The following is a 57671-nucleotide window of genomic DNA, read 5'->3' on the forward strand; positions in this document are numbered from 1 at the left end:
CAACTGAAGCGGGACTTTGGGGTAGTGAAACATTCTATATGCAAGATGAGAGTGCTGGTATGTATGTCTATAACAGCCCTCAACATGTGAAATCTGGTGATAAAGTAAAAATTACTGGTGAATTATTATTATATAACGGTGAATTAGAAATCAAACCAACGAATCTTGTAATCGTTTCCAGTGGAAACCAACTTCCTACACCACAGTCTGTAAAAGTTGTGGATGATACGACGCAAGGTGAATTACTCAAGCTTGAAAAAGTAACAATCGATTCAATGACAGAAGATAGCTATGGGACTGCTACTTTCCTTGCTAAGTTTGAAGATGGCGAATCCGTTCGAGTAATTCATGATAACCGTACAGGTTCGACACATGATGATTTAATTAAGGAGTACAAAGAAGGCGATTTAGTCCATATTATTGGACTAGGTTCTATTGATGATAAAGGATATAATCTTAAAACAACTGGTCTTGACAGCTATGATTTAGTAAACAAGCCAGCTGTATATTCAACAACTGGAGAAGGTGTTGTATCTACAGGAAAGAAGATTGAACTAAAATCGGGTACTGAAGGTGCTGAAATCCATTACACAACTAATGGTTCAACTCCAACCATTGAAAGTGCGAAATATAATGAACCTATTGCGCTTGAAATGGGAGAAACAACCATTAAAGCTATAGCTGTGAAAGATGATCAAAAAAGCGAAGTGTTTAGCTTCACTTATAAGATCCTAGATACAGCGGGTGTTGCAATTCATGATATTCAAGGTAAAACACATGTTTCAGATTATAACGGCGCTTCTGTTCAAGGAGTTACAGGTGTTGTAACTCATAAATTTAGTGCTAGTAGGTTTGTTATGCAAGATGTTATAACTGCTGACGATGACAAAGCAACATCAGAAGCAATTGAAGTATCAAAATCGTCTCACGGTGTTGATGTTGGTGATATAGTAACTGTTGACGGAAAAGTTGATGAAGTTGGTAGTGGAGTTAACCTATCTAAAACAACGATTGCTGCAACTGCAGTAACGAAAACAGGAACTGATGAACTGCCTGCACCACTTGAGGTAGGTAAGGATATTATTCCTCCAAACAAGATTATTGATAATGACAGTATGACATCTTTTGATCCTGAAGAAGATGGTATTGATTTCTGGGAATCTGTGGAATTTATGAGAGTTGTATTACCAAGTCCAGTTGTTGTTGGACCTCCATATTCAAGTGATATTCCAGTTGTTGTTGAAAGTACTACTAACAACAACTTTAACGTTGCTGGTGGTTTGAATATCGCAGCAGACGATTATAACCCTGAAAAAATCATGTTGAATAACGTTGGATCCGATTTCCGTTCGGGTGATAAGTTTAACGGGAATGTTGAAGGTATCATCACTTATGCAAGTGCAGGTTATCAAGTTGAAACTGATAAGACAAAATTACCTACAATTATACAATCAGATTTTAAAGCAGAAGTAACAAATATTAATCCAACAGAAGAGAAGTTAACAATTGCATCTTACAACATTGAAAACTTCTCAACTAATACAGCTAATACACCAGATGAAAAAGTTGAAAGAATTGCTAATTCATTTGTGGATAATATGAAATCACCAGATATCATTACGCTTGTTGAGGTTCAAGATAATGATGGTCAGGTTGACTCTGGGAATGAAGATGCATCGAAAAGCTATCAACGACTAATAGAAGCAATTAAGGTTGCAGGTGGTCCAACTTATAAGTGGACTGATGTTGCCCCTGTAAACAACACAAATGGTGGTGCTCCTGGAGGAAATATCCGTGTTGGTTATATCTATAATCCAGAACGTGTAACATTGGTTGAAGGCACTCAAGGTGAAGCTACCCAGGCAAACGCATGGACTGACAAAGGCAACTTAGTACTAAATCCTGGTGTTATTAACCCAAATGAATTTTCTGGCACACGTAAACCAATTGCAGCAGAATTCGAATTTCAAGGTGAACGTGTAGTAGTTATTGGAACGCACTTAAATTCTAAAGGTGGAGATCAATCTCTTTGGGGTTCAAACCAACCACCTCAATTAGGATCTGAAGAAGAACGCAAAGAATTAGCTAAAGAAATCAATGCATTTATTAAAGCTGGACTTACAAAGAACCCTGACTTAAACGTTCTTGTTGCAGGGGATATGAATGATTTTGAATTTACACCAGTATTAGATGTAATTAAAGGCGACGAGTTAACAAACATGGTTGACCTTGTACCTGAAGAAGATCGCTTCTCTTACTTCTATGCAGGTAACAACCAAGTGTTAGACCACGTATTAGTTACGAATAAATTAGTGGATAATACGGTTGTAGATATGGTTCATATCAATGCGAACTTCACAGAAGATCAAGGACAAGCATCTGACCATGATCCGTTAATAGTTCAACTAGACTTAGTTAAGAAAGATAATGACTTAACAATTATGCATACAAACGATACACACTCAGCAGTAGAAAACATTCCAAACACTTTAACTGCTGTGAAAAATATTAGAGAAGAACAACCTAATGCATTACTTCTTCATGCAGGGGATGCATTAACAGGGACATTATACTTTAATGAATTCCAAGGTGAAGCGGACCTAGCGATGCTAAACCTATTAGGGTTTGATGCAATGACATTTGGTAACCATGAATTTGACTTAGGTTCTTCAGAAGAAGGTCATCAAGCATTGGTTAATTTTATTAAAGGCGCTAACTTTCCATTTGTAAGTGCGAACGTTGATTTCTCAAATGATACTAAATTTGATGGAATTACTAACGAAACTATTACTTCTGAAGCTACGAGTGGTGAAATTTACAACGGAATCATTAAAGAGGTAAATGGTGAGAAAGTTGGTATCTTCGGTTTAACAACTGAGGAAACAGCTAATATTTCAAGCCCAGGTTCTGTTGAGTTTGAAAACTATCTAGAAGAAGCTAGAAAAACTATAGAATTACTTGAAGAAGAGGGTGTAAATCGTATTGTTGCACTGACACATATTGGTTATGACGACAATGCTGCAATTGACAACGATTTAACTCTAGCTAAAAAGGTTGAGGGTATTGATATTATTGTAGGTGGTCACAGCCATACAGAACTTAAAGAACCAGTAGTTGTTAATGATGATGCAACACCTACTGTTATCGTTCAAACCGGTAATTCAAACAGCAATCTAGGTGTATTAAATGTTGAGTTTGACGATCAAGGTGTTGTAAAATCCCAAAATGGGGAACTCATTAAAATTGACACTAAAGTTATTAATGCTGATCCTGAAGCAGTAAAAGTATTAGAGCCTTTTAAAACAGAGATAAAATCTGTTTCTGAACAGGAATTTGGGGTAACTACTCCAATTAAATTAGAATCACCTCGTTCAAACAATGATCCTGAAATGCCAAGTGTCCGCAAGAATGAAACCATTTTAGGTAACTTGATTACAGATGGAATGCTTGCAAAAGCAAGAACGTTTACAGGTAAGAATGTTATCATGGCTTTACAGAACGGTGGTGGTATCCGTGCATCCATCGAAGAAGGACCAATCACTGTTGGTGAAGTAATGACGGTTCTTCCATTTGGTAACACTCTTGCAACGATGGAAGTGACAGGTGCAGAATTAAAAACAGCATTTGAAATTTCTTTAAGTCAATATCCATCAGAAAATGGCGGATTCTTACATGTCGCTGGTGGTAAGGTAGTCTATGATGCTACTAAACCGGCTAATGAACGCATTGTTTCCGTATCATATTTAAATGAAAATGGAGAGTATGAAGAGGTACAAAATGATGAAATGTACACAATTACAACAAATGCCTTTACTGCAAAAGGTGGGGATGGTTATACTGTCTTTGAAAAAGCTTATGCAGAAGGACGTGTAACTGACTTAGGTCTTTCAGATTGGGAAAACTTCCGTGAGCATTTAGTGAACATTGGATCTGAAGGAATTCCAATTGAAACTGAAGGGCGAATTATTGATGTAACTCAACAACCAGGAGAAACGCCAGGTGAAACACCGGGAGAAACGCCAGGTGAAACACCAGAAGAAACACCGGGTGAAACACCAGAAGAAACACCAGGTCAAGAACCAGGTGAATCAGATGGAGCAAAAGAAGTTAAGCCAACTGTTATTAAAAAAGGTAATAAGTATGTACTTGCTGAAGATAATTTTAAAAATCTTGCTGAAAATGCAGTTGTTGAATTTGAAATGGATAATAAAATAAATGCAACATTATCACTAACTAAAGCACAAATTCAGGCTTTAAAGGATGCAAATGCAACTATTCTTCTAAGCAATGGAAAGGTAGATTTACACATTCCTTCTTCTATCCTACCATTAGCAAAAAATGTAGATATTCAAATGAAGAAGATGCAGGCAAATGGTTCACTTGCTGCTTATGACTTTACAATTAAAGGTGACGGTAAAGTATATCATGAGTTCAGTGATAAAGTTAAAATTACATTCAAGGTCGATCCAAAACAAATTGAAAATCCTGAGAATGTAAAAGTTTATTATTGGAATGAAAAGGAAGAAAAGTGGGAGCTTATTGGCGGAGAGTATCAGAATGGTGTAATCTCAGCTTATACTGATCACTTCAGTACGTTTGGTGTATTCGAGATTAAACCAGATTCTAATAATACTCCAACTCAAGTTGAACTTCCCAACACAGCAACAAATAGCTTTAACATGTTGCTCGTTGGATTAATACTAGTATTAGCTGGTGGTCTTTTATTCTTTGTGAGAAGAAGATCTACTAGAACAAACTAATAGTTAGTAGTATTCATTGAGAGTAATCTTATTAATATATTACTTGGTTATCAGTTGAATGACTGCGGATTTATAGGGGTATCACTTAAACGTTATAAGTTTGAAAGAAAAAAGGCGTGTCCACAAATTAGGACGCGTCTTTTTTCTTGTATTGATAGATTTATAGCTTCACAAGGTATCAAGAATCTAGACAACGGAAGGTAAGAAATTAGAAAATTTAACATTATTGTTTTCAGCAAAAAGATGAGGAAAACAATTCAAGCAAAAGTACTAAAGAAATAATAGATAGACAATAGTTCAAGTTTACAGGGAGTGTAAGATAAACTGTGTAAGTAAGAGAGCGTACGGCTCTTACTTCGCAGTTTATTTTTTATTTGGTAAAATAAAAATATATAAATTGGGAGGTTTTTCTATTGGCTAATTCAAACCGAGATTCGAAGTCAGTTGAACTAGCGAATCAGATATTAGAAAACTACCAACCAGAGTCTGTGGAAGACATGCAGAAGCACTGAAGGATCTATTTGGGCCCATGTTTGAGACTATGTTAAAGGGTGAGATGAATAATCATAGGGGCTATCAAACAAATAATAAAAATGAAAAGGAAACAGAAAATAGGCGAAATGGTTATGGGGAGAAAACCATAAAACGAGTACAGGTGAATTAGAGATTAAGGTCCCGTGCGACCGCGACGGCTCTTACAATCCTCAAGAAACGTAAAAAGGACGTTTTTCCGGGTGAGGATAAAGTGATTTCTATGTATGCCCGGAGTAAGTCCCAACGAGATATCTCTTCAACTATTGAGGACATCTATGGCTTTTCTGTATCGCATGAGATGGTGTCAGATATTACTGACAAGGTGTTACTAGAACGAGAGGAATGGCAAACTCGTCCGTTGAGTAGCTGTTACTCGTTTGTCTTTGTAGACTGCATGTACACAACTATTCGTAACCAATATGAAACGAAGAAATATGCTGTCTATACGATATTAGGTTACATAATGGAAGGAAAAAAAGAAATTCTTGGGTTATGGTTAAATGAAACAGAAAGTAAGCATAAATGGATGCAGATCTTTGATGAAATAAAAGTAAGAGGCGTAGAAGATATTTTCTTTATCTCCATGGATGGTGTAAGTCGTCTGGAGGAAGGAGCTCGTGCTATTTTTAGATGTCATTGTCCAACGATGTATAGTTCATTTGACTTGAAATTCTATCAAATATGTTTCAAGCAAGGATTATAAAGCTTTCACACAGGCGTTAAAGAAAGTGTATGGTGCTCCCGAGCCGGAAGACTTGCCTAAGTGCCTTTGAATCCTTCAAACAACAGTGGGCTGCCTATCCTGGAGCGGTTGATGTTTGGACGAGGAACTTCCACATGTCGATCAACTGTATGATTACGGAAGTGCAATTCGTAAAATCATGTACACCACCAATGCAGTAAAAAGTATCCATTCCAGCTTCAGAAAGGTAACAAAAAAAGGAGCATTCCCTAACGAGAACGCTCTGTTAAAAGTGCTATATTCACGTGTGAGAGAACTCGAAGTAAAATGGGATGGTGGTCATATTCGCGATTGGGCGATGGTTATGAACCAGTTATTACTCAACGATCAAATTAAGGAAAGGGTTCTAAAATATTTTGAATAAGAACTTACACATTTTATTTGACAAACCTTTATCCGCTTTTTGCATAGCTGCAGCTTTTTTATATTCAAAAAACATCTGCACTTTTTAATTACTAATTACAATAATGACTCCCAGTTTATGATGGGAGTCATTGTATCTTCTAATTAGAACGTTTTATTCATCTTCAAGGTCTTCTATCAAATTCTTCATTTCATCAATTTCCTTACGTTGAGCCTTTATAATTTCATCCGCAAGTTCCCGTACTCTCGGGTCTGTTATTTCAGCACGTTCACTGGTTAATAGTGCAATGGAGTGATGGGGAATCATTGCTTCCATATAATCAGTATCATCCACAATAGTTTGACTGCGTAATAGGAACAGTGAAAGGAAAAACACAACTAAACTTCCTGCAACAATACCGATATTAATCTTGCGGTTTTTTAACATATGGCGCATAAAAATCAACATAATTATAGCCATTGTGGCACCCATCAAAATTGCCATATATGCTCTAGTTTCACTAAAAAATACATGATTAAACTGAAATGTACTTAAATATTTGAAAATAAACATTACTATCGTAGATGTTAAAACCATTCCTGCAAATTTAAGATATGGCTTCATGATACACACTCCTTTATTAGACTACTTAAGAGTATTTAATACCCGATTTTTTTAAAAAATAATCTTTTTATATATATTTTTAAATAAAAAAAGTCGATTATTGCCCTGACGAAGCAAATGAATTTAAGAAGTAAAAACTATACATTGTATATATGTATCAAGAGACAGTAGGTAGGAGACAATAACCATGACTAAATCAAATGGAGGTTTTAATATGGGTATATTATCATCGTCACCAACAAACATGGATTTTTGTATCGATGCTTGTGTAAAATGTGCAAGAGCTTGTGAGGAGTGTACAACAGCCTGTTTACAAGAACCAGACGTACAAGCAAGAGCGCATTGCATTCAAACTCTAAATGATTGTGCTGAAATTTGTTTGCAAGCAGTAGCATATATGTCAAGTAATAGTTCATTTGCACAACAGCATTGTCAACTTTGTGCGACAATTTGCGAAGCTTGCGCAACTGAGTGTGAACAGTTTCAAGATGCACATTGCCAAGAATGTGCTAAAATCTGTCGTGAATGTGCAGACGCTTGTAGAAAAATGGCTTCATAATCATCAATTTAAAAAACTAATACATTTTGGAGACACTGAAAAGTCCCTTAAAGATTCGTGAAGAAAACCATTTATAGTTGGCTTTAAACATGGCAACAGCCTCACACAGTGCGCCCCACATTTTGTTGTAGATTTTTTGCACAGGTCATAAGTGTACAAGTAAATTCTTTGTGAAAGATTGTATTTAAAATAACGGAGCGTTTGTGGAGGATTATGAATTTAATTCCTCGGTGAAAATAAAGAGGATTAGGCTTTTTCACTTCAAAATCCCTTCAGTTGATGGGGTCAGTAAGCGTATAAACGTACGCCTGTCAAGTAGTCACATGCGGTTCGGGGTCAAGCTTTTTTATTTATATTGAATAGGTGCTATCGATCCTAAACCTTTTTGTCTTCTTCTATTATTATAGGAATCCATATGCCAGTCTATCGTTTGATAATGCCTATGTATATTGTTTTCTATTGGATGTGTGCTTGTCTAATAATAAAAAGTCTGCTAGCAACATAACTATGAAACAGGCACCACATGTGGACATTTGTACATATGTGGTGCCTGACCTATTCATTAGGATGGTCACCACCTTTTTTTAAAAAACTATTAAGCAGGATCTTCATAAGTATATCCATGGGGCTTGAAAGACAATTGTTACTTAATCTCCGAGAACCAGCTTCGCAATACGGTACATCAAGTTTTATTTAGTAAATCCTTCAATCAATGAAGTCAATTTAAATACCTATTTACCTATTTGCTATTGGTAATACCTTTTTATCCTTTACAGTTAGGTCTGGCAGGCCCTTGGTCAGTTTATCCAAAGATATATTTATTTAAAAATTCATTGCGAAATTTCCCTTCAGGGTCATATTTCTGCACTAAATTCTGAAATTCAGGCAATTTCTCATAAAATGATTGCACCCTCTTTGGGTCCATTGTAAATAATTTTCCCCAGTGTGGCCTGGCATGGAAGGCTTCAAGCGCTGTTTCTATTTTTGGCAACACCTGCTTTACTCCTTCCCAATCATCCTTCCAAGTAAAGTGTATTCCTATCGATTCCTGTTTATAGTTCATACTCATCCATAGATCATCAGCGGCGATACTGCGAATCTCAGATACTAGTAACAATGGTGCGATGTCCTTACCTAATGGACTAAGTGCCTTAACTGCATCACCGACATATTTCCGTGGGATAATATATTCGCTCTGTAACTCTTGCCCGCTGCTCGGTGTTAAGTTTATGCGGAAATGTGCTAATCGATCATGCCAAGGTCCAGGAATACCTAATTGATCCGTACAGGGATCCGTCTCGAGACCAGGTAGAGGGTGTAATTTTTCTGTTGCCAATTGGGCACCGTAAAATTGGGATGTTAAGTTAATCGTGTCCTTGTCCGTAATAGAACGCTTCAGCCAAACTTGTCTAAAACACTCACTCTTCCAATCGGTAAATAAACTGACACTATAACCGCTTGAGAATATCGCTTCATCATTTTCATGAAAATTCTTGAAGGATAAGTTTTCATAAACGTCTTGTCTTACCTGAAAGTATGGTATTAAATCAAGGGTAAGCTTTGTGATAATTCCGGCTGCACCAAGACTAACGGCTAACGCTTTTATTTCTTCTTCATTTTCTTCATGTGAGATGGAAACGATCTCACCATGCCCATTAACGAATTCTATTGCACTTACAATGGTAGCCAGGTTTCCATTTTTATTCCCTGATCCGTGTGTTGCCGTTGCACAAGCTCCCGCAACAGAAATGTGCGGAAGTGATGCAAGGTTATGGAGTGCCAGATCAGTTCCATCAAGATATTGACAAACCTCACTGTACTTCATCCCCGCTTCAATTGTAATTTTGCGTTGCTTGCTGTCAAAAGACACCACTTTATTCAGTTTCTCAAGGGAGACGATATTTTCTGTTGAGTCAGCAATATCGTTAAATGAGTGACGAGAGCCGACTACCTTTAATCGGTTACATTTTTTCACCAGCTGCTGCACTTCGGCAACCGTTTCAGGTGTATGCCAATTCGTTGCACTGTATATATAGTTGCCTGCCCAATTTCGTTGTTTTGTCATCTTACATTCTCCTCTACTAAGCCATTATAGAACTCTTCATACTTGACCGTATCAGTTCATTTTAACAGAGATTGAAAATTTTTACTTTTCGGAAGTGATGGGGTCTGACCTTTCTCATGGACAAGTGTCCACAAAGATGATAAGCCCCCATAGCCTTGTGCTCCAGTAAATTCTTATCACCAAGTGTCAAAAGTTAAACGTTTTTCAAAGCTTTGGGAGATGACCGGAAGAAAAGCTAATCAATAGTAAGAAAAAGATAATTGGGAAAAATGATGACATGATGACTTAATTGGAGGTGATAAAATGAGTCTAACTCCTGAACAACGAAACAATGTGGGGAAAGAATTAAGAGACAATTTCAAGCTTTCTGGATTAACACCAGAAGTTATTCAAGCTGACCTAGCTTTCAGTCACGAGCAGTTTGACGAAACGATAAAACTTGGTCCTACCTCTGATGAAGCGGCAGTATCGACTTTGCGTAATTATTTGGAGGAGAAGCTTAAAGAACAGGGAAAGGAACCTTCTTCTTATTCTGAGTAAAATCTACATTGTTAGACATACTAAGTGATGTAGGAAGGAAAAAAGAAATAGATGAGGTGTCAGTGAAAAACAACTTGGATGAACTTTAACCATAACAGTTAAGGTAGGAATCACAATCTTCATGCAAATGAGGTGTTGGTGATCGACAAACAAGTGAATGTAGATAACCATTAGCAAATACTTTTAAATGAGGTGTTAGCGATGGATAATGCTACAGAATGTTTTTAAGTAACTCACCAAAAGTATTTCATCCTTCCTTCACTGGACAGGGGCCAACACGCGCCCTTGTCCTTTTATTATGCAGTAGGAAATTATAAATTAGTTTATTGATACTTGGATTTCTACTATGTTACAAACAGCAAATAAAAACACTTGAGTTTTACAATGTTTAATGAGTATCCATATATCAAAGGGTTCAATGAAAGAAATATCGAAAAAGGACTTCCAATCAGTAGAAATACAGTTAGAAAATATATTTATAAGAGTCTTTTTCTGAGTAAAGGGGATATAATTCAATAACATCATGTTTTTGTTTTAAATCAATCACCCCATATTTTCCCCTAATAAACAATCTTGTCAGTTTCATTTTCTACTAGAGTGGTTCATTTTTCAATTGTCATTGTGGTTCAAGTTATCATATACAGCGCTTTAGTTGAAGAAAAGAGGACTCATAAAGTAGTGTCCTTTTTTCTATGGGGATTTTTAAAAATTAGGTCTTGTTAAAAAAAGATATAAATAGTAGGTTTCCCTAATTCTTTGAAATCCTATTTTGCCAATTAAATATATAACTTGTACATTTCTAGAGGAATAAACTCGAAGTTTTTTGAGTAAGATGATAATAATTAACTTGCAGTTACTTGCAGTTTGATTGTAGTTTGGTGTATTATAGGAGGTAAGAGGTGATGATTATGCTTACTACGTTCGAGAAAAGAGAATTCGTAAGACGTAGAGGTGACTTGACCCAACGTATTTTTCAAGATGAAAGTGAAAGCTTACTTTTATTCAAAGTTCTTGTGAATTTTTTGGACAAGACTAACGTAAATAAGTTAAATTTTAGTGAGTTACAAGAATCTATCTTGGAAAACAATGAACAAGTACAATCTTATTTGAATGACATCTTAGAATACATGGCAAATATCGCATCCGAGGAAAGCGATTTTGCGCCGACCTACACGACTGGCCAACTAGCTAAATATTTTGGAGTATCTATTACTACCATAAATAACTGGATTAATGAGGGTCGTTTCATTGGGGTTAACCGTGATGAAACAAACAAACAAGTCCGTATTTCTGCCAATACACTATATAAATCAAGGAATGGGAAACAATACCCTGTCTCTAGATATGTTCAGACCTATGAAAATGAGCAAGCTGAACCTGAAGGAAATTTATATGATACCAACGAATCTCTCTTCATTATCAACCAACTCGCATTATACGAAGAAAAGTACCATGGCGAATTCACGAAGACATTAGGAGAAAAGTCGTTAGATGAAATGACTCCTGAAGAACGAACAGATATGTCTACGTGGAAATATTTCTTACGGAGACAAGAGAGTCTAAATGTCTACGGGAATTCCCAAAACTAGTTTTTTCTTTATTGAAGAAGAGTTTGAAGAGATTGCAGAGATAAGAAATGGTTGTGTTGGATTAAAGAATGCCCCACCAGGGGCCATCAGAAAGACGATTCTTTTCAATGATATGTCGAAGCTCACATGTCAGGAGTTTATTAAAGAGGATTTTATAGAGTTTTACCATTACGATTATTACGATGGCGAAGGTAACATAATCATGAAGTTCCATTCCGAACCACATGAAGAGAAAAAGGATCAGACTGACACTGAACCTTTCCATATGCATGTTGCAACTGATATACATGACTTAAAAGCCAGTAAACGTATAAAAAATAAACATCTTCAAGAGCTATTTAAGATTATGGTCTTTATAGTCAATGGTGAGAATTTACAGCATACATACGTCAGACAACATACCAATACTGTAATTAAAAAGAAATAGATCAAATAAAAAGAGTCTGTGGAATTTCCTTGCCTGCAGATTTTTTTATCTTTTTATCTGAAGAAAACAAATTGTGTTTCTAATTAAATATTTGAGTTAGGTTACTTACTTGGTGTGATTGTGATTGCATAGGTGTTAGAAAACTTAACTCACTTAGATACTAAAGATTACCTTCGGATACTTAATACAAAACCGGCTAATAGTTTGTCAATATTGCTGCACAGTACAACGATACTATGCAATAAAAGATAATAGTCCACAATCTGGCGAGATTGTGGAAAACCAAAAGCCTAATTCCTCGGTCAAAATAAGAGGATTAGGCTTTATTATTTAATATCTCTAAAGTTTCTTCTGCTAAATACTTTGACAGCAATCGGTGGCAACTAGTAGTACAAACATGGCAAAGGTGGTACATTCTTGTGGCTGTAATCACCCGTGGTTCACTTTTGCTAAGTTATAGAAAAATTGTTATTTCACATATATACTTATAGCAGGAGATAGTTATGAATACCGAATAATTACAAGATTTTGGGAGGCTGTTATGCTTACTATCGGTTATATTGGAAATGGGAAAAGCACGAACAGGTATCATCTGCCGTTCGTATTGCAAAGAGAGAATATAAAGGTACAAACCATTTATCGAAGAAATCCTGACCATGATAGTTGGGATCCTATTCCTGGAGTAAAGTATACTTCTGATTTAGATGAATTGTTACATGACAAAGACATTCAACTGATTGTTATTTGCACTCAACATGACAGTCATTATGAATACGCAAAATTGGTATTAGAACATAATAAAAACTGTTTGGTTGAAAAGCCGTTTATGGAAACCTCCGAAAAGGCAAAAGAAATATTTGCATTGGCCAGTGAGAAAGGATTAATCGTTCAGGCATATCAAAACAGACGTTTTGATAGTGATTTTTTAACCGTACAAAAGGTCGTTGAAGAAGGGAAAATGGGGGACTTGCTGGAAGTGGAAATGCATTTTGACTATTATCGTCCCGAAGCATCTGAGTCTGTTCATTCTTTTGATCCTGCTTCGTCATTTTTATATGGACATGGCTGCCATACACTAGATCAGGCTATCAGCTATTTTGGCAAGCCAGACCATATCCATTATGATGTAAGGCAGTTATTGGGACAGGGAAGAAAGAACGATTATTTTGATATAGATTTATATTATGGAGAGTTAAAGGTATCTATAAAATCAAGTTATTTTAGATTAAAAGAAAGACCTAGCTTCGTCGTTTATGGCAAAAAGGGATGCTTTGTGAAAGAAACCAAAGATCGTCAGGAAGAGCATTTAAAGTTATTTTACATGCCTGATAACAAAGATTTTGGTCTAGATACCATCAAACATTATGGTGTACTGACATATATCGATGAAGAAGGAACAGTCCACGAAGAAAAACCGAAATCCGTAAATGGCGATTATGGAAGAGTATATGATGATTTATATGAAGCCATCATCCATGGCAAAGATAAAACCATAACAGACGAACAGACACTACTTCAAATGGAAATATTAGAAACTGGAGTGAAAGATTTGAAGTAGAGTGGTCGTAGCGGTGCCTGAGTTGATGGGGTCAGACCCATCTCATGGACAAGTGTCCACAAGGAGGGTCTGGCGCCTTTTTTTAATGGGTTTATTAACATTATCAAAGCGGTAGATGTATTTCACTTGTTGGGTTATAAACTTTAAGCCAATTTTCTGTTTCAGCCTTTATCCAACTTCCAAAGTGATTCAAGAATTTCAATATTTCTTCTGAACTTGATAATGGGTTGATTGCGTACCAAAGCGCTGTTCTCATCTCTTGATCTTTTTCAGGATAATGCTTCGAAAATAGTTTATAGGCTGGGAATAGATCCCTTGTGTACGACTGTTCTTGAACAATGACAAGCGCACCACCAGCCCTCACAATAATTCTCATGATCCATGAACAGCAATCCTTAATGTCCTCAATGTCGTCATTTCCTGTTAAATCATGCTTGGCTTTATCAATCAGAGATGTTAAGTGAATGAGGTGTTCATTTGCCAAGGAGCTGTCGGGTTTATAATCAGGGAGCTTACTTATTAGGTTTTCGCCATAAACACAAATACCATAGGTTTTTAGAATAAATGGGATCATGGAACAATATTTTGACTCCTCAATCTCACTTAAAGGGTAGAATCCTAATTCTACACCGTTTATAAAACGGAATTTTTGATCAATAAATTGTTCAGTTTCCTCCACCCAATCAAGATCAATATCTTGAGGATTAGAATAGGTTACTATTATTACGTCAATATCAGATACACCTACAATGTCTAACCCTCTTGGCACAGATCCTCTTATATAAATGCTGTGAATTTCCTTTGGTAAAACAAAAAGGCAGCTTTCATTTATTAGTCGGATTACTTCTTGAAATTTATTATTGATTTTTTTGGGATCAGACTGGCTTATTATATAGCCTTCGTCGTCTACAGAACATAAAGATCCTATTTCTTTAATTTCAGTCATATTTAAAAGTCCCCATTTCTTTAAGACTCAGTTTCGATATATACTCATTGGTTGAACAAGATTCAATGTTTAAGTCGTGAAAGTAGGTATCCTAAGGGTATCATAGGTTTCAATGCTTGGAAATAAAATCCCTTTCATCATTATATCGTTCATTGTAACTTTGTTTCGCTGATGATGAATTCCTTCTAATGTAAGATAATTGTTTAGATACTTAGTCGTGTGTAATTCAATTAATCTAGTTCTATTTCAATATTTAAAATTGCCATAATCATTTTAAGTAACTTTTTACTTGGTTTTCTTCGTTTCCAGGATAAGTGAAATATAAGTAACTAATAGAAAAATATCAAAAATAAAATTAGCGAACGAGTGTTTGCGTGGTATAATATAATTAATTGTAAATACTTGTAGAAAATATGTTACGATATTAATTCAGCAGAAGGAGACGTATTAATATGGGTAGACATGCAAAAGTTTTAGAAAAGGATAACATCGATAGACGTGAATTAGGTTATTATTATACTCCGAACTTTGTTTCAAAATACATTAGTAGTAGATTACTAATGTTAAATCCAAATGGGCAAACAGTACTTGACCCATGTGTTGGAAAAGAAGAGTTGCTAGAAGAATTCTTTCAAAATAATAAACTTGTTGATGGTATAGACGTGTACAAATATAAAGAGGATTACAGAAGTAATTTTATTCAAAAAGACTTTATCGAATTTTATTCGGAAATTAAGAGAAGTCAAAACGGGTCACAAATGACTATGGATAATTATAGCGATGTGGCGTATGAAAGTAAGCAATCAACTGACCTAGGTTATGATTATATAATAGCTAATCCACCTTATAATTGCCATGAGGTTGATTATATTAAGAGCAATAAATCGAATTTAAAAGAACTGTTTCCTGAGGTTGGAGTGCACAATATGTATAGCATGTTCATTTCAGCCATAATTGATATAGCAAAAGAAGGTTCGTTAATTGGTCTTATTACTTATGATTCATTTTTCACCGCAAAGGCTCATTCAGGATTAAGAAATAAGATTTTAAGCGAGTGTACAATTCATGAAATAACTATGTGTCCTAATGACCTTTTTCATGAGCAAGATGCTGATGTACGAACAAGTATAGTTATTTTACAAAAAGGAAAGTCGTCTCAAAGTGATGTTTTTGTTAGTAATCGACCCTTATCAAAAGGAGATTTTGAAATTCAATTAGAAAAACAACTTACCAATTTTAGAGCCAGCAATCAAAAAGTTTATAAGTTGTCAGATATTATATTGAATAATCCTAAAGACGGTTATGAATTTATAATTGAATGTCCAGATGATATTAAAAGTCTATTCTTAAATGATCGACTTGGAGAAAAGTTTAAATGTATAACAGGTATTTCAACGGGTAATGATCAATTGTATCTCTCTAAAGTAAAGGAAGATCCATTTATAATACCATTTTACAAAAATCCAGGTAAAAATAGATTTTTCACTAAAAATAATTTATATTTGCATAAGGACTTTTTGAAATTTGATTCTGAGATTAAGAACTTTATGGTCAGAAATAAAAAGCTCTTATATGAACCTGGAATTACCTGTTCTTCAATGGGAGTTGAATTTACAGCTGCTAAGCTTCCTAAAGACTCTACGTATGGAGTCAATGCAAACATAATTTGCGATGATCATGAGGCTTGGTGGCTGTTAGCTTATTTGAATTCAGAATTAGTAAGTTACTTAGTTAGAGGGATATTAATAAGATCTAATATGATTACTTCTGGTTATGTTTCTCGTATTCCTTTAATTAATATAAATGAAAATGATAAAACTAATTTAGGTCATTTAGCTAAAGAGGCACACGATAAGGCAAATGACGGAGAATCCTATCAAAAATTATTAAATGAAATTAATCATATAGTAAATAGATGTGCATTATTAAGTGATAACACCATTAAAAAAATTAAAAAATTTAACTTAGACCTAATAAAAAACACTTAAGAGCTTGGAAACTTCCAAGCTCTTTTTTTAATTTGAGATTGTTTGTATTTGTTCTATGCTTAGTTTTAAAGCGTTTGAAATTTCTACAATGGTTTCATCATTATCCATTCTTTTTCTTATACTTTTCTTTAATTTTGTTTTCCCGCCAAGTTTTGCAATTTTATTTTCTTCTATTAACTCCGCCAAGAATTCTTCATTTGTGCGTGGAACCATTTCGTTTAAATTTTTATACTGACTTGATTGTAGATTACCGTTGTTACTAGGGTTTACATAGACATCTGGAATCCATGTTGTAGGGCATATTATACACTTTACCAGTTCTATTTCCATTTCACTTGTAAAGTTTATTAGAAATGTTGCAACGTATAAGTTACTAGTAGGGTTTTGTGTTAAAAAGTCAATTAGTCCAATAGCTTTAGAAATATCATCTTTGTTTACTCTTCCATTAATAACAGCAGACTTTATATTAACATAGGACTTTACGCCATTTTCCAACTCAAATTCAAAGTCATAGACGCCAATTTCGGAACTAGCTGGTACAACTGATTTAAAACCATAATCATGATAATATTTTTCTAAATTTTGACTGATAACTTCTTCAACGATTCTCCATACTGTTCTTCCTTTTGCAGATTTTCTCCAGCCAAAGGGCATTAGCTCGTTATTAGCAATGGGAATATATTTAATGCGGTCTTGAATTAATTGATTAATATTTTTTTCAAGAAAATCCCTTTCTTGTTCAAGGTTATGTATTATCATGTCTCTATTCAATTAGAATCCCCCTCGTAAAAAGTGTATATTTGTCTATTATAACATGTGGTAATTCTTAAATTTCTAATAATTATTGACTTCGATGTAAAATGTATGGTTCTCTGTCAAATGTGGTGGAGTGAAAAACACACCACCACATTTGACAGAGAACCACTTTTTTCTGTAATGAATGTTTATCCTCTCAGGTATGTGTTTCAATTTTCCTGATAAGTTAAAAATATTAATAGATGGAGGGAGTATTATGAAACTACCTATCAGACCTTTTGTAGAATTTACAAAGAAACATTGGAAAGAAATAGGTCCAATATAAAAAAAGAAAAGAGCTAATGCAATACAAATTGGAAGTGGAACAATATATCAGACAAATAGAGGATGAGGAAAAATCTGAAGTGAAAGCAAAAAAGCCTATCCATTCGAAAAGAATAAAAAACTGGCAATCTGTATTAATACAAATTGAAGACAAAATTGCTACAAAAGACTATCATGAATATTTTATGATTTATAACGATAGTGATTACAATAGTCAATATTTCGAAGGGTACCTTACACTAGTTAATAAATTTAGGAATCTAATTAATAATGAAGATAATGGTCCCTTGTGTGAATTTTTATCTAAAACTATTAAGAAAAGTCAGACAGAATTAGAAAAGGATCTTGGTATTTAATGAATGTTAGTTTTCTGAGAGTTGATAGGGTCTGACCCTCTCATGAACAAGTGTCCACAAGGAGGTCCAGAACATTTCCACCATTCTTGTGGCTGTAAGCATACTATGCTTCACTTTTGCTAAGTTATAGAAAAATTTCCATTTCCCATCTATACTTATAGCAGGAGATAGTTATGAATACCGAATAATTACAAGATTTTAGGAGGCTGTTATGCTTACTATCGGTTATATTGGAAATGGGAAAAGCACGAACAGATATCATCTGCCGTTCGTGTTGCAAAGAGAGAATATAAAGGTACAAACCATTTATCGGAGAAATCCTGACCATGATAGTTGGGATCGTATTCCAGGAGTGAAGTATACTTCTGATTTAGATGAATTGTTACATGACAAAGACATTCAACTGATTGTTATTTGCACCCAACATGACAGTCATTATGAATACGCAAAATTGGTATTAGAACATAATAAAAACTGTTTGGTTGAAAAGCCGTTTATGGAAACCTCTGAACAGGCAAAAGAAATATTTGCATTGGCCAGTGAGAAAGGATTAATCGTTCAGGCATATCAAAACAGACGTTTTGATAGTGATTTTTTAACCGTACAAAAGGTCGTTGAAGAAAGGAAAATAGGGGACTTGCTGGAAGTGGAAATGCATTTTGACTATTATCGTCCCGAAGCATCTGAGTCTGTTCATTCTTTTGATCCTGCTTCGTCATTTTTATATGGACATGGCTGCCATACACTAGATCAGGCTATCAGCTATTTTGGCAAGCCAGATCATATCCATTATGATGTAAGGCAGTTATTGGGACAAGGAAGAAAGAACGATTATTTTGATATAGATTTATATTATGGAGAGTTGAAGGTATCTATAAAATCCAGTTATTTTAGACTGAAAGAAAGACCTAGCTTCGTCGTTTATGGCAAAAAGGGATGCTTTGTAAAAGAAACCAAAGATCGTCAGGAAGAGCATTTAAAGTTATTTTACATGCCTGATAACAAAGATTTTGGTCTAGATACCATCAAACATTATGGTGTACTGACATATATTGATGAAGAAGGAACAGTCCACGAAGAAAAACCGAAATCCGTAAATGGCGATTATGGAAGAGTATATGATGATTTATATGAAGCCATCATCCATGGCAAAGATAAAACCATAACAGACGAACAGACACTACTTCAAATGGAAATATTAGAAACTGGAGTGAAAGGTTTGGAGTAGAGTGGTCGCAGCGGCGCCTGAGTTGATGGGGTCAGACCCATCTCATGGACAAGTGTCCACAAGGAGGGTCTGGCACCTTTTTTCGGAAAATTGCTTATTAAAGTGACTGTGACTGACCTTTATTATATAATTTAATAAAATACTATTTCTTTGGAGGTGTTACGATGGCTATTCAAGATATTCGAAAACTAGCGCATGAATTGTTGGATGAACTTGAAGATGAGCAAGTTTCTGAAGTTGTTGGAAAAATGCGTTATATGAAAATCAAACGCGATAAAATGAACTATAAAGATGATTTTCCTTTGGTAGAGCTAACTAAAGAGGAAGTTAAGGCAATAAATAAAGCTAAAAGCGAATTTCAAAATGGCGAATATTATACTCATGAAGATGTATTTGGAGAAGAAGATTATGTATGAAATTTTATACTCTAAACAAGCTGCTAAATATATTAAAAAACAAGACAAACCAACCAGAAGGCGACTAGAGAAAGCATTGCTTACCTTGGCTGAAAACCCATACCAAACTTTGAATCTTGATATTAGTCCTTTGAAAGGTATTAACAGTGCTTTTCGTTTGCGTGTTGGAGATTTTAGAATCATTTATGAGCTAAAAAATAAGGAATTACTTATTTTTGTTATTGCCGTAGGTAGTAGGGGTGAAATATACAAAGGAATGATAAGGGAAGCGTGTTTTGATTTAAGTAACTCTTTACCAATTCACCGTTAGAACGAACCCCCACACTATTATGCACCCCCCTATAACCCCTCAAAAAGTTATCGTTGTTTGAAAAAATGTTCCTTCCAATTTTGCACGTTAGATTCATTATTTAAATCAATGGATGGTGACGTAGAGGATGGTTTAGTGTTTTCAGGTGCAAGAGTACATGAATTCAAATCCAAATTACCTGTCAAAAAGATTATGGATCTAGTCATACGTGATTATCAAAGTAGTAAAGTACAGGCAGCTAATCCTTAATTAGAAATAAATTGACTCAAGTGAAAAATAGAAGAGAGCCTCTATTTGAGATTTGATGTGGTCAGATCCTTCTCATGCACATTTCCAATTAATGAGAAATCAGGACAAAAGAACCGTCAGATCCCCGGTGATAAGCTAACGTTCTTATCGCTCTAGATTTTTAATAGATGCAATTACCTCTAAATGGAGTCGGCGATTTTTTGGAATATCCAAACATTCTTCTTCTAAATAAAAATCGTCGTAGTCTACTATAAACCCACATTCCATTACTTCATAGAAATTTTTAAACAATACCTCAAGCAGGGGTTGGCTCGGTAACAACGAATCTTCTAACTGGAACCTTTTTGTTGAGCTGGGATTATACCAAAAAATTTCTGACTCAAAGTCATCCCTTGTTACATAACGTTGTTTTTGATATTCGAATAAGAAAAAACTTGATCTTCGGGTGTACAGGATGAGGCCATTCCGTACCGCCTTATTAAGTTTGTTCAATTCACGATCATAGTTGTCCACTTGAGGTCGATTAACTTGTTTTCCTTTTCTCTTACAATCCTTACAAATGTGCTGTCGATGCCCTTTCCCACTGAATTTCTCGTTTGGACGTGTTCTTCCACATTGTCTACAGTAGTGGCCCCGTTTCTTCTTTCCCATGATAAAACTCCTTTTACAAATGACAGCTTTTGAAAAAGTCAAAAGTTAGCCATTTACTTCAATAGTAGTTTAATACAAAAAACAATCATTATATGGGCTTTTAATCGGTTCATTAGTTCATAATATCAGGTGATTTCTTTTTGAAATAATATCAAATGGAACAAGATAACTACACTTTTATTTTTTCATATTTATTACTATAACGTACAGTAGATTGTTTAAGTTTTCATTACTATTGATATAATAATAGAATAAAGACAAGACATTTCTTATTTATAGAAAGTGGTGTAAAAAATGGCAATTACTTATGAGAACTTTCGTGGAGATATGTACTACTTGCACAAACGCATGACGAAAAAAGGAAATGCAACCTATCACTTTTCCAAAAAAAGTGCTGGTGCCGATGTGGACAAGATTCCAGAGGGCTATGAAATCTATGAAAATCCAAATGGTAGGGTATTTTTGCGTAAAGCAATTAAAAAAGTACTCGATGACAAGGAAATAAAAATAATAGAGACAGCAATGAGCAAACATTGTCTGATTAGTGATTTTAAACTGGATATAAAAAAAGAGTTCATTACGGTTTATACCCTTTCAACACCAGTAACTAATCTTGCTAATCTTGGTGCAATTAATTTAGATAAGATAAAGGATTATCAAGCCGTAATGCGTTTTGAACTCCTTGACGAAGATACTAGAGAGTTTGGAGTGGAAAGGTTTTGCTTTTTTGATGATGTGGACGACTGGATTCCATTAGATAGTTCGAAAAATTTACAAAAGCTTGTGGAGGAATATGTTCGTCACATTGGACAGGAATCCTTCTATGAGCTTTATTAGAGGATACCGATGTATATAAATAAAAAAGGAGGTAAGCCTCTATGCACATTCAATGTACGAAGAAGTTATTGGATCAGTTAAAAAGGACGCCGGAAACAATAGAGGAGGAAACGCCTCTTACTTCATGGCATGCGAATCTATTAACGATAAACCGACGGAAAACACTAGTGCTAGTGAATGATAAAAATCGATATGCAATTGTTCTGCACGGCCTAAAGGCAAAGGATTTTAAAAATAGTGATAAAATTATCCTACTAGCTATCCGCAATACCTTTGAACAGGAAGGGATTCGTAACGACGTAATCGATCAATATATCGATTCTAGCAATATAATTACCTACGCAAAAACAAAGAATAGGTCACTTGTTGCCCGAATGAACAAGGCCTGTGATTTGGTGTATTTTTATCATAAATTGTTGGACCCTGACACCATTTACCAACTAGCTTTGAGTCGCGAGATTAGCAGGGATTTGGTTGGAGATGGAAAGAATGATTATTTCCATCCTCATCAAATGTTATATAAAGACTTGGAAGTGTTTGCAGGTAAACCAGTTATTCAAACAAAAGCCGTGGAGTTAACGATTACGCTACGCCTTGAGAAATTTAAAATTTTCCGGAAATTAGTCGTACCAATAAATTTATCTTTCCGTCAACTGCATGAGACGATACAAGCAGCATTTGATTGGAAGAATTACCACCTTCATGAGTTTTACATTTTTGATAGCAACCATACGAATACGAATGAACCGCTCTCCTATAATCACCCCGCATATGATGGCGAAGGATATAAGCCTATTTTAAATCTCGTGTCTAATGAGGAAGCCTTTAGCTACGGGGACGATGATATACCAATGAAAATGGACACCGAAAGCAAGCTATCGGACCATCTGCCAGCAAAAGTAACCTATGTTTATGATTTTGGTGATGACTGGATACATCATATAAAAGTGGATCGGGTAATTGAGGATTTCGATAAGAATCATCCAATTTGCCTTGAAGGAGAAGGAAAAACCCCACCTGAGGATGTAGGTGGAGAAGGTGGTTATGAGAACTTCGTTGAAATTATTGCTGATGAAAGTCATCCAGACCATGCACATATGAAAAGGTGGAGTGGTGGATTAAGGTATCTGGATTTTGATATTAATAGAGTTAATAGAAGATTAAAGTATTTGTAGGTGACACGAGGGGACGGTTCGTGCATCGCGAAAAGATGAAGGGTCAGTGATATTATTCCCGTAGAGTAGACATATCTCGTTAGGTTATGGTGCCAGGTACCACGTTTGGATAAGTGTCTACGTGTAGGTTTCCGGCACTATTTTTTTTCGGGACAAGGGCCTGACCCTGTTGTCCCGTAAATGCTCTTACAAAGTCGTAATAATCGGTCCTTGTTTCGTGGGAATAATCGTATGTTCGTATTGAGCCACAAAGCTTATTTTTTATTTTTGAAGGAAGATGGACAGTTGAACCAGATAAGAATTATTGTTCGAAATATAAACCATTGTTAGATATTCCAGATATTGTTATCATTGTAATAGATTTACAAATCAAAGAAGGGGTCAAAGCATGAACCTACAAAAGAAAATGGTAGCGGTAAAAATGGCGTTCACGGTAGCAGCGGGGACTTTGTTAAAGAAGAGCAAGAATCTATTATGTCGACCTTTTAAAGACAAGAGACAACTTATGATGAAAAAAATTAAAGAAATTGGGATAGTAAAATCAATAGGAATTTTCGTGGGTTCTACACTATTATTTCTTTTGATTATATTTTCAATTACCATTATAGTGTTACTTATTATGGAACAATACGATAATCGATATATTAACTCGGAAGCTTATATACAAGTTAATTAGAAAAAGGATACTATTCTATTGAAGAATTTTAATTGAATAGTAGTAAATGAATTACTAAATGAAAAAGCCAGGGATGTCCTGTCTTTTTTTTAAAAAATAATTGGTGCACATATCCTGTAGCTAGAAATCAACGTCGGAATGAACAAGCTAGTTATTCCTTCAATCGATTGGTTGTGCATGATTAGCAGGTGGGATAGTCATCACAAATTTTCACGGAAAAAATAGACTTAAATGTCACCTTTTGAAAGTAGTAAGCTGTTGTCATAGGCTCACGAGCGATGATCTCTTTGTTTTTAGAATCTATCTTTTACATTCGCCATTTTAGGTACATGGTTAAGGTACAACATTCTGAACCTTTAGCATCATTAAAGGTTGCGAGCGGATTCAGAAATTGGAGCAAGTGGAAGGGACCGAATGGAAAACCTTTTTGCCGAATTCATTTTTCGGAGACTATAACCATTATACAGTCGAAGCTAACGGTCATGGTGCACGATTTCATCATCTGTGAGAGGAATTCCATATTGTAGACGTGAATTCTGCAAGGAAATCAGAGAGAGAACTCTATCGTTAAATTGTTGCGTATTTTAAAGAGAAATGCGAGTGACGAAACATATCATTTTTAGGACTAACCGTGCCTAGTCATATTATAAAAGGTTCTTCTCTAAACTCGATTTGAGTTAAGTGAAGGACCTTTTTTCATTTTAAATCATTAATGGGTCAAGTTAGCTAAATATGGATAAAAAGTTAAATATCAAATAATATCTTGACAATCACTTGATATTTTTTTACATTTTATGTAAAGTTTAATTAGATATAGATAATCAAACTCCTAGATATATTCGGCAAATTTATCGAAAGGTAAAGACGCAAAACTTAGGGCCTAAATCTTGTAGATATGGTAGCCAGTTGCAATTTATCGAAGCCCTTCTTTATGAAAAGTGGGGCTTTTCTATTCATTTTCCTATCTATTGAAGGATTTAGAGAAATTACATTATTAGAGAGGGGAAGGTATAGTTGATTAAGGAGGTTAATGGGGTTAATTTAGACTTTCATCAGTTGGTTGAAAATTCAATGAATGGCATTATAGTAATTGATAATGAGGAAATAATATACATAAATAAAACGACAATGGAAATACTTGCAATACCCGAATCTGAACGGATAATAGGCGAGAATATCCTTGAATTCTTACATCCAGACTATAAAAGTTCCAGTAAAGAAAGGCTTAGAGTTGTAAAAGAAGATAATCGGGCTGTTGATTTAATGGAACAAAAGGTTAGGAAATTTGATGGAGAAGTTATTGATATAGCAGTAGTTACGGCGCCTTATTATTTGGATGGTAAAACATTGACCCAAGTTACTTTTCGTGATATTACGGAACTTAAAGAGGCTAATAATGCTGTCATTCAATCAGAAAAATTAAGCCTAACTGGTGAACTAGCGGCTGGTGTTGTTCATGAAATAAGAAACCCGTTAACTTCTATTAAAGGTTTCTTGCAATTAATGTTAACAGGTACAATTAAAATGAATGATTACATTAAAATTATTCAATCGGAAATCGAATCAATTGAAAATATTGCAAATGAGTTACTGCTTTTCTCAAAACCTGATAATTCTGAATTTAAACAAGAAAATATTATTAACATTGCAAAAGATGTTGCTTTTTTATTAAATACGGAAGCATATAAAAAATATATTACGATTAATTTGCTAACAGACGAAAAAGATATAAATGTACTAGGGAATAAAACTCAGCTCAAACAAGTATTTGTTAATTTAATTAAAAATGCGATTGATGCCACAGCCGATTACGGTGAAATTACTATATCAATAGAACAAAAATATCCAAAAGTAGTAAGCGTCAAAATAACGGATACAGGTTGTGGAATCCCGCCTGAAAAACTTGATAAGTTAGGGCAATCATTTTTCACTACAAAAGAAAAGGGCACCGGGTTAGGATTAATGATTACCCATAAAATTATAAAGAGCCATAATGGAAAGATCACAGTGACAAGTGAAGAAGGTAAAGGAACGACATTTAGTATTCAATTACCTTCCAATTAGTTTGCCTTTTTAGAGAGAATTTGCTAAATAAAGCAATAGAAATCATCTTTGTGTAGGCTTTCTACTTTTTAATTAAAACGTTATATGTTTATTTACCCATGTCCTTTATAAGTCCACGGCCTGCTTGACGTCCTGAAAATAGACAAGCTCCGAGGAAAGTGCCTTCTAGAGATCGGTATCCATGTATTCCACCACCACCGAACCCCGAAACTTCTCCGGCTGAGTATAGTCCAGGCACAGGCTGGCCGAATTCATTAAGTACTCTCCCTGCAAGGTCTGTTTGGAGTCCACCTAACGTTTTTCTGCTAACGATATGTAATCGTACCGCAATAAGTGGTCCGTTTTTTCGTTCAAGTAATTTATGTGGTTTCGCTACCCTTATTAATTTATCTCCCAAATAGTTGCGCGCTCCGCGTAGTGCGGTGATTTGAAGATCTTTTGTAAATTTATTATCCAATTCTCTGTCGCGGGCAAGAACTTGTCGTTTGATGTCTGGAAAGTGAAGTAGGTTTTCACCTGTTACATGATTCATGCTAGAAACAAGTTCAGTTAACGTCTTTGCAACTACAAAGTCCTCCCCCTTATCCATGAACGCCTGTACTGGACTGGTAGGCCCTGGCAAAAGGCGAGAAAGCACTTTTTTAATGCTTTTTTCAGTCAAATCAGGATTTTGCTCAGAACCCGACAATGCAAATTCACGTTCAATAATTTTTTGAGTTAAGATGAACCAGGAGTAGTCGTATCCAGTTGCCTGAATGGCCGCAAGTGTTCCTAAATTATCAAAACCGGGAAAGTTTGGTGATTGAAGTCGATTACCACGCGCATCCAACCAAAGCGAGGATGGGCCGGGTAGAATTCGAATTCCGTGCTTTGCCCAAATCGGATCCCAGTTCTTGATTCCCTCGGTATAGTGCCACATACGGTCTCGGTTAATGACTCTTCCACCTGCTTTTTCGGTTATTTTTAGCATTCGACCATCAACATGTTCAGGTACCCCAGAAATCATATTTTTCGGTGGTTCGCCTAATCTAGCCGGCCAGTTTTCTCTTATGAGTTCATGGTTTGCACCAATCCCTCCACTCGTTACCAACACGGCTGTTGATCTGTCTTCAAAATCACCGATTATTTTACGTGAGCTTGCTTGTCCACGAGCAACTGAACTAGGTTCAAGTCTGGCTCCTTTCACGCCAATAACAGTTCCATTTTCAGTAATCAATTCGTCAACGCGGTGGCGTGGACGGTAATCGACTAGACCCTTTTTGATGGCCTGACGGACTTTCTGCTCAAATGGTGAGACAATACCAGGTCCTGTCCCCCAGACAATGTGAAATCTTGGTACAGAATTGCCGTGTCCTTCGGCAAGATAACCGCCACGTTCAGCCCAACCTACAACTGGAAAGAAACGTATTCCGAGAGTATGTAACCATTCACGTTTTTCACCAGAGGCGAATTCGATATACGCTTTTGCCCATTTTTTACCCCAATAATCCTCATCATCCAATCGATCAAATGCAGCAGTTCCTAACCAGTCCTGCCAAGCGAGCTCACGCGAGTCCTTGATCCCCATTCGACGTTGCTCTTTAGAATTAATTAGAAACAATCCTCCAAATGACCACCATGCTTGTCCTCCAAGAGAAGCTTCTGGCTCCTGGTCTAAGAGTAAAATCTTTTTTCCTGCATCAGCTAATTCTGCTGTCGCAACAAGTCCGGCAAGTCCAGCCCCAACTACAATCACATCGTATTGCATATCTAGTTTCCCCCCTAAATAACTGTCAGTTGTTAGTTTGTTCTGGTTTCTTATATAGAAATATTCGGTAGGACCTTCTACAAACCCTTCAAGTTTCTAGTAAGTTCTAAAGGTTTCTTCTGATTTGGGTTAGATTTTACTTGAATTAGTCAATTTCATAATACTAATTTTTTACCATTGTTATTCTCCTATCGTTGGGATAGACCGAAATTGATTCAAATGTAAAAAAAACTTCACATATAAACGGTTGATTATATAAGTGGTTGCTTATATAATATGGATAACTTATATGACAGGTTAAAGAAGGTAGGAGATTTATTTGGAACGTTTACGTCCGGAATCCATTGCAAAGACTAGGTATTTATTTTTTACAGGAAAAGGTGGAGTAGGAAAAACATCTACGGCTTGTGCAACAGCAGTTGCCTTAGCTGATCAAGGTAAGAAGGTTCTAATTGTCAGTACGGACCCAGCTTCAAATCTACAAGATGTTTTTGAGGTTGAACTTCAAAATCAACCAACAAGGATAGAGGCAGTTCCCAATCTTTATGCCGCTAATTTAGATCCTGAAGAGGCCGCACGAGCCTACCGGGAAAAGTTGGTTGGTCCTTACCGGGGAAAACTTCCAGATGCTGCAATTACTAGTATGGAAGAGCAGTTATCAGGTGCTTGTACGGTAGAAATTGCTGCGTTTGATGAATTCACAAAACTTTTAGCGGATGAGGAAGCGACACAGGACTTTGACCATATTGTATTCGACACTGCGCCGACAGGACATACGTTACGTTTATTGCAGTTGCCAACTGCGTGGAATCAGTTTTTAGATAATAGTACTCATGGTGCATCTTGTTTAGGACCTCTTGCCGGTTTACAAGAGAAAAAGAATCTTTATCAACAAACGATGAAGGCTTTGGCAAATGCGGATGAAACTCAGCTGATTCTAGTTGCTAGACCCGATCAATCTTCACTTAATGAGGCGAAAAGAGCGTCATCAGAACTGGATCAAATCGGTATAAAAAATCAAGCTATTATTGTAAATGGTCTATTTAAGCGACAGTCAGATGATCAGTTGGCAATGGAGTTAGAAAAAAAGCAACAACTGGCATTAGGCCAACTTCCAACTTTATTTTCAAGCATGAAGAATTACTTTTTGCCACTTGTACCCTTTAATCTAACTGGACTGTCTGCCTTAAGAGATTTTTTTCAAGAAGATAAAAGTGTTGAATTTGACCAAGTAGAAGAACAAGCAATCAATCATCTTCCTTCTATTAAGAAGATGATTGATAACCTTAGTACTAAACAACAAGGTGTATTTATGACAATGGGAAAAGGTGGGGTTGGGAAAACAACAATGGCAGCAGCTGTTGCAGTCGGTTTAGCTGAAAGAGGGCACCGAGTACTCCTTACGACGACAGATCCCGCGGCTCACCTTTCACACGTATTAAATCAAGAAGAGGTAACAAACAACTTAACAATAAGTAAAATCAATCCAGTAGAGGTGGTAGATAGTTACCGGAAGCAAGTCTTAGCTGGATTAGATAGTCAGCTATCAGAAGATGAAATTGCTTATATTAAGGAAGATTTGGATTCACCTTGTACAGAAGAGATTGCAGTGTTTCGGGCTTTTGCAGAAGTAGTTGATCAATCAAAAGAGGAGTTTGTTGTCATTGACACTGCTCCAACTGGACATACACTTTTGTTGTTGGACGCGGCTCAGTCTTATCACCTGGAAGTGGAACGGACTGGAGGAGAAATGCCTGAAACGGTCCAAAAATTAATCCCTCGGTTACGTGATTCAAATCAAACGTATGTTGCACTAGTTACGCTCCCGGAAGCTACACCAGTGTTTGAAGCAAGCAGGTTGCAGGAGGATCTTCGTCGTGCAGGCATTGAACCTGCTTGGTGGATTATTAATCAAAGCTTTCAAGCAACTAAAACAGTTGATCCGATCCTAAAAGGAAGAGCATTATCGGAACAGAAATGGATTGATAGAGTTTCAGATGAATTGGCAAAAGAGACAGTAATTGTTCCATGGGAATCCGAGGATATTATCGGTATAGATCGATTAAAGAGTTTTGTTTAGGTAAAGCTCAATTTAAAATGGGGAGGGTGTACCATGACTACGGTAAACACAATCGATGTAGAGAAGGGGTCAATGGTCTTAAAGCTGTTAGGGGATAAAACAAGACTAACTATTGTTTCGTTGTTAATGTACGACGAATGCTGTGTATGTGAACTTGTAGAAATACTAGAAATGAGTCAACCTTCAGTTAGTCAACATATGAAAAAGCTGAAGGCTGCTGAAATTGTTAAAGAAAGAAGACAAGGGCAATGGATTTTTTATCGTATCAATAATGAATCTGAAGTTTATCCGTTAGTAAAAAGTATCATGACTCATTTTCCAGAACAACGAGAGAAAATTAAAGGCCTTGAACTAAAAGGATTAAGAGTTTGTTGTAATTAGAAAGACTATTCGTATGTGGAGGTAGTACAACTTATGAGCGAAACCCAAGAGAAAGGCATCGGTTTTTTTGAAAGATATTTATCTGTATGGGTAATACTCTGTATCATTGTTGGTATAGCTGTTGGACAATTCTTACCCGTAGTTCCAGACACATTAAGCCGTTTTGAATATGCACAAGTCTCTGTGCCAGTAGCTATTCTAATTTGGTTGATGATTTATCCAATGATGGCACAAATTGATTTCTCAAGTATCGTTGATGCTGGAAAAAAGCCAAAAGGTTTAGTGATAACACTAATTGTTAACTGGTTAATAAAACCATTTACCATGTTCTTTTTTGCTTGGTTGTTTTTTAGAATCATCTTTGAACCGTTTATTCCAACCGACTTGGCATCGCAATATATTGCAGGAGCAGTTTTACTAGGTGCCGCACCTTGTACAGCGATGGTTTTTGTATGGAGTTTATTAACAAAAGGGAATGCAGGATACACATTAGTCCAAGTATCAGTAAATGATTTAATATTAATCTTTGCTTATGCTCCAATAGTAATGTTCTTACTAAGAATTAATGACTTTATCATTCCTTTTGATACCATATTCTTATCTATAGTCTTGTTTATCGTCATCCCATTGTTAGCGGGATACGTTTCACGGGTGTTATTAGTAAAACGTAAGGGTCTAGACTGGTTTGAAAACGTCTATCTTAAAAATGCAAGTAAGTTTACTATTGTCGGTTTATTACTAACGCTAATTACCATCTTTTCATTCCAAGGAAATGTAATCTTAAATAATCCGATCCATATTGGACTTATAGCTGTACCATTAATTATTCAGACATTATTTATTTTTGTTATCGCCTATTTATGGGCAAAAGTATGGAAAATTGAACACAATGTTGCTGCACCTGCAGCAATGATTGGAACGAGTAACTTTTTTGAATTAGCTGTCGCTGTTGCCATTGCTTTATTCGGCTTAAATTCAGGTGCGACACTAGTTACAGTTGTTGGTGTGCTCGTTGAAGTTCCACTGATGTTATTCTTAGTAAGAATTGCGAACAATACAAGGCATTGGTTTCCGGAAAGTAGTTTAGTAAAAGATACGAAACACTAATAGCTTATAAACTAACCAATGAAAAGGAGCAATATCAATGACAAAACCGATTATCTATTTCCTATGTACCGGTAATTCTTGCAGAAGCCAAATGGCTGAAGCATGGGGAAAAAAGCATTTAAGTGATAACTATCAAGTGTACTCGGCAGGAATTGAAGCACATGGCGTTAATCCTAAAGCAGTCAGTGCAATGAGTGAGGTGGGCATTGATATTTCGAATCAAACATCTGATAAGATTGATCAAGATCTACTTCAACAAGCAGACTTAGTAGTGACATTATGTGGGCATGCCAATGATGTGTGTCCAGCCACACCTAAAAACAAGGAGCGTGTTCACTGGGGCTTTGATGACCCAGCACAAGCACAAGGGACAGATGAGGAAAAATGGGCTGTTTTTAGGCAGGTTCGTGATCAAATAGGAGAACGAATTGAAAGGTTCTCAAGGACTGGGGAGTAGCTAGAAATAGTATTCAGAAAGGATGTGTTACGACTTGACTACAATTGAAGTGTTTGATCCAGCGTTATGTTGTGCAACAGGTGTATGTGGTCCTAGTGTCGATCCTGAATTAACACGAATTGCAACGACTTTTTTTCTACTTGAAAAAAAGGGTGTCGATATTAAACGTTACAACCTAGCAAATGACGCCCAATTTTTTGTTGCTGAGAGTAAGGTGCAACAACTACTAGAAGAAAAAGGGATAGAAGCTTTACCGGTTATCCTTGTAAATAAACAAGTGAAAAAAGTAGGTGCCTATCCAACTAGTGAAGAGTTATCCGAATGGACAGGAATTGCTGAAATTGGATTGGAAAAAATAGGGAAAGAAACGAAAGGCATATCGTTATTATAGAGTTAGAAATTATTGTACAATTGATGTGAAAGAGGTGAATAATCTATGAATATTAGTGAAGAAGCTAAAGGACTTTTAATAGATATCATGAATGATCAAGAAATACGAACATTGCGTGTTTACTTTGCAGGTATGGGCTGAGGAAGTCCAAAATTAGGGTTGGCTCTGGATGAGCCACATACAGATGATGAAGTAAAAGAAATTAATGGTATTTCTGTTGCTATTGATCCAAACATAAAGGATCAAACAGAAGGGGTAATACTAAACGTCCAGGAATCAGACGGAGAAAAAGGTCTTGTCCTCCAAGGACTGGACGATTGTTGTTAGAAAGAAGGATTGGCCAAGGCAGGCCAATCCTTCTTTTAACATAAGGCGCCTTTTGGGTAACTCGTCCCACTGAGTATGAAGGTCATTTTGATAGTGAAAGAGAAGAAAGAGACGTTCATCAGCGTTATGAAGGTCCTTTTGATAGTTGAAAGAGAAGAAAAAGACGTTCATCAGCGTTATGAAGGTCCTTTTGAGTGTGAAAGAGAAGAAAAGAGACGTTCATAAGCACTATGAAGGTCCTTTTGATAGTGAAAGAGAAGAAAAGAGACGTTCATCAGCGTTATGAAGATCCTTTTGATAGTGAAAGAGAAGAAAAAAGACGTTCATCAGCGTTATGAAGGTCCTTTTGATAGTGAAAGAGAAGAAAAGAGACGTTCATCAGCGTTATGAAGATCCTTTTGATAGTGGAAGAGAAGAAAAGAGACGTTCATCAGCACTATGAAGATCCTTTTGAGTGTATTTCTGGGGCAGGTATTATCCACTCATCATCATTTAAGTTACATCGCGTTTTCCATCAACTGTGACAATTTAAAAGCAATATTACTTACAAAAAAAGCCTAGTATAAAAACACCTTTTGTATGACAGCTTCGTCAAAAATTTGATTCAAATGGATAGATTAATTGCTATTTAATTAATATTACCTTGTAAGGGCTTTATTTTAATTGTAAAATAATCTCATACGGGAGGGGCGGCTTATGATTTATAACTATCAAACACCACGCTATCTTATTGTCATCGATCAAATAAAAGCCAAAATTAATGATGGAGAGCTGGAACCTGGGGAGCGTTTACCTTCAGAGACTGATTTTTCAAAGGAATTACATGTATCAAGAAATACTTTAAGAGAAGCGTTACGAATTTTAGAGGAAGAAAATATCATTATTAGAAAACATGGTGTGGGCACCTTTATCAATAAAAAACCAGTCTTTTCTGGTGGTATTGAAGAATTATTCAGTATTACAGACATGATTGAAAGACAAGATAAAACACCAGGTACGGATCTTTTATTTACAGGCAATGTCGAACCGCATAGCGAAGATATTAAGGAATTACTTCTAAATGAAAATGAGCAAGTATTTCTAATTAAACGGGTTCGGACTGCCAATGATTCCCCATTAGTTTATTGTATAGATAAAATTCCAGCAAATTTACTTGCTAAGGGATATAAGCTAACTGGTGAATCGATGCTTGCCTCGTTACAAGAGGAAGCTGGTATAACGATTAGTTATGCTAAGGCAGAAATAAAAACGGTTGGTTATCATGAGGGTATTTCTGAAACTTTAGAATGTGAACCTGGTACACCACTACTAGTACTTAAACAAATTCATTATGATTTGTCAGATAGACCAGTACTGTACTCACTTAACTTCTTTAGATCAGACCAGATTAGTTTCAGTGTATTTAGAAAACGGGTTTTTTAATAGACGTAATAAAATGATTGAAGTTTCCGACACTATTGGACACAATATTGTCGGAAACTTCTGTTTTTATGCTGCGATAATCGATGGAACTAATGCTGCGGAGATTATTTTATTAGTAGTTAGCAACCGTAACCAATAAATGGAGTTGTTTTTTTAAAAAAAAATATTGACTTGTTGGACGTCTCACCTTTATAGTATTAATGTAGCTGATTTGAAAGGGGATTCATCGAGATATACTCGTTGGACATTCTACTTTAATAATTAGTTTCAAGGAACTTTTATAAATCAAAAGCAAACGGTTCCAATAAATAGATGAAGGGTGAGTACACAACATGAATTTACTGTGGGGAATATTTGGGATTTTAACTGTATTATCTATAGCTTTTTTGTTCTCAAGTAAAAAGAAAGCAATAAAACTGAGAACTATTTTGGGAGGATTAGCAATACAACTGTTATTTGCTTTCATCGTTTTAGAGTGGGAAACGGGGCGTTCTGCCTTACAGTGGTTCACACTACGAGTGCAAAATATAATTGATTATGCAAATGAAGGGATTGGCTTTTTATTTGGATCCCTTGCAAATAGTGATGAGTTTGGAACAATCTTTGCTTTTCACATATTACCAGTAATCATATTCTTTTCAGCATTAATTTCAGTACTATATTATCTTGGTATTATGCAATGGTTTATTAAAATACTTGGTGGTGCGCTTTCTAAGTTATTAGGTACAAGTAAGTCGGAATCTTTATCAGCGGCAGCGAACATATTTGTAGGTCAGACAGAAGCGCCGCTAGTTGTTCGTCCATTCCTTGGAAAAATGACAAATTCTGAATTGTTTGCTGTTATGACAGGTGGACTTGCTTCTGTAGCAGGTTCGGTGCTTATCGGTTATTCATTGTTAGGGGTACCACTTGAGTATCTATTGGCAGCTAGCTTCATGGCTGCTCCAGCAGGGTTAGTTATGGCAAAAATAATGATGCCAGAAACCGAACAATCAGAAACCTCAGATGAAATAAAGTTAGAAAAAGATACAGAAACTACGAATGTGATTGATGCTGCAGCTCAAGGTGCTTCTGATGGTTTGAAGTTAGCCTTAAATGTGGGAGCTATGTTGTTAGCGTTTATTGCTCTTATTGCTTTACTTAATGGTATTTTAGGTGGAATTGGCGGCATATTTGGTTTTAATGACTTAACTATTCAAGGCATTTTAGGTTATATCTTTTCTCCGCTTGCCTTTGCAATTGGTGTACCATGGTCAGAAGCTGTTACCGCTGGAAGCTTCATTGGTCAGAAGTTGGTACTTAATGAATTTGTAGCTTATGCAGCTTTTGCTCCAATGATTGCAGAACTATCAGAGAAAACAGTGTTAGTTGTTAGTTTTGCATTATGTGGATTCGCTAACCTTAGTTCAATGGCAATTTTACTTGGCGGTCTTGGTGGACTTGCTCCAGAACGTCGAAGTGATATTGCTAGACTCGGACTTCGTGCTGTTGCAGGCGGAATGTTAGCTTCATTACTTAGTGCATCAATAGCAGGTATGTTTTTCTAATAGTTTCAACTGGTGCATAAGTTTAGTAGAAAATACTATTGGTCTAGATAATGCTTGGTGTACAGACAAATAGCAAATGCCAATATAAATATCTTAAAGAATGGATGATAAATTATGAGAATGGTTGATGTAATTAGTAAAAAACGAAATGGCGAAGAATTAACGAAACAAGAAATTAACTTTGTTATTGAAGGTTATACAAATGGAACTATTCCGGATTACCAAATGTCAGCCTTAGCAATGGCAATCTATTTTAAAGATATGACAACTAATGAGAGAGTTCATTTAACGATGGCAATGGTTGAATCAGGTGATCAGATTGATTTATCAGCTATTGAAGGTATTAAAGTGGATAAGCATAGTACTGGTGGAGTCGGCGACACAACAACACTGATTTTAGCACCACTTGTAGCTTCAGTTGGCGTTCCGGTAGCTAAAATGTCCGGACGTGGATTAGGCCATACAGGAGGAACAATTGATAAACTGGAATCAATTAAAGGCTTTGAAGTCGAGCTTGACGGTAATACGTTTAGTACGTTAGTAAACAAAAACAAAATAGCGGTTGTTGGTCAGAGTGGTAATTTAACACCAGCAGATAAAAAGTTATATGGCTTGCGTGATGTAACAGCAACTGTGAATTCAATTCCATTAATTGCAAGTTCGATTATGAGTAAGAAAATCGCTTCTGGTGCTGATGCAATTGTACTTGATGTCAAAATGGGCTCTGGTGCTTTTATGGAAGATATCGAAGGAGCAAGAGAACTAGCGCAAGCGATGGTTCAAATCGGGAATGGCGCTGGGCGTAATACAATAGCAGTTATTTCGGACATGAATCAGCCGTTAGGCTTCGCGATTGGAAATGCGTTAGAAGTAAAAGAGGCTATTGATACATTAAGAGGAGAAGGACCTGCAGATCTTCATGAGCTGTGTTTAACTCTAGGAAGTCAAATGGTTTATCTAGCAGGAAAAGCCCAAACAATAGAAGAAGCAAGGGAACAATTAGAAGCTGCAATTAAGTCGGGAGCTGCAATTGAGAAATTTAAAACATTTATTGCTTCACAAGGTGGAGATGCATCTGTAGTAGACAATCCAAGTGAGCTACCAACTGCTTCTTATACAATAGAAGTGGAAGCAAAAGAGGATGGTTACATTTCTGAAATTGTAGCAAATGAAATTGGAATTGCTGCAAGTATATTAGGTGCGGGTCGTACAACAAAAGATTCTGAGATTGATTTAGCAGTAGGGCTAATTCTTAATAAAAAGGTTGGAGACAAAGTCACTAAAGGTGAGTCACTCGTAACCATTCATAGTAATTATGAATCAGTGTCAGATGTTATTGAAAAAATCTATCAATCGTATAAAATTAGACAAAAAGTTGTTGAAACAAATCCATTAGTATATGATATAATTCAAGAGTAAGTTGTTCAACTTAAAAGTAAAAGGGTCCAATCAAATGGGCCCTGTTTTAGCCGATAAGAGGTTGGACGTCTAACGATATTTGGTTTTTAACAGTAAACTTTTTCATATGAGGAGATTATCATGAAGGAATTAATTTTAAGTTTAGTAGCAGGTTTAGTTATCGGAGTTGTTTTCAAATTATTACGTTTGCCGCTCCCTGCCCCACCAGTACTTGCAGGTGTATTAGGAATTGTCGGAGTCTATAGTGGTGGTGTACTATTTGACTGGATTTCCAAAACATTTTTTCAATCTTAAATGGAACAATAATTAATTCAAGGAGGAGAAAAGGATATGAATTCACATTTTAAACGTGTCTTTTTAATTGTACTAGATTCAGTTGGGATTGGTGAATCTCCTGATGCTTGGACCTATAATGATAAAGGTGCAGATACATTAGGACATATCGCAGCCCATAAAAAAGGATTAAACATGCCTAATATTGCTAAACTAGGTTTAAGTAATATTAGGGAGATTGAAGGAATTAAAAAAGCTGAACAACCACTGGCTCATTATACAAAAATGCAGGAAGCTTCTGCAGGTAAAGATACAATGACAGGTCACTGGGAAATCATGGGTCTACATATTGATACTCCTTTTCGGACATTTCCAAATGGGTTTCCAGATGAATTAATTAATGAACTACAAACAAAAACAGGTAGAAAAGTGATTGGCAACAAGCCAGCTTCTGGAACTGGGATATTAGACGAACTTGGCGAAATACACATGGAAACTGGCGAATTAATTGTCTATACATCAGCTGATTCTGTCTTGCAAATTGCAGCACATGAAGAAATTATTCCAATAGAAGAATTATATGAAATCTGTGAGATAGCTCGTAAATTAACAAAGGCTCCAGAATATATGGTCGGTCGCGTGATTGCTCGTCCTTTTGTAGGCAAACCTGGAGACTTTAAACGTACACCTAATCGACATGATTACGCGCTAAAACCTTTTGATCGCACGGTGATGAATCAATTAAAGGACGCTAATTACGATGTAATATCAATTGGAAAAATTGCTGATATTTATGACAATGAAGGTGTGACAAACTCTCTACGAACAGTATCTAATATGGATGGTGTTGATAAAATAGTTGAAACAATCGATATGGATTTTACAGGTTTAAGCTTTTTAAACTTAGTTGATTTTGATGCTATTTATGGACATAGACGTGATCCAGAAGGGTATGGAGATGCGTTAGAAGAGTTTGATGCAAGATTACCTGAAATACTTAACAAGCTAAACGATGATGATTTACTTATCATCACAGCCGATCACGGCAATGATCCTGTCCACCATGGTACTGATCATACGAGAGAATATGTACCATTGTTGGTACATCACAAGTCGATAACATCTGGAAATGCTATGCCAATTAGAGAAACGTTTGCCGATATTGGAGCAACAATTGCTGAAAACTTTACTATTGAAAAACCTAAACATGGAGAAAGCTTTTTGAAACTAGTTAACCGTAGGTAGGCGCCTCCAAAGAGGCCTGTCGGCTGCTATAAAGGCGAATAAGTGGTTGTTTGGGGCGAATCTTTACTCTTTCTTTTGAGGCGAATAAATGTATAGTTGGGGCGAATAGTTTACTATTAAGGGCGAATTCACACCTTTTTCAGGCGAATCTACCTGAGGAGGCTCACGGATCGCCAGTAAAAAACGTCATTTTTCCCAAAACGATATGAATACGATATATGTTGTCGTATTTTCTATCAACTGCGAAGTTTAAAAAGCAACAATTCTTACCAAAGAGCCAAGTAATATAATAGATTAGGAGAATGATTATATGAATATTGAAGCGATAAATAAGGCTACCCAATTTATATCTGAAAAGTTAACCGAGCAACCTAAATTAGGTTTAATTTTAGGGTCAGGATTAGGAAAACTTGCTGATGAAATTGCCAACCCAATCAAGATTAAGTACGCAGAAATTCCTGGTTTTCCTGAGTCCACAGTTGAAGGACACGAGGGTCAATTGGTGATTGGCGAATTAAAAGGGGCAACAGTACTTGCGATGCAGGGGCGCTTTCATTTCTATGAAGGTTATGGTCTTGAACAAGTTACTTTTCCTGTTCGAGTAATGAAGGAATTAGGAATAGAGACAGTTGTAGTAACAAATGCGGCAGGAGCAGTAAATCATTCACTTGAACCTGGAGACCTCATGTTAATTACCGATCACATTAACCAAACAGGTGCGAATCCATTAATAGGACCAAATAATCAAGAGTTAGGTGTCAGGTTCCCAGATATGTCAACAGCATATTCAGCACCACTTCAACAATTAGCGCGAGATGTTGCTAAGAAGCTAACGATGACTCTTAAAGAAGGCGTTTATGTATGGAATAGCGGACCGAGTTATGAAACACCAGCAGAAGTTCGAATGATTGGGCAGCTGGGTGGAGATGCAGTAGGGATGTCTACTGTGCCGGAAGTAATAGTTGCTCGTCACGCGGGTATGGAAGTTGTCGGAATATCGTGCATTTCAAACATGGCAGCAGGTATTTTAGATCAACCACTCTCACATAATGAAGTAATAGAAACAACGGAAAGAGTAAGAGAACAGTTTCTAAGTTTCGTAAAAGAAATGATTGCTAGCATGACTGATAAGTAGTTAACTACCATTTCATTAGGAGTTGAGCAAATGATGAAGAACGAACAAATGATTGATGAAGCTCTAAAGGCAAGAGAACGGGCATATGTTCCTTATTCAAAGTTCAAAGTGGGAGCAGCTTTACGTACGACAGACGGGAAAATTTATCACGGGTGTAATATTGAAAATGCAGCTTACTCGATGTGCAATTGTGCAGAACGAACAGCGTTATTTAAAGCCTTTTCAGAAGGAGATAAATCGTTTGATCTACTCGTAGTGGTTGCGGATACTGATCGACCGGTATCTCCATGTGGAGCGTGCCGACAAGTAATATCGGAATTGTGTCCACCAGATATGAAAGTAGTTTTGACTAATTTACAAAAAGACATTCAAGAGACGACTGTTGCAGATCTATTACCAGGAGCGTTTGCTCCAAATGATTTAGAAAATAGTTGAAATTCTAAAAAGTAGAAAGGTTGATTGAAATGAGTATAGATATTGCAAAGACTATTGATCATACCGCTTTGAAAGCAGATACGACAAAGGAACAAATCATTACTTTATGTGAAGAAGCCAAAGAGAACGGATTTTATTCTGTTTGTATTAACCCATCTAGGGTTGAAGAAGCGGCAACATTACTTAAGGGTTCTAATGTGGAGGTTTGTACCGTGATAGGTTTTCCACTCGGAGCATCATCCTCTGAAGTAAAAGCATTAGAAACAAAAGATGCAATTGAAAATGGTGCAACAGAAGTTGACATGGTAATTAACGTTGGCAAGCTTAAAGACGGTGATTACCAAGCTGTAGAGAAAGATATTCGAGCAGTCGTAGAGATGGCAAAATCAAAAGCCTTAGTGAAGGTTATTATTGAAACAAGCTTGCTGACTGATGAGGAAAAGGTTATAGCGTGCCAGCTTGCTGTAAAAGCAGGGACTGATTATGTAAAGACATCAACTGGATTTTCTACGGGTGGTGCTACAGTAGAGGATATCAAGCTAATGCGAGAAACTGTTGGTCCGAAAATCGGTGTTAAAGCATCAGGCGGAGTTCGTGATAGAGAAACAACATTAAAAATGATCGATGCAGGAGCAACTAGAATAGGGGCAAGTGCAAGTGTTGCAATTGTAAAAGATGAGATTAGTAATAGCGATTATTAATAAGGTGTTTTAAACAGTATTACTAGACTGAAAATAACCAGAGCACCTCTTTGTTAACGGATTCACTTAAAGAGGTGCAAATAGTAAAAACACATCATAAAACACACGGATTTTCACAAGGGAAATCTCGTGTGTTTTCTTATTGCTATATCAAGGTTGGACAGGTTAGTGGAATAAGATATGATCTGACGTTCCTCTTGTTGTGTTTAAGCAACCCGTTTGTTTAATAGGGTATTATTGACTTTCTTGTAACCATTCTTTGTATTCAGGTAAAGTGTATTCATCAGTTTTTACCACGGTCCATTGATTATCGTTCTGTTTTAAAAAGACCTTCATTAAATATTCCCCACCAGATTCATCGAAGTCATCTCTCAAGTAAACAATGCTTCCGTGAACCAGAACTGTTACTTCATTATCATTTATTGCGCTCACTTTAATTCGTTCATAACTTTCAATAGTGTAATTGGCATCGACCAAGTCAAATCCTTGATTTAAGGATTCAACCTCATTTTTTTCTACATTAACTCCTTCTTCGTGGTCAATATTCTCTTTTAATTCTGGGTACCTTTCCCAGAGAATGTTTATATTATTATTTATTACTGCTTGAGTTCTATGATACATATACTCTCTTACAGGCTTTGTATATTTCACCCAATCTGACGGTTCAGGTTCAGCAAAACCTTCTATATCTTTTTTTGAATTAAGGTCATTTGGTATTACCAAATTTTGCTGACACCCTATTAATGACAATAATAAAACGACGATTAAACTCCCAAAGTGAAATAACTTCATATTAGTTGTCCTCCCTTAAATTATAAGACGAACTTTACTTCGCATATGTTTCAAATTGGCATCTAGAATTTTGGGAAAAAGTAACTAAATTTTATGATAATTTTTTATTATATTGTTCTTCAATTAACAAAGCAGAAGAGTTAAAAGATATTGCTTAATGTTTGAAAGTGAATTAAAGTAATTAGAAATAAATTCTCGGGAGATAGAGAGATGAAAACAAACAAATTACCGATAGTTCAATTAAGAGAGTTAATTCTTGAAGACGTGGAAGACCGTTATCAATGGTGTTTAGATAAAGAATTAACGGAACACTTAAATATGCCAAAGAAATATCCACCTTTTAGCAGAGAAGAAACTCGAAATTGGATTGAAATGTGTATGAACAAGACAAACGGATATGAACAAAAAGCCATCCTAACAGAAGAGGGAAAACACATTGGCTGGGTTGATTTAAAGAACATAGATAAATTGAATAAACACGCTGAATTAGGTATTGCGATTGGCGATAAAAACTATTGGGGCAAAGGTTTTGGACTCGCAGCAATGAAAGAAATGCTTTTATGGGGATTTAATGAATTAGAACTAAATAAAATTTGGCTAAGAGTTGAAGTGGATAATGAAAAAGCCATCAAATCTTACCAACGAGCAGGCTATATAGAAGAGGGAATTTTAAGACAAGACCGACTAAGAAACGGAGAGTTTGTTGACCGTTTAAGAATGAGTATTCTTAAAAAAGATTTCTTTAAGTAACGGATGCTTTCCTTGAATAAAGAATTGCTGTTCAACTATATGGTGCAATAGTTTAAAAAGGGATCATCGATTTCGGTGATCCTATTTTTCTATTTAAAGAATAATTGGAATATTATGTTAAACTTAGTATGTGAACAGTTGTACTTAAATTAACGACGCAGTTTAGTGCAAGTGTCTTGATTGATCTTTGTTCAGCAATCGGGCTATTATATATAGAATCTTAATTTTTCGTATTTATCGTAAATAATGACAAAAAACGAACCATTTAAATGTTTTAACAAGGATATGACGAACAACTAAGGAGGAAATAAAATGTCTAATGAAGGAAAGTCAAGAAAAATAATTTTAGATTTAGCAGTTACTTTAGATGGATTTATTGAAGGAGAGAATGGTGAAGTTGATTGGTGCATAATGGACCCTGAAATGGAATTTAATAATTTTCTAAATCAGATTGATACAATTTTGTATGGAAGAAAAAGTTACGATCTATGGGGACAATATACTCCCACGATTGAAGATACTGATGATGAAAAAGAAATGTGGGGATTGGTTCACAGTAAGGAGAAATATGTGTTTTCCAGAACGCAAAAAGGGTCTGACAATAAAGAAATATTTGTAAATAAAAATATTTCCGAGGAAGTAAATAAATTAAAGAATAAGCCTGGTAAAGACATCTGGTTATACGGTGGGGCAAGCCTCATCACAAATTTTATCGATTTAGGACTAGTTGATGAATTTAGATTATCTGTTCATCCTGTAGTTTTGGGAGAAGGTAGACCGTTGTTTATTGATATAAAACAGAGGTTGAATCTGAAATTGATTAATACAAGAAGTTTCTCCTCTGGTGTTGTTCAGCTAACCTACCATTTGAATCAAGAGTAATAATATTAACACCTCAACAATCGGCGTTTTTCTTGAATAGGAAAGCGTCTTTGTAATATGCCCTACACATTAAGGAATTAGACTTTACAAGAAATTTATTGTGAGTATTTTCACTTAAAATAACTGGTGCTTTACTTTAATAAAATGAATGACACCTTATTCCACTAATGCAGCAGGTTTGTTCAATAAGAAATCACAAAAGAAGGAACATTTACTATAAAATAAGATTTAACGTATTAATGTTTAATAAAAAAAATGCAAAAAATTGAGATGATGCACTTTAGTATTATTACACGACATAAATAAATATAAATGGAGGGATAGTTATGTGGGCAATATTAGGGGTTATTGCAATAGTATTAACTGTTATAAATCTTTCTTTGTATGCAGTAGGAAAGGATTATAAGCTTGCTATGGCGTTGGCATTATCATTTACAGCATTAACAATTTGTGCAGATTACAGTTATCTAACTCGGTGGGTAAAAGTTGAAGATTGGGCGGCTTTATCGGATGTAATACCTGGTATGGCAAGGGCATTCTGGTTTTTGACAATTGTTTCTATCTTACTAAATATAGCACCTATACTTTTAGAACGAAAAGGTAAGAAATAGATGTCACGCCACGCCATTTATTTAATATGCGAAAATTGTGTAAGTCTTTATCTATATCTAACGGGTGCAGTACTTCAACAAGGGATGTTGATTTTCTTATTGAAGCAGCAGGTTAATGCACTAAGAAATGAAACTTAATAACTAACAATACGTATATTTCGAATAAAAAAAAAGGGGATTACTACAAAAGGAGATGCTTAAATGATGAACGGTGGCGATGGAATTTTTGTTCTTTTAACTTTTTTACCTATTATTTTGTATATAGCGCTAATTGTCTTTGGAGTTTATTTTGTGATTAAAGTAATTAAGTTCTTGAATGCTAAAACAAAATCAGATCAAGAAAGAAATGAAAAAATTGCTGAATTAATTAAGGTTATTAATCAGAGTAAATGAAGTGAATAATGTTATACTTTTAAACAAACGGGTGCTTTGCAGAACAAGTGGATCGTCATGTTTTATTGGTGGTCTACTTCTTTTAAATAATTTTAAAAATTATTAGAATTATATGATAAAATAAATTCAGTACATTGTTCGTAAAGTATTTTGTCAAGTGTATAATCAAATTAAATATAGAATAAACTTGTTGAGGCGTAAATCAAAAGGAGTATTAACATTATGACATTTAGAGAAATAAGCCCTAAAATTAGTATTAATGAAATGAAAGAGCTTGGCAAATTATCAGGACAAACGTTAAAGCACAAAGAAGAACGTGATAATGAACTTAATGCGATTATTAAAGGTGAAGATGATCGCTTGTTCTTGGTAATCGGTCCTTGTTCATCTGATAATGAAGAAGCTGTTCTTGAATATGCTCGTCGCTTAGCAAAATTACAAGAGGAAGTTAAGGATAAGATTTTTATTGTCATGAGGGTATATACGGCAAAACCACGTACCAATGGTGATGGATATAAAGGCTTAATCCATCAGCCAAATTCAAAAGGTAATCCTAGCTTGATTAACGGTATCAAAGCTGTTCGTGAATTACATTATAAAGTGATTACAGAGACTGGTTTGACAACAGCAGATGAAATGCTATATCCCGAAAATCTTTCTTTGATTGATGATCTTGTAAGCTATCATGCAATTGGGGCGCGAAGTGTAGAGAATCAACAACATCGATTTGTTGCAAGTGGTATTGATGTCCCAACAGGCATGAAAAATCCCACCTCAGGAAATTTGAACGTAATGTTTAATGGTATTTATGCTGCTCAACATGCTCAAAATTTTCTGTTTAATTACGCTGAAGTAGAAACGGAAGGTAATCCCCTTGCTCATGCAATTCTACGTGGAGGGGTTAATGAGTATGGAAAAAATATACCAAATTACCATACAGAAAATTTACTAGACGCTATCAAAATTTACGAAAAAATGAATCTTAAAAATCCATTTATCTTGATTGATACTAATCATAATAATTCTGGTAAACAATATTTAGAACAAATTCGTATCGTTCGTCAAATTTTGATTAATCGTGAATGGAATGAAAAAATCAAGAAATATGTTCGCGGATTTATGATTGAATCTTACCTTGAAGAAGGGCGGCAAGACGAACCAATAGTATTTGGTAAATCAATTACAGATCCTTGTCTTGGATGGGAAAGGACAAAAGAACTTATTTATGAAATTTATAAAACAGAAGCTAAATAACTGATTATTTCATATAAATTCCACAAAATCAAAGGGGAAAAAATAATTACGCAGATGAACACCTGGGAAGAAGTAAGTAATTTGAAAAACGAGGTTAAATTTTTTATTAACGGGTGAATAGTTTAAAAAGGGATCATCGATTTCGGTGATCCTATTTTTGTATTTAAAGAATAATTGGAATATTATGTTAAACTTGGTATGTGAACAGTTGTACTTAAATTAACGCAGCAGGTTAGTGAAAGAGATTTTTTGAAATTAGGAGGCTTTATGATGAAGAAATATTTATTTATTTTACTAATTATACCGTTATTAGCAGGGTGTCAAAACGAGGTGAGAGATAATGCAGAATTCAATTTAGGAAATATATCTTTGAGTGCATTTGAAAACAACACGAAGTATTTTGTAGTAACACCTTTTGAATGGGAAGGTGAAGATGGAACTACGTTAAAGTCCATTCATATAGTGAATAGTCAAGGAGAGAATTTATCCGCTGAAAAAGGGATAAGCGCTACTTTTTATATAGGGGACTCATTTAAGAAAACAGGTGTTTATGTAAGAGAGGATATAGGCGATAAAGAAAAAGTAAACGGTTATAAACTTACTGAAGAACAGACTTTGATAATGGAGACAAGTTTGGCTAGTGTGAAGGACGATAGTGCAAAAAACTTGAAATTCATTTACGAAACAAATGGAGAGGAATATGAAAAAGTTGTAGAATGGAACACACTTTCCACTTTGAGAACAAATGATTAGTTTATAATTACACTAGAAATCATTGTGGAAAATTTCACTTAAACAAACGGGTGCAATAGCTGAACAAAGGGCTGTCGAATGCGGTAGCTACTATTGTATTAAAGCAGCAGGATTGTTGAATAAAGGTGCTTTTCTAATTAAGAAAAAAAGGGGAAGAATATGGAAACTTGGTTAGCAGAAATTATGAGTGAGTTTGGTTATATGGGAATTATGTTTTTAATTGCCATCGAAAATATTTTTCCTCCTATACCATCTGAAGTAATACTAACGTTTGGGGGATTTATGACAACTACATCCAAACTTAGCATTATTGGTGTAATTACTTCAGCAACAGCTGGTTCAGTTATTGGAGCTATTGTTTTATATGTTATTGGTTTACAGCTTGATGTAGAAAGGTTAGAGAAGATTGTTGATAGATGGGGACATATTCTTCGTATAACAAAAAATGATATTCACAAGGCTGATGCTTGGTTTGATAAATATGGTCCTTGGACGGTCTTCTTTTGTCGTTTCGTTCCTTTAATACGTAGTTTGATTTCTGTTCCTGCTGGTATGTCAAATATGAATGTTGGCTTGTTTCTTTTATTTACAACAATAGGAACTTTGATTTGGAATATAGTTCTCGTATACTTAGGTGCTTCAGTAGGCGGTTCTTGGGAAGTAATTGTAGAATATATGGAAATTTACTCAAAAGTTATTTACGCTTTATTGTTTTTACTCGTTATTGTTTTATTGTATCTATTTATAAAAAGAAAAAAGTAATTACTATTAAGCTAAAGGGTGCAAGAGTGTAACAAGGAGTTGTCGAAACGGCAGCTCCTTTTGTAGCAGGATTGTGTAATAAGCTTGGTTACTAAACGACTAGTGAAATGAGGGGTATTATGAATTTAACCATTAAAAATATGGACGAGAATTCAGTTAGAAAGATACTAAGTTGGAGATATGAAAAACCTTATGATTTTTATAATAGTGAAGTTACTGAAGATGAGATAAAAGAAAGACTGGATGGTTCTTATAAAAATATAGCTGATGATAATGGTGATGTCTTTGGTTTTTTATGTACAGGTGAAACAGCTCAAATACCAGTTGGGTACAAATATGGTGTGTATAATGATAAGAATGTAGATATAGGTCTTGGTATGGACCCGGATTATGTAGGAAAAGGTTACGGGTATAATTTTTGTACATTTATAATTAGCTACATAAGAGAAAACTACGCGGAAATTCCCATAAGACTATCAGTTGCAACATTTAATAAAAGAGCCATTCATTTATATGAAAAACTAGGGTTTGAAAAGAAGGACAAGTTTACTACCGATTTTACAGAGTTCATTACAATGATTAAGGAGAATTAACTAAGCATCTTCAACAAACGGGTGCGTTACTTCAAGAAGTAATTATACCTCTTGTTCCCTAAAGCCGCAGGATTATTGAATAAGTACAAGGGGGATTACCAATGCCGAAAAGCAAGATATTTTTCATTGTTGCAACTATAACTATTATGTTGATAGGTTGTTCCCAGGTTGAAGAAGGAACTTTTATTCAAGGGAACATAACGGAAATTAACGAAACAAGTGGAGATATGGAAATTGAAATCGAAGCATGGACAACAGTTAGCGAGGAAGATACTTCTAAAGAGTCATATGGTTTTGCAAAGAAACCAATGACACAAACCATTCGAATTTCCAATCCAGAAGGTTATGAGGAAGGGAAAAAAGTAAAGGTCAAGGTTATCAAAGATTATGATGAAGATGTCTGGGATTTAGATAGATTAAAATTTGAAGTAGAAGAGACAAATTAGAATATTAAGCTAACAGGAGCTTATCTTGAACAAGGGTAAAGCCCTTCTTGTACTAAAGAGCCAGGTTAGTGGAATAGTTCAAACTAAAGTATAAGGGGGATAATTTTGTTAAATTATTCTAAATGGATAACTATTATTTTTTTAATATTTGTCCTTATCGGGTGTACCTCAAAAGAAGAGGATAATTTTAAAGGGGAAAGTGAGCACTGGAAAGGTTATTTGGATGTTCCTATTAAAAATGCCCACCCTTTTCAAGACCTTGTAATTACTTACAAAGGTGAGTTAGAGGAGCTTAAATCTGTGCAACAGCTAATTTATTCATATGACTTCGGAAATTACAGTGGAGAATCAGCTATAAGTTTTAACGGTAAATCACCTTCTGAAAAAAGTTTTACAGCAGTAATTTCAGAGAAGGAAATTAAAAGAGACGGTGTAATTGAAGTAACGGTTCAATGGTCGGGACAAGAAGAGACGTTTGAGTTGAAAAATTAGTCATATCTTCAAAATATATTAAAGTAACGGCGAGCAATAGTTTAACAAGGGATCATCTATTACGATGATCCCTTGTTTTGTATTTAAAGAATTACTAGAATATTATGTTAAAAATAATGTGTGAACAGCTGTACTTAAATTAACGCAGCAGTTTGGTGGAATAGCAAGTAACAATTAAGATGGTGAATTTAAGTTTTTAAAAATAATTAGTTTTGGGGTGCAGTATATGATCAATAGACCATATTTGCTTAGTTTTAATATTTTTCTAGTTTTAGTCGCATTCGGAGCGTTTATATATTTTTTAACGGTTCACGATATAGGACTTACTAGTACACCTTCAATAGTTTTACTTATAGCTGGTATTGCGAACTTAATGTCGGCTATCAATATAATAGTTAAAAAATAAATTACATCTACAATGATATCATAAAAAATACCATATTCTGTTAGCAACACTACGTGCATTAAGTTTAATCTCTTCTTTTTAGTATCAACTTTTGAAGATTATTTTCAAGTAACGTGGTGCAGGAATTGAATAAGATCGTATCGGATCGTCAATTTTTTGTATTTTAAAAAGGTCAATTAGAATTTTATATTAAAAGTATTCCAAAGATATGTGAACTTATTTACTTAAAGTAAAGCAGCAGTTTAGTTTAACAATGAATTTACTTCCAATTTTTGTTAAAATTAATTAACTACTTTATCTTTGGAGGCGGAACTATGAAACGATTGCCATTCGAACCACCTACAAAACACTATGATCAACAAATTGAAGCAATAGACGAACAAATTTGTAATTTAATAAAACAACGGAAGGATATTTCAAATAATACTCCTGGTTTTCCAACTAAAAAACTTATAACTGCCTGGTCAGAAAAATATAGTTTTTATGAAGGATTCTTAAATAGTGTATTTACAAATTTTTTAAACGAAGATATGTATAAACCTGTTGTAGAGCCAAAAGGATTTCTTAAAAATATCCCAATATTAAAATCCTTTGAAAAAGATGATGTGTTTTATTCGGTCACATTTGTACGTCAGTTTGAAAATGCCAGTGTCGTTCATTTTAATATTGATAGACAAGATTCTGATGATGAAGTCCCTAGAAGGATTAAAGAACCTATCCTTTTTGACCTATATTAAATGTAAAGAGACTGATTATAACTGCCGAAACGAAGGAGGGGTGGTTCTGGAGGACACGAATCTTATACATTCATCGTATCACCAGCATTACCCGATGATCTTTCTGAAATCAAATTAGTTTTTAAGAAGTATAAGCCACCATTCAATAAACCGACGGGTGTTGAATTTATCATATAGATAGATAACCTTGTGAATAAATGTACTTAAACTCCCTCAGTTAGATTCTATTTACTCGCAAATGCTAAAGGGCTTATCTTGAACAAGCGTAAAGCAAACTTACTTGTCTTCCTAAATGAAATATTTGTTCTTCCTTTGCTTAATCAAGATGGATTGCAGATAACACTTACATTCCAACAACATTGTATTTGGTCTCAACAATCGTACTAGCTGTTATTTTCCTATCAATAACAATTTATGGAATGTACAAAATCTATCAAAAGGAAAGCGTTATGCCCATTCAAAAATGAATACGAAATAATTATACTTTCTGTGAATAATCACACTTGAAGTAGGTATTTTTCTTGAACAAGGAAATGTACTATAGAAGCAATTAGTGGAACCGTGGGAAGGGTGAAATTATGTGGATTACAGATTTTAAATTGATTGCAGGTTCAATTTTTATGTTTATGGTAGCCGTTTTAATAATACTTACAGCCATAGTTATCTACAAGAAATCTTTTGCTGAATAAACCTTAAATATCAATATTAACATTTAAAATATTCCATTAAAGAGTGCTATCCTTTAATAAAAAAGTTAGAATCACCTACATTGGAGTGGTATTATGAAAAAATGCTATCTTGCTGTGACATATGATGTTTGTGAACATAATGATTTGTTTATGGACATGAACGAATATCATTTAACCACATTAGATAATTTGGATAATTATGTTAAATATTTAGCGAAAAGAGATATTGCTCCAGTAGTAAGAGTATTCACATCTGATACAAGTGATTTTATAGAAACAAGAATCTATAAAGAATATAAATTCAAGGAATATGAATGTGGATGTGTTAATTAGTTTTGAAGTAACGGGCGCAAGAGTAATCGTCAATTATGGCGATTCTATTTTTATATTTGAAGAATTAAAATTTATGTTAAAATCAAAAATGTAAACGGGTGTACTTTAATTAGCGCCATTTCGTTTAATAAGGACATCCATATTTTTATAAATGCTCCTTAGTGGAACAAAAAAGGTGAAAAAAATCACTTTTATGGTGGAATTGACAGCTATTGCGATTAAAATCAAGTATTCAACTATAGAGATTGTATTCGATGGTATCGATTCAATTGAACATCTAGGTTTTGACTATGTTTAATAGTATCAGGGTGGGTAAGTCCCTTTGATTGACCATGATAAACCATACGGATACGTAATAACTTAATTTTAAATTTTAACAAATAAATAGTTACCTTTTGGATTTTCATGACTTTCCTCCTGAAAAATATAAAGTTATATAGACATAAACCTCATTTTACATTAAATGTAATTAAATGTAATTGTTTGTTTAGACCAAATTTTCAATCACTTGTATGTCGTTATACCACAAGTGTGCTAAATTATATTCTTCTTTTCTCCTTTGAATTAAATGAAATCAAAGCTAATGAATAGTCTGATTCAAATGTGCATGGAACAGAAGTTGCTTGTTAAGCTAATTAGTGCGTGACTACAATAAGTGGAGACGAATTTTTGTAACTGGCAGTTTAAGAAGTACGATCATTATAAATGACAAAAAGGAACTTGGATTTATCAAGTTCCCTTAATGTTTTAAAGTGATTTTTTGTGATTCCATTGAGAAAAGTTTTGTGTATTCTTATGCAAATTAATGTTTTACACATCATAATGAACCCAGTACAATGATGCATTATAGAACTTATTCCCAATTCCAAAACTCAACTTCGTCCACTTCTAGCCCTTCTACCAATGGTTCATCCTGCAGCTTCACTATTTCCTTTGTCGGTCCAGTAATAACTGCACCATAATGCAGGATTCCATGATTTTCGAGATAGTTAATTCGTTTTTTGAGGTCTAACCTCCCAAACAATAATCTATTCGATTTTTTTTCATGGTCTTGTAGAAAGTATAATGTTTTCATAAATTGGTCATGGAGCATGTCTTGGTCACCTTCATGATAGGCTAGCGATGAAGAACTTTCCGATACCGTACTGCTACCGAACAATCCGGATTCCTCTTCGTACGATTGTGTAATCATATCATCTTCATGCCATATAGGATGACTTGGAAAACCTATAGTGTCGAAAATAGTACCGTGATTCATTTCAGATTTGATGCCAGTATCAACAGCAAGCCATAAAAGATTCATCTGCTTATCTGAAAAAAGTTTTTCTACTGCTTTTGATTCCATTAATTCACCAAATGATACATAGGCAGAAACGACCGTTCCTTCTGGGAGTTGCTCCAATTGATCCCAATCTGAATGAACTCTTTCATCAGATCTGGGGTGGGAAAAGGCTGGCTGACTTTGTGATTCTTTTCCGATATAGGATCTTTCTGCTGAACTCATTAAGGAGAATAGAAAATTCACTTCTAATTCTCCAACTTTTATTGTTTCATTTCCAATTTGCTTCTTCATGTCTCTCGTTGCTTCTAAACCAAAATAGGGTGTAGTACTTGTGCTTGTTCCGCCGAGATAACCATATGGATTTGTAATGGTTAACGTGTGATCAATAACCCCCCTAAATTCATCCACTCGATCCGGATTGCCCCACGAATAATATACTGCAGTTAGTACACTAGATAAAAACGTAAAAATAATGAGGATTCCAAAGGCAAATAATGCTGTTTGTAGTCGAGCCTTCCATTTACCTTTTCGAACAATTTTTTGTTGCCTTTTGTTACTGATAGTTGATCCTGTAGTAGATCCGGCTTGTTCTTCCAATATTTTTTGATAACCCTCTAACTTTTCTAATTCTTTTTCAAACTCTTCTAATTCTTGATCAGTTAGTTCTCCTTTTTCATATGCTTTTAATTTTCTGCTAAACTCATCGCTCATTTTTCCCCCGCCTTTCTATTTCTTATCGCTTGTCTGCCACGGAATAGTAAGACTTTAAAATAGGGTTGCCTTACCTTCATGACTTGTGCAGCTTCATGATAGGATAATCCGTGAAAATCATGTAAGAGTACAGCATATTTATGTTTTTCTGGTAAGTCTTTTAACATCTCGATAATTTTCTGTATTTCATCATGAATTTCTACCGTTTCTTCCGTTGTTTTTTTCTTATCAAATAGAGACGAAAAGAAGTTCGGTTCTTTAACATCTGTTCGCTGATGCTTTCGATAATAATCAATGAAAGCATTATGTGCGACGGTAAAAAGCCACGTTTTAATGTTTTCCCCTTCGTAGTTCTCAATGTTAAGATGGGCACGAAAGAAAGTTTCTTGCACAAGGTCCTCTGCTGTATGATGATTGTGACAAAGGGAAAGAAGGAAGCGATATATGTCATGAAAATATATAGTATAAATGCTGTCTAAATTATTGCTCACGTTGTTTCTTCCCCCTCCCCACATATAACACGGATAAGAAATAAAAAGGTTACTTTTAATTATGAATTTCATTTTTAATTGTATCAGAATGAAGCGATACATTTGATGATCTTGTGAACGGTAGCCTTAGTGAAATAGACAATAGATAAAAAAAGGGCTTAGAGAATTTATTTCTCTAAGCCCTTTTCATGTGATGTATACTGTGTCATTTTGCACCTTTGTAGTGAACCCGTTACTATGCTTTTACAGTTTCTTTGGTTGTTTGAAAAAATTGTGGTAAATGCTCTTTGTGAGCCTCTAGCATTTCGTCAACGATTTCTCTTGCAATGGTATCTGAAGGCGTTAATGGATTGATGGTTAAAGCAAGTACTGCCTTATCATAATCCCCTGTTACTGCAGCTTCAGCAGCAACTCTCTCGAATGACTTAATTTGCTGAACTAATCCCCGAACCTGTACAGGAAGATCACCAACTGTAATTGGTTTTGGACCGTCTTTTGTAATAACACAGCTTACTTCTACTGCAGAGTCATTTGGAATGCTCGCGATAGCGCCGTTATTACGTGTATTGACAGGTTGAATATCGCCTTTATCTGTATAAATAGAGGTAATCAAGCGAACGGCTGCATCCGAGTAATACGCTCCCCCACGCTCTTCTAACTGAGGTGGTTTAATAGCTAGGTTTGGGTCTTTGTAAAGTTCAAATAATTCTTTTTCTAATTTTTGAACTACCTCGGCACGAGTGCCTTCTTCTTTAGCATTTTTTGCATCTTTTTCGATCATGTCTTTCGTTTTGTAGTAGTAATTATGGTAAGGACATGTCAAGAGATTAAGGGCTTTAATGAACGATGGTTCCCAACCTAGTCCTTTAACATTTTTAACAAAACTAGTGTTGGTTGGATCTGTTAGTAGGTCGATTACTTTATCTTTGACACTTTCGCCATCGACGTAAACATCCAAACCATAAACCATGTGGTTTAGTCCTGCAAAGTCAATGTTAACTCTTGAGTGATCGACATCTAATAATTTAGCGATACCCATTTCCATTCCAATTGGCACATTACAAAGGCCGACAACCTTTTTAATGTTTGAATAACGCAGTACTGCTTCTGTTACCATACCAGCAGGATTGGTGAAATTGATTAACCATGCGTTTGGACATAATTCCTCGATATCTTTACAAATGTCTAAAATAACAGGGATTGTCCTCAACCCTTTAAACAAACCACCTGGTCCATTTGTTTCTTGACCAAGTACACCATACTTCATTGGAATTCTTTCGTCTTTTGCCCGAGCTTCTAATAGACCTACACGAAATTGAGTTGTTACAAAATCAGCATCTTTTAATGCTTCTCTTCTATCTAAAGTTAAGTGGACTTCAATTGGAAGACCCGCCTTTTCAATCATACGTTTTGCTAGATTACCTACAATATCTAATTTTTCTTTTCCAGCTTCTATATCTACTAACCATAACTCTCTAACTGGTAATTCATGATAACGTTTAATAAAACCTTCTACTAATTCAGGCGTATAACTAGAACCGCCGCCAATCGTTGTAATCTTAATCCCTTTTGCCATAGGTCATGCACCTCCGTTTAGTTACTTCTTTAATCAACTTTAATTCATATTTATATGTTCATTGTAAGGGTTCTCTTAGGTGGTGTATAGATGATGGGGATTTATAGTTTGTTGTAACGAAAGCGGTTATTTGTTTCAAGTGTGTAACAGTGTGTTTTATATAAGAACCTATGATAAAATTGGCCTTAGAATTGTTAGAAGGGATGATCCACATGTTTACAAGCGAGCAAATTGCTTCATTCAATGAATTAGAGACCCAACTGTATAACTATATTAGTGAAAATAGAGAGAAAGTCGCTTATATGCGGATCCGTGAATTAGCTGATAAAACACATGTATCAACCGCTACGATTTTACGTTTTTGTCGAAAAATTAATTGTGAAGGATTTTCAGAATTCAAAGTAAAGCTCAAACTAGATATAGAACAAAATGAAACTACCGTTGTCAAAAGTGGTCAGCATGTGCTCACGGAATTCTTTGAACGTTCGCTAACTGGCAGTATCGATGAAAAGATACAACAAGCAGCCACTATCATCACAAAAGCGGAAACTGTTATTTTCATTGGAATTGGAAGCTCAGGGATTCTAGCAGAGTATGGCGCACGGTATTTCTCAAGTTTAGGCAAGTTCTCCATGTATATTAAAGATCCCCTTTTTCCAATCCGAACGCATATGCTTAAGTCTAGTGCAACCATTGCCTTGTCGGTTTCAGGGGAAAGTAACTATTCGATTAATCATATCAATCAACTAAAGCAAGAAGGTAGTAACATTATAAGTATTACAAACAGTAAACATTCTACTATTGCTACTATTTCTAATGTGAATATTCCATACTATGTAACACAGGAACGTTATCAAAATTCTGATATTACAACACAGGTACCGGTGGTTTATATATTAGAAACATTGGCTCGTGAAATACATAAATTGACCAATCAAAACGGGAGTTAACAGGTTTGGATGAATACTTTAAAGAAGTACGATATTCTTGTCACACCTAACGTCAACTTTCCTTCATAATAAAATTATTTATTTTCGGAGTTATTTTTTACACATGTTGAATCTAAATTAGACTAATAATAGAAGAGGTGAATAAATCGATAACTAATTTCACTTGATCATATAGAAAATCCAGCAGCATTGATCGGTACATAGCGAAACTCGGGAAATGCTAAATTTGGTTGATCAAGTGAAACGAAAGGGTTCTGGAATAGTAGTTACAAGTAGGGGCTCAGATATGGAATAGGTCTATTCTGTTTAAGTTGGACAAGCTTATATGACATATGTCATATAAAAGAAATTACATATATGACTATTTTAGCTTGTTCACGTCCTTTATTATTGAGATAATCAAAATTCCAGATGAAGCATTATAATAGATGCTTAAGGAGGAAACCATGAGCAAGCAAAAACAAGCACAACTAAGAAAAAACGTGAAACCATTTGAAACTTCCGACACGAAAGCAAGTATTAAACAATTAATAAATACAATACCACCATTCTTCATTCTTTGGTTTCTAGCCTATCAAAGTCTATCCGTATCGATATGGTTAACTCTAGGGCTTTCGGTTATTGCAGCAGGGTTTGTCATTCGAACCTTTATAATTTTTCACGACTGTACGCACCAATCATTTTTCAAAAACAAAAAAGCAAATCGTATTGTGGGTACAATTACCGGTATCATTACTCACTTTGCTTTTGAAAAGTGGAAAAGAAGCCACTCTATTCATCACGCAACAAGCAGTAATTTAGATAAGCGTGGAACAGGAGATATGTGGGTGTTGACTATAGATGAGTATCTTTCCGCATCTTTTTGGAAAAAGTTAGGTTACCGTCTTTATCGAAATCCAATTGTTATGTTTGGACTTGGCCCAGTTTATCTATTCTTAGTAGATAATCGCCATAACCGAAAAGGGGCAAAACGAAAAGAACGTTTGAACACTTACTTGATAAATCTTGCACTTGTTCTTATTTATGGATTGTTGGTATGGACAATCGGTTGGCAAGCACTGTTAATCATTCAACTTCCGATCCTATTTGTCTCCGGTACACTAGGAATTTGGTTATTCTATGTCCAGCATCAATTTGAGGATTCCTACTTTGAAAATGAATCTGAGTGGGATTATGTGAAAGCAGCAATAGATGGTAGTTCGTATTACAAATTACCGAAAGTAATGCAATGGATTACAGGTAATATCGGCTTCCACCATGTGCACCATTTAAGCCCAAGAGTACCGAACTACAATCTAGAAAAGGCACATGAATCTACTCCGCCACTTCAAAAAGCTACGACAATTACTTTTGCTGCAAGTTTGGTTTCGATTCGTTTCCGTTTATACGATGAAAAAAATCAAACATTTGTCGGCTTTAAGGAAGTTAAAGCGTTGATGGCTGACAAGTCAAAAGCAAACTTACAATTGAAAAATAGAAGGCCAAGCTATCAGGAAAAATAAATAATAATCCGAAACCCTTCAACTCATCATTGAAGGGTTTTCTATTTTGTTATTAATTGAAACATGCTTTTTTGTTATAATTAATTTAGGGTGATAGCTAGGGTGTAAACAATGGAAACTGTGCAATAGACGAAGGAGATCACTATGCAGAACTGGTATCATATTTTTCCGAGAAATACTGGACTTAGCGCTTATATTTGGATTATTTTTGGAGTTTTGCCTTTTTATTTTATAATTAGATCTTCAACAGCAATTGATATAATTATTGGTATTTTCTTAATCTTGTTATTCTTCGCTTCTTACAGGCTTTCATTTGTTACAAAAGGTGGACTTGTCTATCTGTGGGTAGCAATCGATATGGCTGTCAGTATTGTGATGACGATCTATTTTAGTTATGTTTATTTTTCGCTTTTTTTAGCTTTCTTCATAGGTAATGTTCAAAACAAAGCAGGATTCATTACATTATATGTAGTCCATCTTGTTACAACAATAGGCGCGATTACTACCGGTTTCTTTTTGAAAACAGATATGTTCTTCACACAAATACCATTTATTGTAGTTTGTGTGATAGGTGTTATTTTGCTTCCGTTTAATATGTATAATCGAACTAAACGTGAAAAGCTTGAAGGTCAACTAGAAGATGCAAATAAACGAATATCTCAATTAATGGTTATAGAAGAACGTCAAAGGATTGCGCGTGACTTGCATGACACACTAGGACAGAAACTATCTCTGATTGGTTTGAAAAGTGACTTGGCTGGAAAATTAATTTCGGTAAATCCTGAATCAGCCAAAAATGAGATCGATGATATTCGCCAAACTGCAAGAACAGCACTGAAAGAAGTGCGTGAGATGGTATCTGATATGCGCGGTGCAAAATTA

General features: G+C 35.2%; 59 protein-coding genes, 1 pseudogene and 1 riboswitch (2 of these 61 cut by a window edge). Of the genes and pseudogenes, 48 read left to right on the top strand and 12 right to left on the bottom strand.

The genetic code is table 11. From position 1 onward, the window contains the following. The 3 genes from LD272_RS11635 to LD272_RS21765 form a co-directional block, all read left to right on the top strand. Positions 1-4760 carry the 3' portion of a 5'-nucleotidase C-terminal domain-containing protein gene (locus tag LD272_RS11635; RefSeq protein ID WP_226036778.1) on the top strand. Its footprint begins 712 nt before the window's first position, so 4760 of the gene's 5472 nt are visible here — the last part of the coding sequence; the start codon falls outside the window, past its left edge; the stop codon is at positions 4758-4760. Positions 4761-5460: 700 nt separating this feature from the next. Further along, on the top strand, positions 5461-5997 hold the full coding sequence (locus LD272_RS21760) for a transposase (protein WP_439647397.1): 537 nt from the start codon (positions 5461-5463) through the stop codon (positions 5995-5997). A gap of 115 nt (positions 5998-6112) precedes the next feature. Then, positions 6113-6400: a transposase gene (locus LD272_RS21765; RefSeq protein ID WP_439647393.1), complete on the top strand. Its 288-nt coding sequence runs from the start codon at positions 6113-6115 to the stop codon at positions 6398-6400. 153 nt (positions 6401-6553) lie between these two features. On the opposite strand, the gene LD272_RS11645 is transcribed toward LD272_RS21765, so the two are convergent. After that, the gene (locus tag LD272_RS11645) at positions 6554-7003 is read right to left on the bottom strand and encodes a DUF305 domain-containing protein (RefSeq protein ID WP_226036779.1); all 450 of its coding nucleotides are present in this window, start codon (positions 7001-7003) and stop codon (positions 6554-6556) included. Positions 7004-7217: 214 nt separating this feature from the next. Between LD272_RS11645 and LD272_RS11650 the strand changes: the two genes are divergently transcribed. Continuing rightward, complete coding sequence (locus LD272_RS11650) at positions 7218-7562, top strand: four-helix bundle copper-binding protein (RefSeq protein WP_226036892.1); 345 nt, start codon at positions 7218-7220, stop codon at positions 7560-7562. A gap of 802 nt (positions 7563-8364) precedes the next feature. Here LD272_RS11650 and LD272_RS11655 read toward each other — a convergent pair. Further along, on the bottom strand, positions 8365-9627 hold the full coding sequence (locus LD272_RS11655; protein ID WP_226036780.1) for an FAD-binding protein: 1263 nt from the start codon (positions 9625-9627) through the stop codon (positions 8365-8367). A gap of 303 nt (positions 9628-9930) precedes the next feature. Between LD272_RS11655 and LD272_RS11660 the strand changes: the two genes are divergently transcribed. The 4 genes from LD272_RS11660 to LD272_RS11675 all read left to right on the top strand — a co-directional run bounded on the left by LD272_RS11660 (position 9931) and on the right by LD272_RS11675 (position 13741). Next, on the top strand, positions 9931-10167 hold the full coding sequence (locus LD272_RS11660) for a DUF2316 family protein (protein ID WP_226036781.1): 237 nt from the start codon (positions 9931-9933) through the stop codon (positions 10165-10167). Positions 10168-11066: 899 nt separating this feature from the next. Next, a complete protein-coding gene (locus LD272_RS11665) occupies positions 11067-11756 on the top strand; it encodes a helix-turn-helix domain-containing protein (protein ID WP_439647394.1) in 690 nt (229 codons plus the stop codon). After that, a complete protein-coding gene (locus tag LD272_RS11670; RefSeq protein WP_226036782.1) occupies positions 11731-12183 on the top strand; it encodes a toxin-antitoxin system TumE family protein in 453 nt (150 codons plus the stop codon). Before LD272_RS11665 ends, LD272_RS11670 begins: the two co-directional genes overlap by 26 nt. Before the next feature lie 541 nt (positions 12184-12724). Continuing rightward, positions 12725-13741 (top strand): oxidoreductase, encoded by a 1017-nt coding sequence (locus LD272_RS11675; RefSeq protein ID WP_226036783.1) that lies wholly within the window; start codon positions 12725-12727, stop codon positions 13739-13741. A gap of 103 nt (positions 13742-13844) precedes the next feature. On the opposite strand, the gene LD272_RS11680 is transcribed toward LD272_RS11675, so the two are convergent. Next, complete coding sequence (locus LD272_RS11680) at positions 13845-14687, bottom strand: nucleotidyltransferase family protein (protein ID WP_226036784.1); 843 nt, start codon at positions 14685-14687, stop codon at positions 13845-13847. 69 nt (positions 14688-14756) lie between these two features. Then, positions 14757-14903: pseudogene (locus LD272_RS11685) on the bottom strand (IS1595 family transposase); the annotation flags it as partial. Positions 14904-15139: 236 nt separating this feature from the next. On the opposite strand from LD272_RS11685, the gene LD272_RS11690 reads away from it, so the two are divergent. Beyond that, a complete protein-coding gene (locus tag LD272_RS11690) occupies positions 15140-16675 on the top strand; it encodes an N-6 DNA methylase (protein ID WP_226036785.1) in 1536 nt (511 codons plus the stop codon). A 27-nt stretch (positions 16676-16702) separates the two neighbouring features. Here LD272_RS11690 and LD272_RS11695 read toward each other — a convergent pair whose 3' ends face one another. Further along, complete coding sequence (locus tag LD272_RS11695) at positions 16703-17446, bottom strand: hypothetical protein (protein ID WP_226036786.1); 744 nt, start codon at positions 17444-17446, stop codon at positions 16703-16705. 326 nt (positions 17447-17772) lie between these two features. On the opposite strand from LD272_RS11695, the gene LD272_RS11700 reads away from it, so the two are divergent. From LD272_RS11700 to LD272_RS11720, 5 genes are all read left to right on the top strand, one after another. Continuing rightward, entirely contained in the window at positions 17773-18111 is a 339-nt protein-coding gene (locus tag LD272_RS11700) for a hypothetical protein (protein WP_226036787.1), read from the top strand. Between the two features lie 211 nt (positions 18112-18322). Continuing rightward, entirely contained in the window at positions 18323-19339 is a 1017-nt protein-coding gene (locus LD272_RS11705) for an oxidoreductase (RefSeq protein ID WP_226036788.1), read from the top strand. Between the two features lie 164 nt (positions 19340-19503). After that, the gene (locus LD272_RS11710) at positions 19504-19755 is read left to right on the top strand and encodes a hypothetical protein (protein WP_226036789.1); all 252 of its coding nucleotides are present in this window, start codon (positions 19504-19506) and stop codon (positions 19753-19755) included. Beyond that, positions 19748-20065 carry a type II toxin-antitoxin system RelE family toxin gene (locus tag LD272_RS11715; protein ID WP_226036790.1) on the top strand — a complete coding sequence of 106 codons (318 nt, stop codon included), beginning with the start codon at positions 19748-19750 and terminating at the stop codon, positions 20063-20065. Before LD272_RS11710 ends, LD272_RS11715 begins: the two co-directional genes overlap by 8 nt. A 57-nt stretch (positions 20066-20122) precedes the next feature. Next, on the top strand, positions 20123-20314 hold the full coding sequence (locus tag LD272_RS11720; protein ID WP_226036791.1) for a hypothetical protein: 192 nt from the start codon (positions 20123-20125) through the stop codon (positions 20312-20314). 144 nt (positions 20315-20458) lie between these two features. Here LD272_RS11720 and LD272_RS11725 read toward each other — a convergent pair whose 3' ends face one another. After that, entirely contained in the window at positions 20459-20965 is a 507-nt protein-coding gene (locus LD272_RS11725; RefSeq protein WP_226036792.1) for a hypothetical protein, read from the bottom strand. 294 nt (positions 20966-21259) lie between these two features. Between LD272_RS11725 and LD272_RS11730 the strand changes: the two genes are divergently transcribed. From LD272_RS11730 to LD272_RS11745, 4 genes are all read left to right on the top strand, one after another. Next, positions 21260-21802, top strand: a complete 543-nt coding sequence (locus tag LD272_RS11730) for a hypothetical protein (RefSeq protein WP_226036793.1) — start codon at positions 21260-21262, stop codon at positions 21800-21802. Positions 21803-21843: 41 nt separating this feature from the next. After that, positions 21844-22977, top strand: coding sequence for a plasmid pRiA4b ORF-3 family protein (locus LD272_RS11735; protein ID WP_226036794.1), 1134 nt, complete (start codon positions 21844-21846; stop codon positions 22975-22977). 388 nt (positions 22978-23365) lie between these two features. Next, entirely contained in the window at positions 23366-23653 is a 288-nt protein-coding gene (locus tag LD272_RS11740; RefSeq protein ID WP_226036795.1) for a hypothetical protein, read from the top strand. 831 nt (positions 23654-24484) lie between these two features. Beyond that, a riboswitch (cyclic di-GMP riboswitch) is annotated at positions 24485-24567 on the top strand. A 100-nt stretch (positions 24568-24667) separates the two neighbouring features. Beyond that, complete coding sequence (locus LD272_RS11745) at positions 24668-25717, top strand: ATP-binding protein (RefSeq protein ID WP_226036796.1); 1050 nt, start codon at positions 24668-24670, stop codon at positions 25715-25717. Positions 25718-25805: 88 nt separating this feature from the next. Here LD272_RS11745 and LD272_RS11750 read toward each other — a convergent pair whose 3' ends face one another. Further along, entirely contained in the window at positions 25806-27464 is a 1659-nt protein-coding gene (locus LD272_RS11750; RefSeq protein ID WP_226036797.1) for an FAD-binding dehydrogenase, read from the bottom strand. 319 nt (positions 27465-27783) lie between these two features. On the opposite strand from LD272_RS11750, the gene arsA reads away from it, so the two are divergent. From arsA to deoC, 15 genes are all read left to right on the top strand, one after another. After that, on the top strand, positions 27784-29544 hold the full coding sequence (gene arsA / locus LD272_RS11755; RefSeq protein WP_226036798.1) for an arsenical pump-driving ATPase: 1761 nt from the start codon (positions 27784-27786) through the stop codon (positions 29542-29544). 33 nt (positions 29545-29577) lie between these two features. Further along, a complete protein-coding gene (locus tag LD272_RS11760; RefSeq protein WP_226036799.1) occupies positions 29578-29925 on the top strand; it encodes an ArsR/SmtB family transcription factor in 348 nt (115 codons plus the stop codon). A gap of 33 nt (positions 29926-29958) precedes the next feature. Continuing rightward, positions 29959-31032: an ACR3 family arsenite efflux transporter gene (gene arsB, locus LD272_RS11765; protein ID WP_226036800.1), complete on the top strand. Its 1074-nt coding sequence runs from the start codon at positions 29959-29961 to the stop codon at positions 31030-31032. Positions 31033-31069: 37 nt separating this feature from the next. Further along, the gene (arsC, locus tag LD272_RS11770) at positions 31070-31489 is read left to right on the top strand and encodes an arsenate reductase (thioredoxin) (RefSeq protein WP_226036801.1); all 420 of its coding nucleotides are present in this window, start codon (positions 31070-31072) and stop codon (positions 31487-31489) included. 34 nt (positions 31490-31523) lie between these two features. Further along, on the top strand, positions 31524-31880 hold the full coding sequence (arsD, locus tag LD272_RS11775) for an arsenite efflux transporter metallochaperone ArsD (RefSeq protein WP_226036802.1): 357 nt from the start codon (positions 31524-31526) through the stop codon (positions 31878-31880). A 159-nt stretch (positions 31881-32039) separates the two neighbouring features. Continuing rightward, positions 32040-32207 (top strand): iron-sulfur cluster assembly accessory protein, encoded by a 168-nt coding sequence (locus LD272_RS11780; RefSeq protein ID WP_226036803.1) that lies wholly within the window; start codon positions 32040-32042, stop codon positions 32205-32207. Positions 32208-32294: 87 nt separating this feature from the next. Further along, on the top strand, positions 32295-32432 hold the full coding sequence (locus tag LD272_RS11785) for a hypothetical protein (protein ID WP_226036804.1): 138 nt from the start codon (positions 32295-32297) through the stop codon (positions 32430-32432). Between the two features lie 471 nt (positions 32433-32903). Continuing rightward, on the top strand, positions 32904-33629 hold the full coding sequence (locus LD272_RS11790; RefSeq protein WP_226036805.1) for a GntR family transcriptional regulator: 726 nt from the start codon (positions 32904-32906) through the stop codon (positions 33627-33629). A gap of 332 nt (positions 33630-33961) precedes the next feature. Further along, positions 33962-35176 (top strand): NupC/NupG family nucleoside CNT transporter, encoded by a 1215-nt coding sequence (locus LD272_RS11795; RefSeq protein WP_226036806.1) that lies wholly within the window; start codon positions 33962-33964, stop codon positions 35174-35176. 114 nt (positions 35177-35290) lie between these two features. Then, entirely contained in the window at positions 35291-36595 is a 1305-nt protein-coding gene (locus LD272_RS11800; protein WP_226036807.1) for a pyrimidine-nucleoside phosphorylase, read from the top strand. 120 nt (positions 36596-36715) lie between these two features. Further along, complete coding sequence (locus LD272_RS11805) at positions 36716-36889, top strand: DUF1427 family protein (RefSeq protein ID WP_226036808.1); 174 nt, start codon at positions 36716-36718, stop codon at positions 36887-36889. Between the two features lie 36 nt (positions 36890-36925). Next, on the top strand, positions 36926-38113 hold the full coding sequence (deoB, locus tag LD272_RS11810) for a phosphopentomutase (protein ID WP_226036809.1): 1188 nt from the start codon (positions 36926-36928) through the stop codon (positions 38111-38113). 310 nt (positions 38114-38423) lie between these two features. Further along, positions 38424-39248, top strand: coding sequence for a purine-nucleoside phosphorylase (locus LD272_RS11815; protein ID WP_226036810.1), 825 nt, complete (start codon positions 38424-38426; stop codon positions 39246-39248). Between the two features lie 33 nt (positions 39249-39281). Further along, positions 39282-39683, top strand: coding sequence for a cytidine deaminase (locus LD272_RS11820; protein ID WP_226036894.1), 402 nt, complete (start codon positions 39282-39284; stop codon positions 39681-39683). 29 nt (positions 39684-39712) lie between these two features. Next, positions 39713-40384: a deoxyribose-phosphate aldolase gene (gene deoC / locus LD272_RS11825; RefSeq protein ID WP_226036811.1), complete on the top strand. Its 672-nt coding sequence runs from the start codon at positions 39713-39715 to the stop codon at positions 40382-40384. Between the two features lie 234 nt (positions 40385-40618). Here the strand turns inward: deoC and LD272_RS11830 are convergent, their stop codons facing one another. Continuing rightward, positions 40619-41176 carry a hypothetical protein gene (locus LD272_RS11830; protein ID WP_226036812.1) on the bottom strand — a complete coding sequence of 186 codons (558 nt, stop codon included), beginning with the start codon at positions 41174-41176 and terminating at the stop codon, positions 40619-40621. 210 nt (positions 41177-41386) lie between these two features. Between LD272_RS11830 and LD272_RS11835 the strand changes: the two genes are divergently transcribed. From LD272_RS11835 to LD272_RS11890, 12 genes are all read left to right on the top strand, one after another. Then, positions 41387-41926 carry a GNAT family N-acetyltransferase gene (locus LD272_RS11835; protein ID WP_226036813.1) on the top strand — a complete coding sequence of 180 codons (540 nt, stop codon included), beginning with the start codon at positions 41387-41389 and terminating at the stop codon, positions 41924-41926. 312 nt (positions 41927-42238) lie between these two features. Beyond that, positions 42239-42808, top strand: coding sequence for a dihydrofolate reductase family protein (locus tag LD272_RS11840; RefSeq protein WP_226036814.1), 570 nt, complete (start codon positions 42239-42241; stop codon positions 42806-42808). A gap of 326 nt (positions 42809-43134) precedes the next feature. Beyond that, on the top strand, positions 43135-43419 hold the full coding sequence (locus LD272_RS11845; RefSeq protein WP_226036815.1) for a hypothetical protein: 285 nt from the start codon (positions 43135-43137) through the stop codon (positions 43417-43419). A 201-nt stretch (positions 43420-43620) separates the two neighbouring features. Continuing rightward, positions 43621-43812, top strand: coding sequence for a hypothetical protein (locus tag LD272_RS11850; RefSeq protein ID WP_226036816.1), 192 nt, complete (start codon positions 43621-43623; stop codon positions 43810-43812). Positions 43813-44034: 222 nt separating this feature from the next. Then, positions 44035-45066: a 3-deoxy-7-phosphoheptulonate synthase gene (locus LD272_RS11855; protein ID WP_226036817.1), complete on the top strand. Its 1032-nt coding sequence runs from the start codon at positions 44035-44037 to the stop codon at positions 45064-45066. 270 nt (positions 45067-45336) lie between these two features. Continuing rightward, positions 45337-45819 (top strand): lipoprotein, encoded by a 483-nt coding sequence (locus tag LD272_RS11860; protein WP_226036818.1) that lies wholly within the window; start codon positions 45337-45339, stop codon positions 45817-45819. A gap of 159 nt (positions 45820-45978) precedes the next feature. Further along, complete coding sequence (locus LD272_RS11865; RefSeq protein ID WP_226036819.1) at positions 45979-46581, top strand: DedA family protein; 603 nt, start codon at positions 45979-45981, stop codon at positions 46579-46581. 119 nt (positions 46582-46700) lie between these two features. Beyond that, positions 46701-47174, top strand: a complete 474-nt coding sequence (locus LD272_RS11870) for a GNAT family N-acetyltransferase (protein WP_226036820.1) — start codon at positions 46701-46703, stop codon at positions 47172-47174. A 101-nt stretch (positions 47175-47275) separates the two neighbouring features. Then, positions 47276-47620, top strand: a complete 345-nt coding sequence (locus LD272_RS11875) for a hypothetical protein (RefSeq protein WP_226036821.1) — start codon at positions 47276-47278, stop codon at positions 47618-47620. 105 nt (positions 47621-47725) lie between these two features. Next, complete coding sequence (locus LD272_RS11880) at positions 47726-48112, top strand: hypothetical protein (protein WP_226036822.1); 387 nt, start codon at positions 47726-47728, stop codon at positions 48110-48112. Positions 48113-48832: 720 nt separating this feature from the next. After that, positions 48833-49255, top strand: a complete 423-nt coding sequence (locus tag LD272_RS11885; protein ID WP_226036823.1) for a hypothetical protein — start codon at positions 48833-48835, stop codon at positions 49253-49255. Positions 49256-50037: 782 nt separating this feature from the next. Beyond that, entirely contained in the window at positions 50038-50277 is a 240-nt protein-coding gene (locus LD272_RS11890) for a hypothetical protein (protein WP_226036824.1), read from the top strand. Positions 50278-50513: 236 nt separating this feature from the next. Here the strand turns inward: LD272_RS11890 and LD272_RS11895 are convergent, their stop codons facing one another. From LD272_RS11895 to LD272_RS11910, 4 genes are all read right to left on the bottom strand, one after another. Continuing rightward, on the bottom strand, positions 50514-50684 hold the full coding sequence (locus tag LD272_RS11895; RefSeq protein ID WP_226036825.1) for an aspartyl-phosphate phosphatase Spo0E family protein: 171 nt from the start codon (positions 50682-50684) through the stop codon (positions 50514-50516). Positions 50685-51130: 446 nt separating this feature from the next. Then, a complete protein-coding gene (locus tag LD272_RS11900; protein WP_226036826.1) occupies positions 51131-52270 on the bottom strand; it encodes an anti-sigma factor in 1140 nt (379 codons plus the stop codon). Beyond that, the gene (locus tag LD272_RS11905; protein ID WP_226036827.1) at positions 52267-52761 is read right to left on the bottom strand and encodes an RNA polymerase sigma factor; all 495 of its coding nucleotides are present in this window, start codon (positions 52759-52761) and stop codon (positions 52267-52269) included. The genes LD272_RS11900 and LD272_RS11905 overlap by 4 nt, the downstream gene beginning before the upstream one ends. 235 nt (positions 52762-52996) lie before the next feature. Further along, positions 52997-54337: a 6-phospho-beta-glucosidase gene (locus tag LD272_RS11910; protein ID WP_226036828.1), complete on the bottom strand. Its 1341-nt coding sequence runs from the start codon at positions 54335-54337 to the stop codon at positions 52997-52999. Positions 54338-54549: 212 nt separating this feature from the next. Here LD272_RS11910 and LD272_RS11915 point away from each other — a divergent pair, with 212 nt between their 5' ends. From LD272_RS11915 to LD272_RS11925, 3 genes are all read left to right on the top strand, one after another. Next, positions 54550-55287 carry a MurR/RpiR family transcriptional regulator gene (locus LD272_RS11915; protein ID WP_226036829.1) on the top strand — a complete coding sequence of 246 codons (738 nt, stop codon included), beginning with the start codon at positions 54550-54552 and terminating at the stop codon, positions 55285-55287. A 446-nt stretch (positions 55288-55733) separates the two neighbouring features. Beyond that, a complete protein-coding gene (desA, locus tag LD272_RS11920; protein WP_226036830.1) occupies positions 55734-56789 on the top strand; it encodes a Delta(5) desaturase DesA in 1056 nt (351 codons plus the stop codon). A gap of 144 nt (positions 56790-56933) precedes the next feature. Then, positions 56934-57671: the 5' portion of a sensor histidine kinase gene (locus tag LD272_RS11925; protein ID WP_226036831.1), read on the top strand. 399 nt of this gene lie beyond the right edge of the window; the window shows 738 of its 1137 coding nt (coding positions 1-738); the start codon lies at positions 56934-56936; its stop codon lies beyond the right edge, outside the window.

This window comes from Aquibacillus saliphilus, from assembly GCF_020404745.1.
GTDB classification, from domain to species: Bacteria; Bacillota; Bacilli; order Bacillales; family Amphibacillaceae; genus Aquibacillus; species Aquibacillus saliphilus.

What these genes read in the sequence shown, in the direction of transcription:
- LD272_RS11690 (WP_226036785.1), top strand. Translation starts at nt 15,140, where the DNA reads ATGGGTAGACATGCAAAAGTTTTAGAAAAGGATAACATCGATAGACGT.
- desA (WP_226036830.1), top strand. Translation starts at nt 55,734, where the DNA reads ATGAGCAAGCAAAAACAAGCACAACTAAGAAAAAACGTGAAACCATTT.
- LD272_RS11875 (WP_226036821.1), top strand. Translation starts at nt 47,276, where the DNA reads ATGCCGAAAAGCAAGATATTTTTCATTGTTGCAACTATAACTATTATG.
- LD272_RS11730 (WP_226036793.1), top strand. Translation starts at nt 21,260, where the DNA reads ATGGCAATTACTTATGAGAACTTTCGTGGAGATATGTACTACTTGCAC.
- LD272_RS11710 (WP_226036789.1), top strand. Translation starts at nt 19,504, where the DNA reads ATGGCTATTCAAGATATTCGAAAACTAGCGCATGAATTGTTGGATGAA.
- LD272_RS11715 (WP_226036790.1), top strand. Translation starts at nt 19,748, where the DNA reads ATGTATGAAATTTTATACTCTAAACAAGCTGCTAAATATATTAAAAAA.
- LD272_RS11760 (WP_226036799.1), top strand. Translation starts at nt 29,578, where the DNA reads ATGACTACGGTAAACACAATCGATGTAGAGAAGGGGTCAATGGTCTTA.
- LD272_RS11740 (WP_226036795.1), top strand. Translation starts at nt 23,366, where the DNA reads ATGAACCTACAAAAGAAAATGGTAGCGGTAAAAATGGCGTTCACGGTA.
- LD272_RS11700 (WP_226036787.1), top strand. Translation starts at nt 17,773, where the DNA reads ATGCAATACAAATTGGAAGTGGAACAATATATCAGACAAATAGAGGAT.
- deoC (WP_226036811.1), top strand. Translation starts at nt 39,713, where the DNA reads ATGAGTATAGATATTGCAAAGACTATTGATCATACCGCTTTGAAAGCA.
- LD272_RS11840 (WP_226036814.1), top strand. Translation starts at nt 42,239, where the DNA reads ATGTCTAATGAAGGAAAGTCAAGAAAAATAATTTTAGATTTAGCAGTT.
- LD272_RS11915 (WP_226036829.1), top strand. Translation starts at nt 54,550, where the DNA reads ATGTTTACAAGCGAGCAAATTGCTTCATTCAATGAATTAGAGACCCAA.
- LD272_RS11860 (WP_226036818.1), top strand. Translation starts at nt 45,337, where the DNA reads ATGAAGAAATATTTATTTATTTTACTAATTATACCGTTATTAGCAGGG.
- LD272_RS11850 (WP_226036816.1), top strand. Translation starts at nt 43,621, where the DNA reads ATGATGAACGGTGGCGATGGAATTTTTGTTCTTTTAACTTTTTTACCT.
- LD272_RS11650 (WP_226036892.1), top strand. Translation starts at nt 7,218, where the DNA reads ATGGGTATATTATCATCGTCACCAACAAACATGGATTTTTGTATCGAT.
- LD272_RS11800 (WP_226036807.1), top strand. Translation starts at nt 35,291, where the DNA reads ATGAGAATGGTTGATGTAATTAGTAAAAAACGAAATGGCGAAGAATTA.
- LD272_RS11660 (WP_226036781.1), top strand. Translation starts at nt 9,931, where the DNA reads ATGAGTCTAACTCCTGAACAACGAAACAATGTGGGGAAAGAATTAAGA.
- LD272_RS11655 (WP_226036780.1), bottom strand. Translation starts at nt 9,627, where the DNA reads ATGACAAAACAACGAAATTGGGCAGGCAACTATATATACAGTGCAACG.
- LD272_RS11910 (WP_226036828.1), bottom strand. Translation starts at nt 54,337, where the DNA reads ATGGCAAAAGGGATTAAGATTACAACGATTGGCGGCGGTTCTAGTTAT.
- LD272_RS11680 (WP_226036784.1), bottom strand. Translation starts at nt 14,687, where the DNA reads ATGACTGAAATTAAAGAAATAGGATCTTTATGTTCTGTAGACGACGAA.
- deoB (WP_226036809.1), top strand. Translation starts at nt 36,926, where the DNA reads ATGAATTCACATTTTAAACGTGTCTTTTTAATTGTACTAGATTCAGTT.
- LD272_RS11735 (WP_226036794.1), top strand. Translation starts at nt 21,844, where the DNA reads ATGCACATTCAATGTACGAAGAAGTTATTGGATCAGTTAAAAAGGACG.
- LD272_RS11855 (WP_226036817.1), top strand. Translation starts at nt 44,035, where the DNA reads ATGACATTTAGAGAAATAAGCCCTAAAATTAGTATTAATGAAATGAAA.
- LD272_RS11675 (WP_226036783.1), top strand. Translation starts at nt 12,725, where the DNA reads ATGCTTACTATCGGTTATATTGGAAATGGGAAAAGCACGAACAGGTAT.
- LD272_RS11845 (WP_226036815.1), top strand. Translation starts at nt 43,135, where the DNA reads ATGTGGGCAATATTAGGGGTTATTGCAATAGTATTAACTGTTATAAAT.
- arsC (WP_226036801.1), top strand. Translation starts at nt 31,070, where the DNA reads ATGACAAAACCGATTATCTATTTCCTATGTACCGGTAATTCTTGCAGA.
- LD272_RS11725 (WP_226036792.1), bottom strand. Translation starts at nt 20,965, where the DNA reads ATGGGAAAGAAGAAACGGGGCCACTACTGTAGACAATGTGGAAGAACA.
- LD272_RS11830 (WP_226036812.1), bottom strand. Translation starts at nt 41,176, where the DNA reads ATGAAGTTATTTCACTTTGGGAGTTTAATCGTCGTTTTATTATTGTCA.
- LD272_RS11865 (WP_226036819.1), top strand. Translation starts at nt 45,979, where the DNA reads ATGGAAACTTGGTTAGCAGAAATTATGAGTGAGTTTGGTTATATGGGA.
- LD272_RS11820 (WP_226036894.1), top strand. Translation starts at nt 39,282, where the DNA reads ATGAAGAACGAACAAATGATTGATGAAGCTCTAAAGGCAAGAGAACGG.
- LD272_RS11895 (WP_226036825.1), bottom strand. Translation starts at nt 50,684, where the DNA reads ATGAAAATCCAAAAGGTAACTATTTATTTGTTAAAATTTAAAATTAAG.
- LD272_RS11870 (WP_226036820.1), top strand. Translation starts at nt 46,701, where the DNA reads ATGAATTTAACCATTAAAAATATGGACGAGAATTCAGTTAGAAAGATA.
- arsB (WP_226036800.1), top strand. Translation starts at nt 29,959, where the DNA reads ATGAGCGAAACCCAAGAGAAAGGCATCGGTTTTTTTGAAAGATATTTA.
- LD272_RS11670 (WP_226036782.1), top strand. Translation starts at nt 11,731, where the DNA reads ATGTCTACGGGAATTCCCAAAACTAGTTTTTTCTTTATTGAAGAAGAG.
- LD272_RS11835 (WP_226036813.1), top strand. Translation starts at nt 41,387, where the DNA reads ATGAAAACAAACAAATTACCGATAGTTCAATTAAGAGAGTTAATTCTT.
- LD272_RS11890 (WP_226036824.1), top strand. Translation starts at nt 50,038, where the DNA reads ATGAAAAAATGCTATCTTGCTGTGACATATGATGTTTGTGAACATAAT.
- LD272_RS11705 (WP_226036788.1), top strand. Translation starts at nt 18,323, where the DNA reads ATGCTTACTATCGGTTATATTGGAAATGGGAAAAGCACGAACAGATAT.
- LD272_RS11900 (WP_226036826.1), bottom strand. Translation starts at nt 52,270, where the DNA reads ATGAGCGATGAGTTTAGCAGAAAATTAAAAGCATATGAAAAAGGAGAA.
- LD272_RS11645 (WP_226036779.1), bottom strand. Translation starts at nt 7,003, where the DNA reads ATGAAGCCATATCTTAAATTTGCAGGAATGGTTTTAACATCTACGATA.
- LD272_RS11885 (WP_226036823.1), top strand. Translation starts at nt 48,833, where the DNA reads ATGAAACGATTGCCATTCGAACCACCTACAAAACACTATGATCAACAA.
- LD272_RS11790 (WP_226036805.1), top strand. Translation starts at nt 32,904, where the DNA reads ATGATTTATAACTATCAAACACCACGCTATCTTATTGTCATCGATCAA.
- LD272_RS11805 (WP_226036808.1), top strand. Translation starts at nt 36,716, where the DNA reads ATGAAGGAATTAATTTTAAGTTTAGTAGCAGGTTTAGTTATCGGAGTT.
- LD272_RS11750 (WP_226036797.1), bottom strand. Translation starts at nt 27,464, where the DNA reads ATGCAATACGATGTGATTGTAGTTGGGGCTGGACTTGCCGGACTTGTT.
- LD272_RS11795 (WP_226036806.1), top strand. Translation starts at nt 33,962, where the DNA reads ATGAATTTACTGTGGGGAATATTTGGGATTTTAACTGTATTATCTATA.
- LD272_RS11815 (WP_226036810.1), top strand. Translation starts at nt 38,424, where the DNA reads ATGAATATTGAAGCGATAAATAAGGCTACCCAATTTATATCTGAAAAG.